Below are 53990 nucleotides of genomic sequence, written 5' to 3' on the forward strand. Positions count from 1 at the left end.
CTGTCGGGCTTGGTCGGATGGCGATCGGGGTCGTGGTGTCGGGTTCGGTCGATTGGCGGTGCGGGTCGCGCCGTTGGGGTGGTCAGCTGGCGATGCGGGTTGTGCTTGCTCGTTCGTGGAATGTTCGGCGGTAGGTGGTGGGGGAGACCCCGACGATTCGGGCGAAGTGTGTTCGTAGGCTGGCCGGTCCGCCGAATCCGCAGCTGTCGGCGATCCATCCGATCGGCCGGTCGCTGGTCTCCAGGAACTGCTGGGCCCGGCGTACCCGCTGCTGCAGCAGCCAGCGCAGCGGCGACATCCCGAGCGCTTCGGCGAATCGGCGTTCGACGGTGCGCACGCTGACATTGGCCTGGGCGGCCAGGTCGGCGATGGAGAGCGGCAGATGCAGTTGCTCGGTGGCCCAGTCCAGCAGGGCGGCCAGCCAGTCGTCGCGGACCACCGGCGAGGCGGGACGGTGGTACTGGGCCTGCCCGCCGTCCCGGTGCGGCGGGGTGACCAGGCGGCGGGCCAGTTCGGCGGCCACCGCGGCACCATGGTCGACCCGTACGACGTGCAGGCAGGCGTCGATCCCGGCCACCGTTCCCGCGGAGGTGATCACGTTGGCGTCCTCCACGTAAAGCACGGACGGGTCGACCCGGACGGCAGGGTAGCGGCGGCTCAGCTCCTCCGCGTGCAGCCAGTGGGTGGTGGCCCGGCGACCGTCGAGCACCCCGGCGGCGGCCAGGACGAAGGCGCCGGAACAGATGGACAGGATCCGGATCCCGCGCCGGTACGCCTCCCGGACGACGTCCACCAACTCGGCCGGTGGGTCGTCGTGCACATTCGTACAGGCCGGGATGACGAGGGTGTCCGTCGAGTCCAGATCCCACCCACCGCTCACCGGGGCGAGGGTGAATCCCGGGCTCAGCTGCACCGGCGCGTCACCGACCGGGACCGCCGAGAACTGGTACCACGGATCGGCCAGGTGCGGCCGGTCGACGCCGAAGACCTGACACGGGACGGCTGCTTCGAAGATCGGCATGTCGTCGGTGACGGCCATGACGACGCGATGGGCGCGCATGTCGCGAATCTAGCGCACGTTGACGTACGCGACGGTGGCTCTCGGCGGCACCGTTCAGCAAGATCGGAGGGAGCCTGAACAGCTGAAGGAGACCTGATGACGGAGATCGACGGCCGGCCCGGTCGCGGGAGCGCGAAGCCGGTGGTGGCGGTGTTCGGCGCCTACGGGCACACCGCCCGGTTCGTGACGGCGGAGCTGCTGGAGCGCGGTTGGACGCCGGTGCTGTCCGGGCGGGACGCGGTGAAGCTGGAGGCGGCGGCCGCCGCCCACCCCGGCGTGGAGTGGCGGATCGCCTCGGTCGACGACCCGGCCTCGCTCGACCGCGCGATCGCCGGCACGGCAGCGGTGATCAACTGTGCCGGGCCGTTCGGCGACACCGCGCCGCCGCTGATCGAGGCCGCGTTGCGCGCCGGGATCCACTACCTGGACGTCACCGGCGAGACCCTGGTCGCGATGAACACTTTCGACACCTACCGGGATGACCCGCGGGTGAAGGAGGCGGGCATCGTGGTGGCGCCGGTGATGGCGTTCTACGGTGCGCTGGGCGACCTGCTCGCGACCGTCGCGATGGGTGACTGGCCGGCGGCCGATGACATCTCGATCGCGGTGGCCCTGGACAGCTGGCACCCGACCCGGGGCACCGTGCTGGCCGGGCAGCGCCGGGCCGGGCGGCGGGTGGTCTTCTCGGACCACCACCTGCGGGTCGTCGCGGGCGACGAGCCGCCGCCGAAGGGGACGTGGACGTTCGCCGAACCGTTCGGGACCCAGGACGTCGTGGGGCAGTTCTCCAACGCCGACGTGGTCACCGTCTCCCGTCACCTGGACACCCCGCGGATCGACGCCTTCCTGAACGTCGCCCCGCTGAAGGACCTCGGCGACCCGGAGACCAAGGGACCGCAGGCGGCCGACGCCGATGGGCGATCGGCTCAGGTCTTCCTGGTCGAGGTCGTCGTCCGGCGGGGGGACGAGCGGCGGCGGGTGGCGGCGCGCGGCCGTGACATCTACGCCATCACCGCGCCGATCGTGGTGGAGGCCACCGAGCGGATCCTGACCGGCCGCGGCCGGTCCACCGGGGTCGTCACCGCGGGGGAGCTCTTCGACGCCGAGGACTTCCTGCGGTCCCTCCCGCTGGACGAACTGTCACTGGATGAACTGCCGCTGGGCGATGGGTGAAAACGGCCGCGAGTAGGGGGATCCGGCTTCGGGGTCGGGCCGCTCGCGGTGATGAGCGGGGGATTCGGCTTCGGGGTCGGGCCGGTCATGGTGATGAGCGGGGGGATCCGGGGTCGTGTGTCGGCTTCGACGCCGGGCCGCTCACGGTCGTGAGCGGGAGGTCCAGGCCGGACGTCCGAGCCCGCTCATCTCCCGCCGGTTCGGCGCCGTACGGGAGGCGGGTCTCATCGCGATCCTCTGCGACGACGTGATCATTTAACACCGACGGCACACGGACCTGTCGCCCCCTGTTCAGCCCAAACGTCCAGCCATGCGGCGGCTCAGTACAGCCAGCGGTGGGAGCGGACCACGGCAGCCGCGTCGCGGTCGGCCGCCCAGGCGGCGTCGGAGACGCGTACCGCCCGGAAGGCGTCGGCCAGCTCCTCGCCCAGCGCGGAACGGATGCGCTCGTTGGTCAGCAGCGCGCCGAGCTGCTCCTCGACGGTGGTGGGCAGCCGGCGGATGCCGCGTTCGGCCCGCCGCCCGTCGGTCCAGGTGCCGGGGTCCTCCTGCACCGGGTCGGGGGGCGTGAGGCCGTCCTCGATGCCGGCGAGGCCCGCGGCGATCACGGTGGCGAGCGCGAGGTAGGGGTTGGCCGAGGCGTCCGACGGCTTGAGCTCGACGTTGGCGTGCGCGGCGCCGAGCAGGGGAGTGGCCGGTACGAGCCGCAGCGCCGCCTCCCGGTTCTCCACGCCCCAGAACGTGTACGCGCCGGACCAGTAACCGGGCCGCAGCCGTTGCAGCGAGGACAGGCTGGGCGCGGTGACGGCCACGATGGCGGGCAGGTCGCGGAGCAGGCCGGCCAGGTAGGCGCCGCCCTCGGCGGTCATGCCCGCGGGCCCGTTGCCGCCGGACAGCAGGTTCGTCCCGGCGCGGTACAGCGAGGTGTGCAGATGCCAGCCGTTGCCCACCTGCCCGAGGGTGACCAACGGGGCGAAGCTCGCCCGCAGGCCGTGCGCGCGGGCGGCCGCGTGAACGGTCTGCCGGGCCAGCAGTTGCCGGTCGGCGGCGGTGACCGGGTCGGCGGGGGCGATGTTGAACTCGAACTGCCCCGGGCCGTACTCGCCGTGGAGCTGGCCGACGGGCACGCCGTTGCGGTCGAGGTCGCGCAGCAGTTGCTCGGCGAAGGCGTCGACGGCCAGCATCTTGGCCGGCCCGTAGGAAGGCCCCTCGTAGATGGGGCGTACGTCGTCGCCGTCGCCCCCGTCCGCCTGGCTGAGGTGGAACTCCATCTCGTAGCCGGCCAGGAAGTCCAGCCCGAGAGCCGCGGCCCGGGCGACTTGGCGCTCCAGCACGCCGCGCTGGTCGTACGGCCACGCCGAACCATCCGCCGCGACCTGCCGGCCCGGCACCCACGCGAACCCGGGCTGACCGGCGAGCCGGACCAGCCGGTCGGCGACCGGCATCAGCCGGATGTCGCCCGAGGGAGTGCCCAGCGGGGGATGCCCGAAGGTGATGCCGTCGTGGGAGTCGAACACCGCGAACAGCGGCGTGACACCCACTCCCCGCTCGACCGCCGCGCCGAACTGACCGACGGGCACCGTGCGCGACCGGGGGATCCCGTTGTTGTCGGCCCAGACGATCGTGACTCCGACGACACCCGCCTCGGCCAGATCGAGGTCGTCCGCGCTCGCTCGCGACGTGCCGGCGGCTATCTGGTCGAGCATCGACATCCCCTTACGATCGGCCCATAACGTCCGCGGTCGGCCACCTTGCCATGCGACCGCCGGACGTGCCCCGATTCGGGGCATAATGCCTGGTCACAGCGCCGAACGCCGCGCCGTTCGATGCGCCGGTCACTATATAGACCGCGGGCCCGCATCCGACGGCGCCACGCCCAAGGCGAGGCCGTCGTACGCCGGCTGCGCGGCCGCTCTCTTGCGCATTCGCCTGATCGGCGGCTGCGGTGGCTGAAGGCGACGACTCGCCGAGGCGTTGACACGGGGGCCGCCTCGCGCGATGCCGCGTCGGTGGTGACGGTGAGTGTGGTGTGTGTCGGTGGTGATAATGAGCACCGATGCGGGGTCATCGGTCAAGGCCGGCCCTCACCCCAGGGTGCGGACGAGGTGCTCGGCGAGCGCGACGACCGGCAGGTTCGTGGTGGCCCGCGGGATGACCGGCATGATCGAGGCGTCGACGACCCACAGGTTGTCGCTGCCGTGCACCCGCCCGGTGCCGTCCACGACGGCGCCCTCCGCCGGATCGGCGCCGATCGCGCAGGTGCCCACCGGGTGCCAGTAATGGGCGGCGGAAGCGCGCAGTGAAGCCTCGCCGGCTCGCGGGTCCGCGCTGAACTCGTCCAGCGGCGCCCCGAGCAGGGGCGCCAGCGCCGAGGAGGCGGCCATGCTCCGGCACAGCTCGATGCCGTCGCGCAGCACCGCCAGGTCGTCGCCGTCCGCCAGGTAGGCGTGCTCGATGACGGGCCTGGCGCCGGGGTCGGGGGAGGAGAGCCGGAAGGTGCCCCGGGAGCGCGGGGTGAGGCAGGCGGCGGGGAGCACGCAGGCCCAGCCGTCGGTGGTGCGGGTGGTCCACGGGAGGAGGTGCAGGTCGTACGGGGCATGGCCGCCGGTCGAGCGGGCCTTGCCGATGACCTGCTCGTCCGGCACCGGCCGCAGCCGCTCGTACGCGGTGAGCCGGCGCGCCAGCTCGTCGCTCGCCGCGAAGCGCAGCTCCAGGGTCGGGTGGTCGTGCAGGTTGCGACCGACGCCGGGGAGATCGAGGCACGGTCGCACGCCGAGGGCGCGCAGCTCGCCGGCCGGGCCGACCCCGCTGCGCAGCAGCACCTCGGGGCTGCCGTAGGCGCCGCCGCAGAGCACGAATCTGTCGGCCTCGACGACCAGCCGCTCCCGTCCCCGCAGGACATGGGCGCGAAGGACGGCCGAGCCGCGGAACTCCAGCCGGTCGACCGGCGCCCGGTCGACGATGCGCAGGCGGCCGTCGCCCCGAACCGGGTCGAGATACGCGAAGCCGCTGTTCCAGCGCACGCCGCCGGGGTTGTTCACGGGTGAGGGCCCGCAGCCGGCACCGCCGGAGAGGTCGTCCAGATCGTCCGTACGCGGGATCCCACAGTCGACCATGGCGTCCATCGCCGCGGCCTGGAAGGGGGTGAGCTCCTCATCCGTGTAGTGCCTGACGCGCAGCTTGGCCGCGCCTTCCTTCAGCAGACCGGTGAGCGATGCGTCGGTCCAGGAGAGGCCCCACGAGCGGTAGTCGGAAGCATGGCCCACAGTCTGGGAGCAGCCGTTGTGGGAAGAACAGCCGCCGATGACCCGCGCCCGCTCGAAGGCCAGCTCCCGGGTGGAAACAGCACCGGGGCCGCGGTATCCCCAGTCGTGCGTGTCCGGCAGCGTCGAGCTGTCGAGAAGCTCGTGAGGCCACCGTCCCGAGCCAAAGGAGCCGTAGTCGGGTCCGGCCTCGACGACCACTACGGACAGGGACGTGTTCTCGAGCAGGCGCCCGGCGACGACCGCGCCGGCCGTGCCGCCGCCGAGTACCGCGACGTCCGCTCGCACCCGCGGGTCTGAGTCGTTTACCATGGACAAAGTTTAATCGATCGAACGATAAAAAAACTAGAGAGGCAGGTACGGAGCATGGCGATCTCGGCGGCGCGGTCCAGCTCTGTCACGGCGTCTCCCCTCCCGAATATGATCGAACGATCGCTCAAAAAACACGCGATGTCAAGACCCGGACCCGCGCCGGACTCAGTCGCCGGAGGGCTCCTCGCGCGGCTCGATGGCCAGCTCGACCCGCTCCAGCAGCAGGTCCGGGTCAGGCATGGCGAGGTCCTGGACCTGGAGGAGGCGCCCCTCGCGTTGCGCGCCCATCAGCGACAGCGCCATGTCGGCGAACCGCTCGCACAGCTGCGGGATACCGAGCTCGCCGTCCGGCCGGTACCAGTGCGCGATCCCGGTGGCCATCTGCAGCAGCGCCAGGCGCGCGACGCTGCCGCGGTCCTGGAAGACGCCGTCGCGCACGCCGGCCCGCAACGTGTCGGCCCACACCGCCTCGTAGGCGTCCCGCAGCCGCAGGATGTCCTCGCGGGCCTCGCCTGTCAGCGCCTGGAACTCGTGGTCGGCGACCTTGGCGGCGCGCGGGTTGCGCGCGTGGAAGGCGACGTGCACGGCCATCAGCGCCGCCAGACGCTCGGCAGGGTCGTCGATGTCGCGCAGCGTCTCCTCGCTGCCGGAGACCAGCACGTCCATGACGCGGCGGGTGACCGCCTCCAGCATCTCGTCCTTGGAGGAGGCGTAGTAGTACATCCCGGAGACCGCGACTCCCGCGGTCTCGGCGATGTCGCGGATGCCCGTGCCGTGGAACCCCCGCTCGGAGAAGAGCCAGCAGGCGGCGCGGAGCAGCTGGAACTCCGTGCGCACCGAGCGCGCGCGCCGGGAGGACTTCGCCTTCATCCGGCCACCGCTGCTCCGCTGGCCTCCGGGCTGGTTGGTGGTCGCCATGATCCTGAACTATTCCATAGCCAGGGCGGTCGCCGGGTTCGTCACCGTCAGCGCCGTGATCTCCGCCTCGGTCAGACCCATGCGGCGCATCAGCGGGATGGCGTTCTCCAGGATGTGCGTGTAGCCGGGGCCGCCGTAGCGGCGCAGGTAGACCTTCTGGCAGATGTCCTGGGCGATCAGCAGCCGGTCTCCGAAGCCCGCCTCGATCAGCATCTGGAGCCACTCGACGCGCGTGCGGTCGTTGGGCCGGCGGGCCTCGGGGTTGAAGGCGTAGTAGCTGGACTCCTGCCCGAACAGGTCCAGCTCCAGGTAGCAACCCGTACGGGCGAGCTCCAGCAGGTCCTCGGACCGCCACAGGGTGCGGTCGAGATGGGACATGATCACCCGAGCGGGGTCGCCGCCCGCGTCCAGGACCGTGCGCACGGCTTCGAGAGGCGCCTGCGGGTGGCGGCCGGGGTGGATCTGCAGGGGCGCGCCCGTGACCTGCTGTGCGCGACAGGCGGCGCGCAGCACTTTCTCCTCGACGGGATGCACGGGCCAGCTCAGACCGATCTCGCCGATGAGCCCCGCGCGCACGCCGGTGTCGCCGACGCCGTCCCGCACGTCCGCGACGATCTCCTCATGGACGGCTTCGAGTGGCGCTTCGGCGAGCCCGGCCGGATGGTAGTCGCGGCAGTAGTAGCCGCTGCCCATCACGATGTGGACCCCGCTGCCGCGCGAGACGCGGGCGAGCCCGAGCGGGTCCCGGCCCAGCCCGACCGGCGTGGAGTCCACCACGGCGCCCCCGCCGGCCGCGCGGTAGAGGGCCAACTCCTCGGTGGCGTCCTGCTCGGACAGCAGTCGCAGGTTGTCGATGTTCAGGACCGCGCGCTTGATCCAGTCGTGGTTGTCGAGGCGAACGGGCTCGGCGACGCGGGCGCGGACCGACGCGGGGAACTCCTGCCGGATGGACGACGCCGGCGACCCGTCGCCCGCCACCGGCTCCAGGCCCCAGGGCCGCACGATGGCCGACATGTCGGACAGCACGTGCTCGTGCGGCTGCGTGTGGCCGAGTTCGGACGGTTCGACGTCTCCGAGGACGGTACGCACGCGGCGACCCGGAAGTGTTGTCACGAAGTTATTCTATCGATCGTTTGGACAAAGAACGATGGCCTTTGTGAGGCGATGCGCCGAATGCCCTGACGGTGGCGGTGTGCTCTGGCAGCATGGCGGCGTGCATGTCGGCCATCCCGTGATTCGCGCGCTGCGCGCCGCGGTGTTCACGGCCGTTTGCGTGCTGGCCTCCGCCGCCCTGCACGTGCTGGTGGGCGGAGGCGGGATGCGGCCGGGCGGGCTCGCGGCGGCGATGGCGGCGATCTGGGCCGGCGCCTACCTGCTGGCCGGTCGCCGGCGGGAATGGCCGGAGCTGCTGGCCCTGTGCGCGGTGTCCCAGTACGGCCTGCACCAGCTCTTCTCCGGCTCCTCCCCGGTGAGCCCCGTCTTCTCCTCCGGCCACGAGCACGGCCCCGGTCTCGCCATGCCGATGATCCACCTGGCCGCGGCGATGTGCTCGAGCTGGTGGCTGGCTCGCGGCGAGCTGGCCCTGGTGATGCTGCTGCATCTGAACGCCGTGTGCGTGGCAGGCGTGCGTACCCTGCTCGCGGCCGTGATCACCGTCCTGGCGCCCCTCGCGATCATCGGGCGTCCCCCTTCCGCGCCGGTACGGCGGGAGCCGGCCCCTCGCGTTTCCGCCCTGCTGGCCGTCGTCGTGCCCCGTCGCGGGCCGCCTGCCTTCCCGGCGGCCCGCGGCTGACCCGCGGGTCCCCGAACGCCTGATCCGGCGCCTCCCCGACAGGCGCCATGACCTTCTCCGGCATGCCGCCGGGGCCCCATGACTTCGGAGTTCCCCATGACCTTTCTTCGGCGTGCCCTCGTTCCGGCCGTCGGCGCCGTACTCGTGCTGCTCCTGACCTCGCCCGCCGCCCTGGCCCACGACCGTCTCAAGGCCAGCAACCCGGCCGACCGCGCCAAGCTGAAGAGCCTGGAGACGATCGAGCTGGAGTTCACCTCGCACATGCAGCTGCCCACCATCGTGCTCGACGGCCCCGGCGGCAAGCCGGTCCCGCTCGACAAGCCACGCGTTCAGGGCAACAAGGTCTTCGCCCGGCCCACCGGCACGTTGCAGGAAGGTCGCTACCGGATCGCCTGGCGTGTGGTCTCCTCCGACGGCCACCCGATCCAAGGGGAACTCGCCTTCGCCATCACCGCCCCGGACCCCTCGCCCGGCCCTTCGGAGGAGACGTCCACTCCGGCGAGCTCTCCCGAGCCGCAACCCGCCTCCGCGCAGCCGCCCTCCTCGTCGCCGGTGGCAGCCACCCGGGCCGACCGCACGTCGGGGCTGCCGGGATGGTTGTGGGCGGCGCTGGCGGTGGTCCTCGCGGGTGGCGCGGCCGTCGTCCTCGCCGCGCGCCGCAAGCCCCGCCCCGGCCGCGGCTGATCGCCGGGGATCGCCGTGGATCGGTGTGCCGTCACCGTTGGCGGCACGCTGATCCGTCGGCGATGATGATCGCTGAAGGAGGTACCTTGCGCCATGACATGACCCGGGCTGGCGGGGATCTCGCCGGCGAAAGAGACTTCCGGCGCCTGTGGGCGGGCACGACCGTGAGCCAGCTGGGCTCGGGGGTGAGCATGGTCGCCCTGCCCGTGGTCGCCATCACCGTGCTGGACGCCTCGGCTTTCCAGGTCGCCTTGTTGTCGGTGATTCAGGCGGTCACAATTGTCGTCGTCGCATTTCCCGCGGGGCGGTATATCGAATTCCGGGCCAAACGCCCGGTCATGATCTGGTCAGATATCGCCAAATGTATTTTGCTGTTCAGCATTCCGATCGCGGCGTTCTCCGGGCTGCTGACATTCGCTCACCTCTGTGTCGCCGCGCTGGGCAACGCCGCCGGCCAGATCGCCTCGTCCGGGGCGGCGCAGGCGCATCTGAAGGCTCTCGTCCCCGCCGAGCGGCTCATGAGCGCCAACAGCCGCCTGGAGTCGACCCGCTGGTTGAGCGTGCTGGTCGGCCCGTCCCTGGCCGGTCCGCTCATCGGCGTCCTGTCGGCGGTCGGCGCGCTGATCGTCGACGCCGTGTCGTTCGTCGTGAGCGCCTGGTCGATCCGGTCGCTGCGCACGCCCGAGCCGCCCCCGCCCGCGCCCGAGCCGAGCCCCTCCCGGCGGGCGGAGCTGTTCGCCGGGTGGGGCTTCGTGCGCGGGCATCCGGTGCTGCGGCGGATGTTCGCGAGCTGGCTCGTCTTCGCCGGCGCGAGTGCGATGGCGACGCCGCTGAGCTCGCTGTTCTACCTGCGCGACCTGGGCTTCACCCCCTGGCAGTACGGCCTGCTCATGGGGCTCCCTTCGCTCGGCGGCTTCCTCGGCGCGCGGCTCACGCCGAGGCTGAGCAGGAGGTTCGGCATGGTCCGCGGCCTGTGGTGGGTGAGCCTCTGGCGCGGCCCCTGGTACGCGCTCATCCCGCTGGCCTCACCCGGCACCGCGGGCCTGCTCCTTTGCGGGTCCGGCTTCGCGGGCGTGCTGTTCTTCTCCGGCCTGGCGAACTCCACCATGACCACCTACCGCCAGCTTGGCACCCCGGACCACCTGCTGGCCAGGGTGTCGACGCTCTGGATCTTCGCCACGAACGTCACCCAGCCGCTCTTCATCGCCTTCGGCGGCCTGGTCGCGAGCACGCTCGGCACGCGGACGGGCCTGTTCCTGGTCGCGGCCTTCATGTGCGTGTCGGGCCTGTTCCTGCCCCGGCGCTCGGAGGATCACGTCTGAGACCCCAGCCGGGCGCGCAGCCCGAGCAGGACGTCGACCACCAGGAACGCGGCCAGCGAGATGCCCATCAGCGGCAGGAAGACCCCTACGGCCACGGCCAGCAGAGCGAGCGGCGCCAGCAGGGCCCAGGACACGTTCCGCCAGCCACCCCGGGGGTACGGCTTGCCGAAGCCGCGGGTGGGCCGGCGGCGCCACCACATGCGGTAGCCGAGCACGATCAGCGCGATCAGGCCGACGGCCAGGAGCGCCAGAAGGATCTGGTTGGCCAGGCCGAACAGCAGCCCCATGTGCCCGTCGATGCCCCACCGGGCGAGCTTGGCGGCCAGCGAGTAGTCGGCGAAGCGCAGCTCGGCGCTCACCTGGCCGGAGGTGGCGTCGACGGCGACCTGGTCCAGGCGGGTGGGCGCGGTCTTGTCGATCTCCTTCACCAGGTAGGGCGCGCCGGCCTTGGCGGGCCAGGTGATCTCCAGCGGGCCGGACAGTCCCTTGGCGGCGGCCGCCTGGGCGACGCGGTCCACACCGACGTCGGCCCCACCGGCGTGGTGTCCGGCGGTCGCGGTGTGCGCGGCGTGGTCGCCGCCCGAGCCGCCCGAGACGTCGATCGACGGGGTCGTCCAGTCGAGTGTCGCGCGCAGCTCGTCGACGTTGGCTCCGGCGTACTTGGACCAGGTCAGGCCGGTGGCGGACAGGAACAGCAGGCCGAGCACCGCCCACAGGCCGATCGAGCCGTGCCAGGACAGCGTGCGGCGGGGCCCGCTCGCGGCGCGGTCGGGGACGAGCAGGTGGCGCCGGTTGCGGCGGCGCCGGGCGACCCAGAGGACCAGGCCGCCGAGCGCGACCACCCACAGCCAGCTGGCGGCCAGCTCGCTGTAGATCCGTCCGGGTTCGCCCAGGTGGAGCTGGCGGTGGAGGGTGGAGATCCAGGCGCGTACGGGCAAAGCTCCGGAGCTGCCGTAGCTTTCCAGCGTGCCGCGCACCTGGCCCGTGGAGGGGTCGACGAAGACCGCCAGCTGGGTGCTCTCGGCCAGGCCCGGCTGGTTGATCAGCACGCGGGTGGTCTGGCCCGGCTCGGCGCCGGGCCGTACCGCGGTGACGGTGCCCTGGGGGTGGGCCGCGCGGGCCGCCGCGACCTGCGCGCTGAGGGGCAGGCTGGTCCGGCCGGCGGGCGCGGTGAGCTCGTGCTGGTAGACGACCTGCTCGATCTGGTACGAGGCGGCGTACATCAGGCCGGTGCACGCGGCGACGAGCAGGAAGGGGGTGATGAGGACGCCCGCGTAGAAGTGCAGCCGCAGCACCAGCGGGCGCAGCGCGGCCCAGGCGGTTCGCTCACGGGACGGCGGGGGGACGTGATCGACGGTATTGCCGACGTCGGCGGTCGAGGTCATCAGGCGTTCTCCACTCACAGCGCACACGGATGCGCGCGCTCTCGACAAGGATTCGAGGTCCGCCGCGCCGTTCACCGGGCGTGGCGGGACACGGGCCGGTGGCCCGGAAAGGATCAGATGAGGGAGAGGCGCGCCGGCGGGCCCCGCCGGAAGTTCGCCGCCGCGAACAGGCGCTGGAGGAAGGCGTCGTGGTCGTCCCACGCCGCGGGCCGGACACCGTACGGGCTCGGCTCGACCAGCCCGCCCGTCAGGACCGAAAGGACGCTCCACCAGCGGCCGACGGACGCGACGGCGAGATGGAGCAGCGCGGCCAGCGCGCACTCGCCCCGCGCCAGCCACCAGGCCGAGATGACCGCCGTCATGGCGTGCACCAGGAACATGCCCACGCCCGTGGCGTGCTCATGAGGCGGCGGCACGTCGGCGGCGCCCGCGCCGAACAGCAGATGCATGCCGTACTGGGCGGCGAAGCAGGCCGCGAGCAGCACCTCCATGCCGCGCTGGCGGCCGGCGAGCAGGAACGCGCCCGTCCAGGTCAGTGCGAGCGCGCCGAGCAACGTGCCCGCGCGCACCGGATCGCCGCCGGCCAGTCCGTGCAGGGCAGCCGAAACCAGCACGCAGACCGCCGCGAACACCGCGGCGCGTATTGCGCGCAAGAAGGGCCGGCCGACATGCACCCGGTCATAGTGCCATGTGATCGAGAATTCGTATATACGGAATTTGGATCTTAAAAAACATTGCCTGTCGCTTGAACCCAGCCTCAGGAACCTGCGTATCCCACCTAAAGGCGAGCCGTGAGCGCGCCTGGTGGTATTACGGGAAAGGTTCGCGCCAATGACCCTGTCCGTCGCGGTTAAGGGAATGAGCTGTGGCTGCAGTGCCTCGACGATCCGGGCACAGGTCCTGCCACTGCGGGGCGTCGAGCGGGTGGAGGTGGACGTGCTGGGGGGCCGCGTCACCGTGAGCGGAGGCCCGCTGCTCGAGGAGTCGCAGGTGCGCGCGGCGATCGTCGAGGCGGGATACAGGGTGGCCTCCTGATCGTCCGTGGCGAGAGGCGCCTGAACTGAGGACGGCGGCACCGGTGTGCGAAGATCTGTCCGCGATGGGTCCGTTGTCGGTGGTGCGGTGGGTGCGCGCGGCGAGCTTCGCCGCCACGTGCGCCGCCCTGGCCATGCTCGGGCACCTGGCGGGCGGGGGCTACTTCGACGCGGTGTCGACACTGGGCGGCTTTCTGCTCCTGCTGCCGGTCGCGCTGGCCCTGACCGGACGTGAGCGCAGCCTGGGCGCCATCCTGCCCGCGACTGCTCTGTCGCAGGTCGTCCTGCACGTCCTGCTGAGTCAGGGCGCCGCCCACCACGCGATGGCCTCCCTCGGGGCCGTCCCGGGCGAGGCGCAACTCCATCATGGAGGCTCCCCGAGCTTCGGGATGCTGGTCATGCACGCGCTGGGCGTGCTGCTGACCTCCGCCTGGTTGCGGTGGGTCGAGTCGGGCCTGTGCGCCCTGGTCCGGCAGGTGGCCGGACGGGTGCTGCGCCCGCTGCTGGTCCTGGTCTTCACGGTGGCCGGGTGCACGGCCACCGGTCCGAGGTCGATCGCGTACGCGGGTGAGGACGAAACCCCGCCTATTCGCGCCTTCCTCCGACATGCCCTCGTGGGGCGGGCACCTCCTGGAGCGCACGCAGGGACCGCCTGATCCGGCGTCGGCCGTCAGCGCCGATTCCCGGGGCCGTTTCCCCATGCCTTTTTCCCGAATAAGCCTGACACCGGGCGTGCCGTAGCGCCGCCCGGGCGCCGCGCGTTGCCGCGATGCGCCGGTCACCGTCGTGACCCGCGCCGGTCTCGCGTGCCTCCAGACTCGACCTCGAAGAGAGCAACATCGATGAATCCCTGTCATGTGCGCCGCCCGCTGGCCGCCGCGCTCTGCGCGCTGATGGCCCTGACCGGTTGCGGTGACCCCGGCGGCTCCGTGAGCGGATCCGCCGCCGTCCCCACCTCGTCCGGTTACCCCCTGGCCTTCGACAACTGCGGCATGAAAGTCACCTTCCAGCGTCCGCCGCAGCGCGTGCTGATCCTCAACGGCACCAGCGTGGCCGAGGTGGAGAGCTTCATCATGCTCGGCCTGGACAAGAGCGTCCTGGCCAACGCCCAGAGCTACGGCGTCTCCGACGACCCCGCGATGATCGGCAGGATCAAGGCGCTGCCGACCGGCGGGCTGACGATGAACAAGAACTTCGACGTCCCCGCCGAGCAGGTGCTCAAGCTCAAGCCCGACCTGGTGGTGTCCACCTGGTCCGGCGGGTTCGACGCCAAGAACGGCTTCGCCACCCGCGAGCAGCTCGCCGCCGCCGGGATCACCTCGCTGGTCAACCCGGTCAACTGCGCGATGGGCAAGCCCGCGGCCACGGAGGAGGAGAAGCGCGCCTACCGCAACCAGTCGATCAACTCCTCGCTGGAGTTCATCGCGCTGCTCGGGCGCGTCTTCGACGTCCAGGACCGCGCCGCCGACCTGATCGGCAAGCTGCGCGCCCGCGTCGAGGCCGTACGGGCGCGGGTCGCGGGCCGGCCCGCCAAGAAGGTCCTCATCGCCTATCCCGGCATGGCCATGATGAACGCCAACGGGCTGCCCGCCGTGATGACCGGCGGCATCTACGACGACGTGATCAAGGCGGCCGGCGGCGTCAACGCCTTCGCCGGGCAGAGCTCGGACACCACCCGCACCCTCAACACCGAGCAGCTCGCCACCGCCCAGGTGGACGTGCTCGTGGTCGGGCAGTTCACGCCGGACGAGCAGCCCGAGGCGGAGGCGGCCAAGCTGTTCGCCGCCTACCCGCACTGGGCCGCGTCGAAGTCCAGGACGTACGCGGTGGTCTCCGACGGGGTGTATCTCGGCCCGCTCAACGCCGTGGCCGTGGAGAAGCTCTCCAAGGTGGTCCACCCCGGTGACTGACATCCTCACACCCGCACCGGCGACCAGGGCCGCGCCGTCGCGGCGCCCGCACCTCGTCTCCGGGCCCGCCACCGGGCTGCTGCTGGCCGCGCTGGTCGTCGCGCTGGTCGCGGCCCTGGTGGCAGGGATCTCCGTCGGCTCGGTCAACCTTCCGCTCGGCCAGGTCTGGGGTGTGGTCTGGGCCCACCTGACCGGGCGCGGCGCGCAGGCGGATCCGCTGCTCAGCCAGGTCGTCTGGGATCTGCGCACCCCTCGGGCGCTGCTGGCCGCGCTCGCCGGGGCCGGCCTGTCGGTGGCCGGGGTCGCGCTGCAGTCCCTCGTACGCAACCCGCTCGCCGACCCGTACGTGCTGGGCGTGTCCTCGGCCGCCTCGCTCGGGGCCGTGCTGGTCCCCGCGCTGGGCAGCGCCGCCCTCGCCGGGACGCTGGGCGTCACCGGGGCCGCCTTCGCCGCCGCCCTGCTGTCGGCGCTGCTGGTGTACGTGCTGGCGCAGCGCGCGGGCCGGCTGCTGGACTCCTGGCTGGTGCTGACCGGCGTCGCCGTCGGCTACCTGTGCGCGGCGGCCACCACGTTCGTGCAGCTCCAGCTCAACCCGACCGAGCTGCAGGGCATGATGTTCTGGCTGATGGGCAGCGTCGCCGGCGCGTCCTGGGCCGACCTGGGCGTGCCCGCCCTGATCGTCGTCTGCTGCCTGGCCTGGCTGTCCCTGCAGGCCCGCGCGCTGAACGCGCTGCTGGCCGGGGAGGAGGCCGCCATCGCCGTCGGCGTGCCGGTGGCGGTGCTGCGGATCGGGCTGCTCGTGGCCGGATCGCTGCTGACCGCCACCGTGGTCAGCGTGGTCGGCGGCATCGGCTTCATCGGGCTGATGATCCCGCACATGGCCAGGTTCGTCGTCGGGGCCGACCACCGCCGGGTGCTGCCCGTGTCGTTGCTGGCCGGGGCGCTGTTCCTGGTGCTGGTGGACCTGGCGGCCCGGATCGCCGACCGGCCCAACGAGCTGCCGGTGGGCATCTTCACCACCGGGCTCGGCGTTCCGTTCTTCCTGTGGCTGCTGCGCCGCCGATCAAGTGGAGGCACCGATGCGGCTTGACCTGGCCGGAGTCAGCGCCCGGATCGACGCCCGCCCAATCGTCGAGGACGTGAGTCTGACCGCCGGGCCGGGGGAGCTCGTCGCGCTCATCGGACCGAACGGCAGCGGCAAGTCCACCCTGCTGCGGACCGTCTACCGGTCGCTGCGCCCGTCCGGCGGCGTGGTCCGGCTCGACGGCCAGGACCTGTGGGGGATGCGGCCCCGCCAGGCCGCCCGGCACCGCGCCGTGCTGCCCCAGCACAGCCAGGTCGCCGACGGGCTGTCCGCCGCCGACGTCGTCGCCACCGGCCGACACAGCCACCAGCGGCTGCTCGACCGGGAGAACGCCGCCGACCGCGCGGCGGTCGCCACCGCGCTGGAACGGGTCGGCATGGCCTGGGCGGCCGACCGGCTGATGCCGACGCTGTCGGGCGGGGAGCGGCAACGCGTGCTGCTCGCCCGAGCGCTGGCCCAGCAGGCGCCGCTGCTGGTGCTCGACGAACCCACCAACCATCTGGACGTCGGCTCCCAGCTCCTGCTGCTGGACCTGATCCGCTCCCTCGGCCTGACCCTGCTGGCCGCCCTGCACGACCTCGACCAGGCCGCCGCCTACGCCGACCAGGTCGTCGTCCTGCGCGACGGTCGGGTCGCCGGGCACGGCCCGCCTCTGGAGGTGCTGACGCCGGCGTTCATCGAGGAGGTCTTCGGCGTACGCGCGCACATCAGCCCGCACCCGATAACCGGCCGCCCGCACATCGCCGTGGCCTCACCCGCACCGTGAAAGTGCGCCGGCCGGTCCAGGGGCCGGCCGGCGCCCAGGTCAGTGGCCCGCGTGCTGCTGAGGCTTGGCGGCGACCCACTCCCTGGCCGCCTCGGCGCGATCGCGCAGTGCGGCGAGGAGTTCGGCCAGGTTCTCGTGGTCCATGTACGACGTCTTGCCGATGTCGTCGATGTGAGTGGTCACCTGGCCGGACAGGCCGGTCACCGCGCTGAGTGATGCGATGATTTCGCGGGTCTCCGCAGCGTTCAGATCGCACATGGCCTCACCGTACGCATCGCGTGGCCGGTCGCACATAGGCGAGCGGGCGAGGATTCCCGAGCCGGCAGGCAAGGAAGAGGCTCTTTCCCACGCGATGCTTTATCGATAAAGTAGCCGCCGCCGCTTACCGAGAAAAGGTGCTAACCATGAGTGACGCTGTCGTGTCCGCCGTGCTCAATGTCGACGTCAAGGGCCCCGTGATCAGCAGACATGTGTACGGCCACTTCGCCGAACACCTGGGCCGGTGCATCTACGGCGGTTTCTACGTGGGCGAGGACAGTGACATCCCGAACGCCGGCGGGATCCGGCTGGACGTCGTCGAAGCGCTGCGCGCCTTGAACATCCCCAACCTGCGCTGGCCCGGCGGCTGCTTCGCCGACGAGTACCACTGGATGGACGGCATCGGCCCGAAGGACCAGCGTCCGGCGATGGTGAACACCCACTGGGGCAACGTCGAGGAGAACAACCACTTCGGCACCCACGAGTTCATGGCCCTGTGCGAGTTGCTCGGCGCCGAGCCGTACATCAGCGGCAACGTCGGCTCGGGCACGGTGAAGGAGATGAGCGACTGGGTCGAGTACCTCACCCGGGACGGCGACTCCCCGATGGTCCGCCTGCGCAAGGCCAACGGGCGTGAGGAGCCGTGGCGGGTGCGCTTCTGGGGGCTGGGCAACGAGGCGTGGGGGTGCGGCGGGCACATGACCGCCGAGCAGTACGCCGCCGAGGCGCGCCGGTACGGCACCTACTGCCGCAACCACGGCGACAACCGGCTGTACCGCATCGCCGCCGGCGCCAACAGCGACGACTACGCCTGGACCGAGACGCTCATGAAGCAGCTGGGCGACCTGGGCTGTGCCTACCGGCCCCAGCCGTTCTACCAGGCGCTGTCGCTGCACTACTACACGATCCCGGGCACCTGGCAGGACAAGGGCGCCGCCACGGTGTTCGACACCGACGAGTACTACCGGACCCTGGTCAAGGCCGCCCACACCGACGAGCTCCTCACCGGCCACTCCAACGTCATGGACTGCTACGACCCGGGCCGTCAGGTGGGCCTGGTGCTGGACGAGTGGGGCACGTGGTGGAACGTCGAGCCGGGCACCAACCCCGGCTTCCTCTACCAGCAGAACACGCTGCGCGACGCGCTGGTCGCGAGCCTGCACTTCGACATCTTCCACCGCCACGCCGACCGGCTGGTGATGGCCAACATCGCCCAGACGGTGAACGTGCTCCAGGCGATGATCCTGACCGATCCCGACACCGGGGCGCTCGTGCTCACCCCGACGTACCACGTGTTCGAGATGAACAAGGGGCACCAGGACGCCACGTCACTGCGGGTCGATCTCCTCTCGGACGTGCCCACCCGCGAGGTGGGGCCGGACACGCTGGCGACCGTCTCGCTGTCGGCCAGCCGCAAGGACGACAAGGTGCTCATCTCGCTGTCCAACCTGGACACGGCCGACGCTGCCGACGTCGAGCTGGACCTGCGCGGGGGTGATGTCGGCGGGGTCGTCTCGCGGATCCTCACCGCCGGGGCGCCGCAGACCCACAACACGCCCGACGCGCCCGCCGCCGTCGCCCCGCGCTCCCACGAGCAGGTCACGGTCACCGGTACGCGCGTGCGGGTGCACCTGCCCGCCCACTCCTTCGTCACCGTGCAGGTCGACGTCGCATAACCGGCACCCTTGCGGGGCGCAGTAGGCTCGGGGCAGCGGCGGCCACAGTCGGAAGCGGCCGGATCGGATCCGGCCGAAGGGGCAGGACCTGAGGAGCGGCATGGTCACCATGGGCGACGTCGCCAAGCTGTCCGGGGTGTCGAAGATGACGGTCTCCAACGTCATCAACGACCGCGCCGGGGTCAGCAACGAGGTCCGCCGCCGCGTGCTCGAAGCGATCCGCGAGTCGGGCTACCGCGTCAACGTCTCCGCCCGGACCCTCAGGTCCGGGCGGACCGGCGTCATCGGGCTGGCCGTTCCCGAGATCGACCGGCCCTACTTCGGCCAGCTCGCCGCCCACGTGATCGACGAGGCGCGGGGACGCGGTTTCCACGTCGCGATCGAGCAGACCGGCGCGGCCGCGGCCGGGGAGATCGACGCGATCTCCCATTCGTCCACCCTGCAGTTCGACGGGTTGATCCTCAGCGCGGTCGGGATCGACCCCCAGGACTCGCGGCTGACCGGCGGCGACTATCCGATCGTGATGCTCGGCGAGCAGGACTTCGCCGCGCGGCTCGACCACGTCGCCATGCCCAACGAGGAAGGCGCCAAAGCGGCGACCACGCATCTGGTCGACCGCGGCTGCCGCCGGATCGCGATGGTCACCGGCAGGTCCCTCGAAGGCGTGAACGTGGTGACGCGCCGCTACCGGGGCTACCTCGCCGGGCTCGCCGAACGGGGGCTCGACCCCGATCCGGCGCTGCGGTTCGCCGTCAGCGGGATGACGCTGGAAGGGGGCCGCGAGGCGGCCCACCGGCTCGTCGACTCAGGTCTCGAGGTCGACGGCGTGGTCGCGGTGAGCGACACCGTCGCCCAGGGGGTCTTCCGGGGCCTCGCCGACCGCGGCGTCCGGGTGCCCGACGACATCCGCCTCGTCGGGTACGACGACATCCCGGAAGCCGCGTACATGGTGCCCTCGCTGTCCACCGTGGCCCCCGACCACCGGTGGATGGCCGCGAAGGCGGTCGAGCTGGTGACCGCCCGCATCCAGGACCCGTCACGCCCGGCCGGCGAGCACACCGCGCCCTTCGAACTGGTGGTCCGCGAGTCCACCCGCTGACGACCCCGGGCGGGGGTCAGGTCCTCGGGTCCGGGCCGGTGAGCACGTCGAAGGCGTGGAGGCGGTGGGCGGCGAAGAGCGTCAGGGCGCGCCCGGTGTCACGGGCGCGCAGGGCGGCGGCCAGCTCCCGGTGCTCCTCGGGGATGTGCGCCAGGTAGTCCGCGGAGCGGACGCCGATCCGCGTCAGCAGGAACAGGTGGACCTGCGAGCGGATGGCCTGCCACGCCTCCTCCAGGCGCCGGTGCCGGGCCGCGGCGTAGACGGCGTCGTGGAAGGCGATGTCGCAGCGCACCATCTCGTGCTCGTCCTCGACGCGCCTCATGCGCTCGGCCGCCTGCTCGACGGCCGCGAGGTCGTCGTCCGAGGCATGGGCGGCCACCTGCCGGACCGCGAGCTGTTCCAGGGCGGCGCGCAGGCTGTCGAGCTCGGTGACGTCCGCCGGGGAGAGCGTGGTGACGGTGGCGCCGCGGTGCCATGCGCTGCGGACCAGGCCCTCGCGTTCCAGCCGGAGTAATGCCTCGCGTACGGGGCCGCGGCTGACATCGAGCGCGCCGGACAGCTCCACCTCCCGCAGCTGCGCTCCGGGGGCGTAGGTCCCGGCGAAGATGGCCTCCCGGATGCGGTCCGCGACCTCGTCGGCCAGCCCCCGGCGGCGGGCCGGCGCCACCCTGCCCTGTTCACTCATGGCTCCAGCCTCTCACGGGCGCCCCTACCGCGAGCGTTTGTCGTGATGTTAACATTCGGACATTCTAGGCAGAAGGGAAGTCCCCATGACCTCGATCCCCCGGTTCCACCTGGCCATGCCCGTCGACGACCTGGCCGTCGCGCGCCGCTTCTACGGCGAGGTGCTGGGCCTCGAACAGGGCCGCAGCGCCGACACCTGGGTGGACTGGAGCCTGCACGGCCACCAGTTCGTGACGCACCTGGCGCCGGCCCGCGCGCAGCGGATCCACAATCCGGTCGACGGCCATGACGTCCCGGTGCCGCACTTCGGCCTGATCCTGACGATCCCCGAGTTCCACCGGCTCGCCGACCGGCTGCGCGCGGCGGACGTCGAGTTCGTCATCGAGCCTTATGTGCGTTTCGAGGGGCAGGCGGGGGAGCAGTGGACGATGTTCCTGCTCGACCCCGCGGGGAACGCGCTGGAGTTCAAGGCGTTCGCCGACGACTCCCAGGTCTTCGCCGTCTGATTCGGCCCGCCACCGCCGCCGCCCGCCGGTTGACCTCAATTCCGGTTGAGGTTGCACGCTATGGGGGTCATGTCGGAAAGAGGGCAGGAGTGAGCGGCGATGCGGGTGGTTCGGGTGACCGGGTTCGGCGGGCCTGAGGTGCTGGTGCCCGGGGAGGCGCCGGATCCGGTGGCCGGGCCGGGGCAGGTCGTGGTCGAGGTGGCGGTCGCGGGCGTGACGTTCGTCGAGACGCAGATCCGGCGCGGCACCGACCAGTGGCATGCCCGGCCGGAGTTGCCGTACGTGCCGGGCGGGCTGGTGGCCGGCCGGGTGAGCTCGGCCGGAGAAGGGGTGGATCCGGCGTGGGCGGGCCGGCGGGTCATCGCCGGGACGGGGGAGACCGGCGGTTTCGCCGAGCGGGCCGTGGCCGTGGCCGAGGACCTGTTCCCGGTGCCGGACGGGCTGGAGTTGCCGGAGGCCGTCGCCCTGCACAGCGACGGCAGCACCGCGCAGGGACTGATCGAGGGCGCCAAGGTCCGTCCCGGCGAGTGGGTGCTGGTCGAGGCGGCGGCCGGCGGCGTCGGCAGCCTGCTGGTGCAGCTGGCCCGTACGGCGGGCGCACGCGTCGTCGGGGCCGCCCGCGGATCGCGGAAGCTCGACCTGATCCGGGAGCTGGGCGCCGAAGCCGCGGTCGACTACTCCGAACCGGGCTGGACCGGGCGGGTGCTGGAGGCGACCGGCGGGGCCGGGCCGGATGTGGTCTTCGACGGCGTCGGCGGGGAGATCGGGCGGGCCGCGTTCGAGGTGACGGCCCGTGGCGGCCGGTTCTCGGTGCACGGCGCCTCCAGCGGCGAGGTCACCGTCGTCGATCCCGCGCGACGCGAGGACGTGGATGTGATCGGCATTGAGCAGCTCTTCGACTTCGGCCCGAACGTGGTGCGGTGGGCGGAGCAGATGATGGCGCAGGCGGCCGCGGGGCTCGTCCGGCCGGTCATCGGGCAGACCTTCCCCCTGGAGCGCGCCGCCGACGCGCACGCCGCGATCGAACACCGCACCGCGCTGGGGAAGACCCTGCTGCTGATCTGACGGCGCCGGCTACAGGCGGCCACCAGCCGTGCGGCGGCCTCAGGCGCGAGAGCCGCGGAGGTGGGCGATGCCCATGTCCAGGGCGGCCTCCAGGTGCGTGACCTCGCCGGTGGACATCTGGATCAGGACGCCGCCCTGGATGCCGGCGAGCAGGGCGGCCGCCGCGTGGTCGGGGTCCAGGCCCGGGTCGATCTCGCCGGCGTCCTGCATGTGCCGCACGCCGGTGGCGATCTCGGCCTGCCAGCGGCGCATGAGCTCGATGACCACGGCCTGGGCGGCGGGCGTGCGGTTGCCCAGCTGCGAGGTGACCGAGTTGAGCGGGCACCGGCGGCCCTGGCTGCGGTAGTGGTCGACGACCGTGTCACGCCACCGCTGCCAGGCGGTCCACGAGGTCAGCTCGCCGAGCGCCGGCTGCTGGTTCTCCAGCACGCGGCCGGCCTCGAGGCGGGCCACCGCCAGCAGCAGCTCCTCCCGCCCGCCGGGGAAGTAGTGGAAGAGCTGGCTCTTGCTCGTGGCGGTCGCGGCCAGCACGTCGTCCAGGGTCGTGGCGGCCACGCCGAACTCGCGGATGTGCGCGGCGGCGCCCTCGAGGATGCGCTGCCGCGTCGCGGCCCCCTTGCGGGTGAGCATAGGCATGGAGACCTCCCAGATTGGACTTGCTGGTCCATTTTAGCCTCGGCATCCTGGACCGCGAATCCGCACTTTCGCAAGGGAGAATCACCATGTCCGCACGTCTGCAGGGCCGCACGGCCCTGGTCACGGGCTCGACCGACGGCATCGGCACGGCCATCGCCCGCGCGCTGGCCGCCGAGGGCGCCCACGTCATCGTCAGCGGCCGGGACACGGCCAAGGGTGAGAAGGTCGTCGCGTCCATCGCCGAGGAGGGCGGGCGGGCCTCGTTCGTCCGCGCCGACCTCGCCGGAGGGCTGCCTGCCGTCCGAGAGCTCGCCGACGCCGCGCACCGGCTGGCCGGCGGCCCGCTGGACATCCTGGTCAACAACGCGGCGCTGCTGATCAACCCCGCCCCCACGGCCGAGGTGGCGGAGGAGCTCATCGACCAGGCCCTGGCCGTGAACGTCAAGGCCGCCTTCCTCCTCACCGGACTGATCGCCCCCGCCATGGCGGCCCGCGGCAGCGGTGCGATCATCAACCTCGGGTCCATCTCCGGGCTGTTCGGCACGAGCGGCTCCGCCCTCTACAGCACCACGAAGGCCGCCGTCCACTCGCTGACCAAGTCCTGGGCGGACGAGTACGGCCCCTCCGGCGTGCGGGTCAACACCGTCGCGCCGGGCCCGACGTTCACCGAGAAGATCGCCGCGCTGGCGGAGTACCTGGCGCCGATGATCGCCGCCATCCCCTCGCGCAGGCCCAGCACCCCGGAGGAGGTGGCCAAGGCGGTGGTCTTCCTGGCCGGTGACGACGCCGCCAACATCCACGGCGCCACCCTCTCGGTGGACGGCGGGCGAGCCGCGGTCTGAGGCGGCCGGTCGCGTACGGCGGTCAGCGCGGGACGTCCCCGGTGGGCGCGAAGGTCTGCCGGTAGTGTTCGGCCGCCTGGGCCATGTCGGCGCTGATGAGCTCGAAGAACCGGCTGGCGGTCGCGAGCCGGACGCCCGCCGGGGTGTCGGCGCCGAGGATGTCGACACCCTCCCGGACCGTCTCGGTCCACAACATCATCGACCGGGTGCCCATCTGCCACGCCCGGTACCAGACCTCGGCGTCGATGATGTAGCGCTCGCGCCGGTTGTCCCGCTCGCGCCTGACGAGCCCCACCTGTTCGAGCCAGCCGACGCCTTTGGAGATCGACGCGGGGCTGACCCGCAGCCGCTCGGTCAGCTCGGTGACGGTCAGGTTGCCGGTGTCGCTGGTGAACAGGCAGGCCATCACCCTGGCCGCCATCGTCGGCACACCCCCGAACGTCGTCGTGAGCCGCTCCTCGAACTCCCGCACCGCCTGGGGGTCGCGCCTGCCCGCGTCCCCCGCGGCCGTGCTCGCCGGCGCGGCCGGCCGGCGGCGGGCGCGCCATCCGGTCGCCTGCTGCGCCCGGCCCGCGTGGTAGCCGTGCGGGCCGCCGTTGCGCGCGATCTCGCGGCCGATGGTCGACCTCGGCCGCCCCAGGCGACGGGCGATCTCCGCGTAGGTGAGCCCTTCCGCCAGCCCTTCCGAGATCTTGCGGCGGTCGTCGTACGTCAGGTGGCCTCCCGGCATGCGCCCTCCCGGCACGTCATCGTCAGGCGCAAGTATCGCCCCCGGTGGACCTGATTGCGACACCGCATCGGGGATTGTTGCATTTGCCGACACTGTCGTTGCGCCAGTTAATCCGCTCTGACCTGGGATAACGGCGTTCGTAACTTGCCGAATCCGCGAACGCATTCGTAGCGTTTCTCCATGCGTGAACGATCGCCGTTCACGCGGAGGGAAACCGACATGACCCAGCCACATCCCGCGCTGCCGACCGAGCGCCCCTTGGATCCTCCTCCGGGGCTCGCGCGGCTCCGCGAGGAGGGCCCGCTGAGCTACCCGGACGGACATGTGGGATGGGTGGTGACCGGCCACGCTCTCGCCCGGCTCGTGCTCGCCGACCCCCGGTTCAGCGGGCGCATCGTCCCGCCGGAGGACCTGGCGATGCGCACCGACATGAGCGTTCACGGCGTCCACCGGCTCCCGGTCGCCTGGGACGCCTGAACGACATCACCCTCGAATCTCAAGGAGACCCCTGGCATGGTTGCCAAAGTATGCCTCGTGACCGGTGCCTCGTCCGGCATCGGCCACGCCACCGCGCTCGAGCTCCTGCACGGCGGCCACTTCGTGTACGGCGCGGCGCGGCGGGTGGGCAGGATGGCGGCGCTGCGCGACGCGGGCGGTCGCCCGCTGCCGGTGGACGTGACCAAGGAGGAAGACCTCAAGCGCGCCGTCGACACCGTTCTGGACGAACACGGACGGATCGACGTCCTGGTCAACAACGCGGGAGCCGTCGTCCACGGCGCCGTCGAGGACACGCCGCTGGCGATGGCGCGAGACCTGTTCGAGGTCAACGTGTTCGCCGCGGCCCGGCTGGCCCAGCTCGTCCTGCCGCCGATGCGGCAGCAGGGCTCGGGCACGATCGTCAACGTCTCCTCGATCGGCGGCGAGCTCGCCTTCCCGCTCGGCGCCTGGTACTACTCCTCCAAGCACGCCCTGGAAGCCTTCTCTGACTCGCTGCGCATGGAGACCGCGCAGTTCGGCGTCCACGTCGTCGTCATCCAGCCCGGCATCATCAAGACCGACTTCGAGGCCGGGACCGCCCGGCAACTGCGGGAGATCTCCGGGAACGGGCCCTACCGGCAGATGGCCGAGGCCATGGCCGGCGCCGCCGAGACGCCGGCGGGCCACCAGAGCGACCAGGCCACCGACCCCGCCGTCGTCGGGGCGACGATCCGGGAGGCCGTCGAGTCGGACCGGCCGGAGACCCGCTACGTCGTGGGCTGGCAGGCCGAAGCCCTCCTCCAGCTCAACAGGTCCCTGCCGGACCGCGAATTCGACGCGCGCATCACCGGCTCCCTCAGATAACTCCGGCTCCACGAGAACCGCAATTCGGAGAAACCCATGACCCCTGCCATCGCCGTTTCCGGGCTCGTCAAGGCTTACGGGCCCGCGCGCGCCCTCGACGGGCTCGACCTCACCGTGAACCCCGGAGAGGTGCACGGCTATCTCGGCCCGAACGGAGCCGGCAAGAGCACCACCATCCGCATCCTGCTGGGCCTGATCCGGGCCACCTCCGGCAGTGCCAGGCTGCTGGGCGGCGACCCCTGGGCCGACGCCGTCGCGCTGCACCGGCGGCTGGCGTACGTGCCGGGCGACGTCGAGCTGTGGCCCAACCTCACCGGAGGCGAGGCCATCGACGTGCTCGGCCGGCTGCGCGGCGGCCTGGACGACCGGCGCAAGAACGAGCTGATCGAGCGGTTCGAGCTCGACCCGAAGAAGAAGGCGCGGACCTACTCCAAGGGCAACCGCCAGAAGGTCGCCCTCGTCGCCGCCCTCTCCGCGGACGTGGACCTGCTGATCCTCGACGAGCCGACGAGCGGGCTGGACCCGCTGATGGAGGCGGTGTTCCAGCAGGTCGTCGCCGAGGCCAAGGCCGCCGGCCGGACCATCCTGCTGTCCAGCCACATCCTCGCCCAGGTCGAGTCCCTCGCCGACCGGGTCACCATCATCCGGGACGGAAAGGTCGTGGAGTCGGGGACGCTGGCGCAGCTGCGGCACCTGACCCGGACCACGGTCGTGGCCGAGACCGCCACCCCGGTGACCGGCCTCGACCGGCTGCCCGGCGTGCACGACGCGAAGACCGAGGGCGGGAGCGTGCGGTTCGGCGTGGACGCCGAGCACCTCGACTCCGCCATCCGGCACCTCACCACGTTCGGCATCGACGCGCTGGTCAGCCACCCGCCGACGCTCGAGGAGCTCATGCTCCGGCACTACGCGCACAAGGAGGCGGCATGACCACGACGGTCACGGGGACGCGCGGCCGTACCGGATCGAGAGTGGGGAGCAGCCACCTGACCGGCACCGGCGCGATGGTACGGCTGGCGCTGCGCCGCGACCGGATCAAGCTCACCCTCTGGCTGGTCGCGATCACGGCGCTCGTCCCGCGCTTCTACTACGCGGCCGTCAACGCGGTCGTCCCGACGCCCGAGGCCCTGGCCTCGGCCTCGCAGATGATCCGCGTCTCCTTCATGAGGGTGCTCGGCGGGCCGCTGTTCGGCGAGGTCAGCACGCAGAGCTACTTCCTGGCCGCCTACTGGGTCGAGTTCCTGCTGGCCGCCGCGATCATGAACATGATGCTCATGACCCGGCACACCCGGGCCGAGGAGCAGACGGGCCGGGCCGAGCTCATCCGGGCGGCCGTCGTGGGCCGGCACGCCCAGCTGACCGCGGCGCTGATCGTCGCCGTGATCAGCAACGCCGCGCTCGCGGCCCTCACCACCGCCGCGACGGTCAGCATCGGGTTCCCCGCCGGCAGCGCGCTGCTGTTCGGCGCCTCCCTCGCCGCGACCGGGCTGCTGTTCGCCGGGGTCACCGCGGTCACCGCCCAGGTCACCGAGCACCCCCGGGGCGCGAACGGGCTCGCGGGCCTCGTGCTCTTCACGGCGTGGCTGCTGCGCGGCGCGGGGGCGCTGCAGAGCGAGGAGGGCGGCCCGCTGTTCTGGCTGTCGCCGATCGGCTGGTCGCAGCAGAGCCGGGTGCTGGGCGACGAGCGCTGGTGGCCGCTCGGACTCTCGGTCGTTCTCGCCGGGCTGCTGGTGGCGGGCGCCTTCGCGCTGGCGAGCCGCAGGGATCTCGGCGCCTCCTTGGTGGCCCCGCGTCCCGGCCGGGCGTCGGCGCCCTCCTGGCTGCGCTCGCCGTTCACGCTCGCGCTGCGGCTCCAGCAGGCGGCCGTCCTCGCGTGGGGAGCCGCATTCCTCGCGGTCGGCCTCGTCCTGGGCGCCATGACCGGGGGCATGGCCGAAACCGACCTCCCCATCTTCTCCGGCGCGGACTTCGGGCGGGCCTGGATCAGCCTCATGGTGTTCACCGGGTCCCTCTACACCGGCGTCTTCGCGGTCCTGTCGGTCATCCGGCTGCGGGCGGAGGAGGTGCGCGGCCGGATCGCTCCCGTGCTGGCCGGGCCGACCGGCAGATCGACGTGGTACTGGTCGTCCCTGCTGGTCACCGCGCTCGCCGTGGTCGTCCTGCCGGTGGTGTACGGCGCCGCGCTCGGCGTAGGGGCCGCCCTGTCGACCGGCGAGCCCGGCCTCGTGGGAGAGGTCACCTGGGCGAGCCTGATCCGCGCCCCCGAGGTGCTGGTGCTGCTCGCCGTCCCGGCGGCGCTGCTCGGGATCGCCCCGCGGGCCGTGAACGCGGCCTGGGCGGTGCTCGTCTACAGCGGGTTCATGCAGGTACTGGGGTCCTACATGAACCTGCCGGGGTGGCTGGTGAACACGTCGGTGCTGTCCCACCTGCCCTGGCACCCGCTGGGGTCCTTCGCCCCGGTGGCCACGGTCGTGCTGACCGTGCTCGCCGCGGCGCTGGCGACCCTCGGCCTGTACGGGCTGCGCCGCCGCGACCTCGCCGCGGGCTGACGGGGGACGCGCTTGATCACGTCGAGGTCGTGCTCGATCACCACGACGGTGTTGCCGGAGTCGACGAGCCGGTGGAGCACGGCCAGCAGCTTGCGGACGTCGTCGGCGTGCAGCCCGGTGGTCGGCTCGTCGAGCACGTACAGGGTGCGGCCCCGGGAGCGGCGCTGCAGCTCGGCGGCGAGCTTGACGCGCTGGGCCGCGCCGCCGGACAGCGTGGTGGCGGGCTGCCCCAGCTTGACGTAGCCGAGCCCGACGTCGGCCAGGACCCGCAGGTGCCGCGTGATGATCGCGTGCTCGGCGAAGAAGGCCGCGGCCCCGGTGATGTCGCGGTGCCGGCCGGGCACTCTGTGCGCACGGTGCACGCGCCTGGCCAGGGCGGCGCGCTGGCGGGCGCCCTTGACGACGAGACGGTCTCTCACAGGCTCGAACCTAGTGCGCACGCCGCCGCGTCGTTATCGCATCGTTACCTGATTTCGCAGGATGATCTTTCCGACGGTACGGCGGGCGGCCAGGTCCGCCAGTGCCTGACCGGCCCGCGCGAGCTCGTACCCGCCGCCCGTCAGCGGGCGCGGGCCTTGCGGCGAAGCCCTGCCGCAGGCGCGGCCGCTGTGTAAGTCTGTAAGCATGACCGAGCCCCCCATCGTCATCGAGCACCGCGAGCACGTGTGGTACCTGCTCGTCCAGGCCTCGCAGCTCGAGCACATGATCATGTGCCAGTACCTCTTCGCCGAGTTCAGCCTCAAGACCGATGGGCTCACCGGCGAGCAGCAGGCCGCGGTCGATCGCTGGCGCCAGGAGCTCCACGGCATCGCCGTACAGGAGATGCTCCATCTCGCCCTGGTGGCCAACCTCATGTCGTCCATCGGCGCCGCGCCCACCTTCGGCAGGCCGAACTTCCCGCAGTCCTGCGGCGCGTTCCCGCCCTCGATCCAGATGCGGCTGCTGCCCTTCGGCGAGGCCGCCCTGGCCCACTTCCTCTACCTCGAACGGCCCGAGGGCATGGAGCGGCGCGACGCCGCCGAGTTCATCTCCTGCGATCCGCCGCCCGAGCCCATCGCGTCCGGCGAGATCTTCCCCCGCGCGCAGGAGTTCGCCACGGTCGGCCATCTCTACCGCGGCATCAAGGACGGCCTGACCACGCTGGTCGCCAAGTACGGCGAGGAGCAGGTGTTCTGCGGTTCGCCCCGGGCCCAGGCCACCCCGGAGCTGTTCCGCTGGCCCGAGATGGTGGCGGTGACCGACCTCGCGTCGGCGTGCGCCGCCATCGAGGAGATCATCGAGCAGGGCGAGGGAGCGCAGGGCGCCTGGCAGGACGCCCATTACGGCCGCTTCCTGAAGATCTGGGAGGAGTACCACGCGCTGCGCGCCGCCGACCCGGCCTTCGAACCCGCCCACCCCGCGCTCGGCGCCTTCACCCGCCAGCCCTTCGACGTGCGGGAGCCGCAGCCGCTCATCGGCGACCCGAGGACCCTGGCGCTGGCCGAGCTGTGCAACCTCGCCTACGAGGCGATCCTGTGGCTGCTCACCCGCTACTTCACGCACACCGACGAGAGCGAGGAAGAGCTCGAGGTCCTGATCGGCGCGGCGATCACGACGATGGCCGCCGTGCTGCGGCCGCTCGGCACCGAGCTGAGCCGGCGGCCCGCCGGCCCCGCCCATCCGGGACGCACGGCCGGGGCGGCCTTCGAGATGTACTACCTGATGGACAACGTGGTCCCCTGGCGCGAGGCCGCCTGGACGGTGCTGATCGAACGGCTGCGCCAGATCGCCGAGCGCTGCGCGTCCCACGCCGCCACGGACCCGGTGATCGCGGCGGCTTCGGAGCAGGTCACGGCGGTGGCCGACTCGCTCGACGCCGTCCGGGCCAAGGCGGCCTCCGGCATCACGACCCCCGGCGGGCCCGCGTGACCCGCAGCGCGCAGGCCGCCCCGACCACGAGGAGGGCGGCGACGGCGGCGACGACCCGCAGGAGACCTTCGGCGGAGGAGGGGGCCGCGAAGTAGACGGTGCCGAGTCCGGCGACGGCCGTCACCCCGGTCAGCGTCGGGCCGGTGGAGTTGAGCGCCGAGATCGCCGAGGAGAGCCGCGGCTCCACCAGGTACGTGATCCGCGCGATCAGCGGGCTGTAGCCGGCGGCGTGCCCGGCCCCCGCGAGCAGCAGCAGCGGTACGGTGCCGTACGGATGCCACTGGTCGCGATGGAGGAGCACCAGCAGGCCGGCCCCGGCCGCGAACGCGATCGGCCCGGCCACCGGCAGCGCGTTCCGCAGCCACCGGGGATAGCGGTTCCAGGTCAGGCTGAGCGCGCCGAAGCCGACGGCGTACGGGACGAACGCGAGCCCCGCCTGGAGCGGGGAGAAGCGCAGCGTGGACTGCAGATGCAGGGTCAGGGTCAGCAGGAAGACGGTGTAGCAGCCCATGACGATCCAGCAGGCCACCAGCCCCGGCTTCACCCCGCGCGGCCGCAGCGCCGCCAGGTCCAGCAGCGGGTGCCGCGCCCGGGTCTCGTAGCGGACGAAGGCCACCAGCAGGGCGGCTCCGCAGGCGAGCGAGACCCATGCCCAGGCGGGCCAGCCCTGGTCCCGGCCGAAGATGAGCGGCATCGTGAACGCGGCCATGGCGACGGTCAGGAGAGCGGTTCCGGCCGGGTCGAGGCGTACCCGCTCGTCCGGGCCGGAGCTCAGCAGGACGCGCGGTCCGACCGCCAGCAGCACCGCGCCGATCGGGACGTTGATCAGGTACACCGGGCGCCAGGAGAGGCCGAACAGGTCGGCGCCCGCGACCAGCCCGCCGATCACCTGCCCCAGCGCGACTCCCAGAGCGAGCACCAGGCTGTAGAGGCCGATCGCCCGGCGGCGGGCCGGCCCGTCCCAGTGCCGCTGGATGAGCGAGAAGACCTGCGGCATCAGCAGCGCCGCCCCCGCGGCCTGGGCGACGCGGGTCACCACCAGCAGGGGCGCGTTCGGGGCCAGCCCGCACAGCAGCGACGCCACCGTGAACCAGCCCAGCCCGACGAGGAACGCGCGCCGGTGCCCGACGATGTCGCCGATCCGCGCGCAGGTGACCAGGAGCACGCCGGTGGTCAGCAGGTAGCCCGACACGACCAGCTGGATCGCGGTGCTGCCGGCGTGCAGTCCGTCACGGATGGTCTGCGCCGCCACCGACACGATCGATCCGTCCATGGACGCCATGGCCTGGCCGGCGAGCAGCACGGCCAGCATCGGGCCACGGCGGGCGACGGTCACGGCGGGAGGAACGAGGGCGGTCATGCGGCCGAGTATCGGCCGCGCGCGTCCGGGCGGTCTTGAAGATATTTGCGCGCCGGACGCGGTCCGATCAGTCGCGAACCTCCGGGATCCAGACGCGCATGGCCGACGGGCCGCGGCGGGCCCACGAGCGGTAGGGGATCAGGGGCACGGTGCGGTCCTCGCCGGACCGGTGGTGCCGGGCGGTGACCACGACGGATCCGTGCTCCGCGGCGACGGTGTCCGGCAGCAGCGTCGCGTCCTCCAGCGCCCACGACGGCGGCAGGTCGATCGACTCCATGGCGAGCACCTCCGGCCCGCGCCGGACGGCCACGCAGCCGCGGATCGCGTCGACGCGGTGGTCCGGGCGGACGACCCGGGGCCGCAGGTCGAGGGTCAGCTCCAGCCGGTCGCCCGGCTGCCAGGTCCTGGTCAGCGTCATGCCGGCGGGCTCGGCGGGTGCGCCGTTGAGGCTGAGGCGGGTGTCCTGGGACCACTCCGGGTCGCGCAGGGTGATCGACGCCGGCCGGGCCGGCGCCCGCCGTACGGTGATCGTCACCACGCCGCCGTGCGGGTAGTCCGTCGTGACGTCCAGCTCGAACGGCTCGCCGGCCACGACGGCGTCGAGGGTGGACGAGGCGTACTGGTGGATCTGGATGCCGTCGGACGTGGTCGTGGCGAGATAGCCGCCCAGGCTCGCGAGGGTGCGGGCGAGGTTGGGCGGGCAGCAGGAGACCTCGTACCAGGCCTGGCGCAGGCCGGCCCCGCCGCGGATGCACACGCCGTCGTCGTTGAGCGGGACGTCGCCGCTCGGGTGGCGCTGGTGCAGGGTGTTGGCGTAGAAGAACGAGCGGCCGTCCTCGCCGAGCGAGGTCGCGACGATGTTGTAGAGGGTGCGCTCGATCAGGTCGGCGTGGCGCGGGTCGCCGGTGGCCAGCAGCAGCCGCCAGCTGAACATGATCGACGCGACGCCCGCGCAGGTCTCGCAGTACGAGCGGTCCGGCGGCAGCACGTGGTCCTCGCCGAAGGCCTCGTCCATGTGGTGCGAGCCCATCCCGCCGGTGATGTACGTCCTGCGCGCGACGGTGTTGTCCCACTGGGTCCTCAGCGCGTCCAGCAGCTCCCGGTCGCCGGTCTCCACCGCGACGTCGACCGCCCCGGCGGCCAGGTAGAGCGCGCGTACGGCGTGCCCGCGCAGCACGTCGGCCTTGCGGACGGGGAGGTCGTCCTGCGCGAAGGCCCGCCCGAACTCGATCAGCGGCAACGTGCCCGTGCCACGCCGCTCGACGAACAGCGCCGCCTGGTCGAGGTAGCGACGCTCCCCGGTGGTGCGGAACAGTTCCACGAGCGCGACCTCGATCCCGGCGTGCCCGCACACCCGGTTCAGCCCGCCCGGCCCGAACATGACGCACACGTGGTCGGCGAGCCGGACCGCCACGTCGAGCAGCGACCTGGTGCCGTACGCCCGGTGGTGCGCGACCGCCGCCTGGATCAGGTGGCCGGAGCAGTACAGCTCGTGCCCCCAGGTGAAGTCGCTGTAGCGGGGAGCCTGCCACGGGCGGCCGAAGAGCGTGTGCAGGTAGCCGTCGGGCTCCTGCGCCGCGGCGATCCGCCGGATCAGGTCGTCGGCGATCGTGTCGAGCGCGCTCGGACCCGAGTACGCGTGCTCCCAGGAGATCGCCTCGATGATCTTGTAGATCTCCGAGTCGGCGAACTCGCGGCCCCGGTGCTCGTACCGGGCGCCGCTCGCGGCCCGGTCGAAGTTGGCCACCCAGCCGAGGCGCTCCATCCACTCGACCGCGTGCGGGATGACCGCCGAGCGGCTCACGCTCTGGAGCCGTCCCCAGAATCCCTCCGCCGGCCGGGCCCGGTCGAGGGGCATTGGCTGGAGCAGGGCGTGCGAGGGCTGGACGGGTGGCGCTGACATGGCACTCCAGGCTGGTTCTTCAGAGGTGGGGGCGGGCGGAGGACTCGCGGACGACGAGCGCGGGCCTGACGACGAGATCGGGTGGCTGTGACTGCCCGTCGCGCAGGTGCAGCAGCTGCCGGAACGCCAGCCAGCCCAGGCGCTGGAAGTCCTGCTCCACCGTGGTCAGGGCGGGGGAGAGGAACCGGCTGAAGGGCTGGTCGTCGAACCCCGCCACCGACTTGCCGCCGGGGAGCGCCACGCCGGCGTCGCGGAAGGCGCGCAGCACGGCGGCGGCGACGACGTCGGTCGCGCAGAAGACGGCGGTGACGTCGTCGCGGTGCGCCAGCTCCAGCCCGAGCTCGTATCCGCTGCGCGGGTCGAAGGTGGCCGCCCAGGTCGGCGGCGGCTCGATCCCGCGGGCCTCCAGGGCCGCGCGCCAGCCCGCCGTACGGCCGGACGGCCGGCCGAACGGCGGCTCGGTGACGTGGTGCACCGTGTCATGTCCCAGGTCGAGCAGGTGCTCGGTGACCAGGCGCCCGCCGGAGTGCTCGTCCATCACCGCGTACGGCACGTGCCCCGGGCGGCCGTCGAACCCGGTGACGCCGATCATCGGCACCGAGCTCGGCATCCGGCCGATGACCCGCTCGCCCTGGGCGTCGAAGTCGATCACGATGACGCCCGCGATCTCCTGGCTGAGCGCGCGCCGGATCGACCCCTCCATGTCGCCGTCCCCAGGCCCGATCATCGGGTCGATCACGCAGACGGTGACCGCGTAGTCGTTGTCCCGCGCCGCCCGCTCGATGCCGGCCAGCACCTCCGCGTACCCGTAGCGGTTGAGGTGCGACGCCATGACGGCGATCATCGACCGCGACCCCGAGATCAGCGTCCTGGCCACGCCCTTGGGGCGGTAGTCCAGCTCCTTGACGGCCCGCATGACGCGTGCCACGGTCTCCGGCCGCACCCCGGAGGAGCCGTTGAGCACCCGCGACACGGTCGGGACGGAGACCTCCGCCAGCCGCGCGACATCCGCGATCCTCGCTCCTCGTGACATGTCGCAAATATATACATGAGTAATGAAAAAATCATCATAGAGCCGGGACAGGGCCGACCGATTGGCCCGGCACCAGCGTGCAGGGGATGAGGATGTTCGGAGGGGCGTCCGGCACCCCTTCGAGCTGGTCGATGAGCGCGTTCACGCCGAGGCGGCCCAGCTCGGTGGCCGGCGCCGTCATGACGGTCAGGGACGGCTCGATCATCTCGCCGAGCTCGGCGGTGGTGGCCGCGGAGATGATCGACAGGTCGTCCGGCACGCTGCGGCCGAGCGCCCGCGTCTCCTTGACCAGCCCCGCCGAGGCGCCCTCGTTCACCACGACGACGCCCGTCACCTCCGGGAAGTCCTCGCTGAGCCGGCGCGCCGCCTTCCGCCCTCCGGCCGACGTGCCCTCCACGGTGATGACGGTGGGCGGCTCGCCGGCGGCCGCCATCGCGTCGAGGTACGCGGACTTCACCCGCATGATCCAGCCGGGCTCGTTCCCGGTCGAAGCTCTCATCCGCAGGGTGACGAGCGCGATGCGCCGGTGGCCGAAGGAACGGAGATGCCCGACGGCCTGGTCGATCGTGGTGGTGAAGTCCATGTCGACGAACGGCAGGTCTTCGTCCTCGGTCCGGCCGATCAGCGCGAAGGGCAGCCCGGACGCGATCAGCCGGTCCACGCGGGGGTCGCGGAGCTGGACCTCCATGAGCAGCGCGCCGTCCACGAGGCCGCCGGCGAGCAGGTGGGACATCTGCTCGTCGTCGTTCACGGGCCACAGCACGAGGTCGTAGCCGCGCTCGCGGGCGCCGTGGGCGGCGCTCATGAGGAACTGGTTGGCCGTGGCGATCGGCCGCGCTTCGAGGTAGGGGTGCAGCAGCGCGAGGATGCGCGTGCGCGAGCTGGCCAGCGCGCGGGCCACGACGTTACGCCGGTAGCCGAGCTCCCGGATGGCCGCCTCGATGCGGGCCCGGGTCTCCGGAGCGACCCGCTTGGTGCCGTTGATGACGAAGGAGACCGTGGCGATGGAGACGCTGGCTCGCTCGGCGACATCGCGCATCGTGACCATGGACTGTCCCGCCTCCCACCTTGTGAGGACGCGCGAGCAACTCTATCGCGGCGTCGTCGGTAAATCGCTTAACTAGTTATTGACATCACAGTGCGATGAGCGCAACATACTTCACAAGCAAGCGCGGTTAAGCGCTTTACCGACAGATGTCCATGTTTCGGGAGCGATGCCTCACGCATCCCCGGCTCTCTCCGTGACTCCATCCGCCAGTGGCCTGCAAGAACCACCCCCCTATGCCGCCAAGGAGTAGCTCACATGAAGACAGCGCGAAAGTGCCCAGGAAAGGCGCCCAAAGTAGCTGTCGCGGCAGCGGCCCTCGTCCCTCTCTCCCTGACCGCCTGCGGCGGGTCGGCCTCCTCCGGCACCGGATCGCTGACCGTCCAGGACTACTACGAACCCTCGCACGACGCGATCTACAAAGCCTGCGCGAAGAGCGTCGGCGTCGAGATCAAGATCAACCACATCCCGGGCGCCGGGCTGATCTCCAAAGTGCTCCAGCAGAGCTCCTCGCGCACCCTTCCCGACGTGCTGATGCTCGACAATCCCGACGTGCAGCAGATCGCCGCCTCCGGCGCGCTCTCCCCGCTGACCGACTACGGGCTGAACGGCGACGGCATGGTGGACGCCGTGGTGAAGGCGGGCACGTACGAGGGCAAGCTGTACGGGCTCGCGCCGGCCGTGAACACCCTCAGCATCTTCTACAACAAGGACCTGTTCGCCGCCGCCGGCATCACGGCGCCGCCCAAGACCTGGGACGAACTGCGCGCGGCCGCGAAGAAGCTGACCCAGCAGGGCCGCTACGGCTTCGCCATGAGCAACATCAACACCTACGAGGGCTCGTGGCAGTTCCTGCCGTTCATGTGGGGCAACGGCGGCTCCGAGCAGAACATCGCCACCCCCGAGACCGCGCAGGCGCTGCAGTTCCTCCTCGACCTGCAGAACGACGGGTCGATCTCCAAGAGCTCCATCAACTGGGGCCAGGGCGACGTGGTCAACCAGTTCGTCGCCGGCAAGGCCGCGATGGTGGTCAACGGCCCGTGGGTGATCCCGCAGCTGGAGAAGGAGAAGAACCTGAAGTGGGCGGTGTTCACGATCCCCACGCGGCTCGCGTCGCAGACCACGGTCGCGCCGCTCGGCGGTGAGGCCTACGCGGTGCCGCGGACCGGTGACAAGGCCAAGATGGGCAAGGCCGGGGAGTTCGTGAAGTGCCTCATCTCGCCGGACAAGCAGCTCGAGTCGGCGAAGATCGAGCAGACCATTCCGTCGACGCTGAGCGTCGCCGCGGAGTTCGGCAAGACCAGCGAGGTGATCGCGCCGTTCGTCACGGCGGTGAAGACCGCACGCGCGCGCACCGCGATTCTCGGCCCGGACTGGCCGAAGGCGGCGACGAAGATCTACACCGCCGTGCAGGCCGCCCTGACGGGCAAGGCCGCTCCCGCGGAAGCGCTGCAGCAGGCGCAGAACCAGCAGTAGGGGTGGCTCGTGAGCTCGGCCGACCTTCGTCTCGCCGCAACCGGAGAGCCCCTCGAAAGGGATCGCCGGAGAACGGCCCGCCTGATGCGGCACGGCGCGCAGTGGCTTTTCTCGCTGCCGGCCGTCGTCTTCGTGGCGGTGTTCTTCGGGTATCCCATCGTGCAGAACATCGTCATGAGTTTCCAGGAGTACACGACCTCGACCTTCTACACGGGAGAGGCGCCATGGGTCGGCCTGGCCAACTATGCGAAGTCCCTGTCGAGCGGCCTTTTCACGACCACCCTGGTGAACACGGCCCTGTTCACGGTCGGGTCGATCTCCTTCCAATTCGCGATCGGGCTCGCCCTGGCGCTGTTCTTCAAACGCAATTTCCCGCTGAGCGGTTTCCTGCGCTCGTTGTTGCTGCTTCCGTGGCTGCTGCCGCTGATCGCCTCCAGCGCGGTCTGGAAATGGATCCTCGACCAGGAGAGCGGGGCTCTGAACCAGTTTCTCGGCCTGTTCGGCGTCGATCCGATCCCCTGGCTGGTCAGCCCGGGCCTCGCGCTCGTCGGCGTCATCGGCGTGAACATCTGGCTCGGGATCCCGTTCAACGTCGCGATCCTCTACAGCGGCCTGCAGGGAGTCCCCCGGGAGCTCTACGAGGCGGGCTCGCTGGACGGCGCAGTCGGGTGGAAGGCGTTCCGGCACATCACCTGGCCGAGCATCCGTCCGGTGGTCAGCGTCGTCCTCGTGCTCGGCGTCGTCTACACGCTCAAGGTCGTCGACATCATCCTCGGCCTGACCGGCGGCGGCCCGGCCAACTCCACCCAGACGCTGGCCACGAACGCCTACAACAAGTCCTTCGTCGAGTTCGACTTCGGACAGGGCGCCGCGCTCAGCAACATCCTCATCGTGGTGTCGCTCGTCTTCGCCATGGTCTACCTCTACCTCTCACGCCGGGAGCCCGACGAGTGAACACCTCATCGACCGCGCGCCGGCTGCCCATGACCGTGCTGGGCATCGTCTTCCTGGCAGTGATGATCTTCCCGGTCTACTGGATGGTCAACAGCAGCCTCCAGGCCAGCTCCGGGGCCGCGACCACGGACTTCTTCCCGATCCACCTGACGTTCTCCGGCTATGCGACGGCGATCTCCGAGCAGGGCCCGAACTTCGTCACGAGCCTGACCATCGCCCTCGGGGCGGTGGTGCTGACGCTGCTCGTCGCCACCCCCGCCGCCTACGGCCTGTCCCGCTTCCGGAGCCGCGGCGCCAACGCGTTCGTGCTGGTGCTGCTGGTCACGCAGATGATCCCCGCCATGGTCATCGCGAACGCGCTCTATCCCCTGTTCAACTCGCTCAACCTGCTCAACAACGTGTTCGGCCTGATCCTCGCCAACACCGCCGGCGACATCCCGTTCGCGGTGCTGCTCATCCGCGCGTTCATGGGGTCCATCCCCAGGGCGCTCGTGGAGGCGGCGCTGGTGGACGGCGCGGGCAACTTCCGGGCGTTCGTCTCGATCGTCGTGCCGATCAGCAAGAACGCGATCGTGACCGCCGCGCTCTTCACCTTCCTCAGGGCGTGGAGCGACTTCCTGTTCGCGCTCACCCTGACCAGCACCCCCGAAGTCCGGCCCATCACGCTCGGCATCTACGACTACATCAACGCCAACAGCGAGGACTGGTCGGCCGTCATGGCCACCTCGGTGCTCGCCTCCATCCCGGCGGGCCTGCTGCTGATCTTCGCCCAGCGCTACATCGCGTCCGGCGCCATCAACGGCGCGATCAAATGAGAAAGGAACCTGTGTGAAGACCCACGTCACCGTATGGGGCGAGAACCGCCACGAGCAGCGCGAACCCCGGGTCGCCGAGATCTACCCGGACGGCATGCACAACGCCATCCGCCGGGGGATCGAGGGCTGGCTGGGTGACAGCGCGACCGTCGCCACGGCCACGCTGGACGACCCCGAGCACGGCCTGACCGAGGAGGTGCTCGCGAACACCGACGTGCTCATCTGGTGGGGTCACGCCGCCCACGCGGAGGTGGCCGACGAGGTGGTGGAGCGGGTGCACCGGCACGTCCTGTCGGGCATGGGGCTGGTGGTGCTGCACTCCGGCCACTGGTCGAAGATCTTCACCAAGCTCATGGGCACCACGTGCACGCTGCGCTGGCGCAGCGAGAACGACCGCGAGCTGGTCTGGACGGTGAACCCGGCCCACCCCATCGCCCGCGGCATCCCGCACCCCATCGAGATCCCCGCCCAGGAGATGTACGGCGAGCAGTTCGACATCCCCACGCCCGACGAGCTGATCTTCATCAGCTCCTTCAGCGGCGGCGAGGTCTTCCGCAGCGGCTGCACCTTCCGGCGCGGCAACGGCAAGATCTTCTACTTCAGCCCCGGCGACCAGGACTACCCCGTCTACCACCACCCGGACGTGCTGCACGTCATCGCCAACGGCGCCGAGTGGGCGGCCGGCGACCGGTCGCGGCGCGAGCTGCCGATCCTGCTCCGCTACGAGACGGGCGACTTCTTCAACGGGCACGGCTACCGCGGCGCCCTGCACAACAAGGAGCACTCCGAGTGAACCGTTCGGGCGCGCGCCCGCTCCGTATCGTGCAGGTCGGGGCGGGCGCGATGGGCGTCGCCTGGCTGCGGATCCTGGCGGAGTCCGGCGACGTCGAGCTGGTCGGGGTGGCCGACCTCGACACGGACCGGGCGGCGCAGGCCGTACGGGCCGTCGGCGTGGACGCCGAGGTCGGCGCCTCGCTCAGCGAGCTCCTCGCGACCGGGCCGGATGCGGTCGTGAACGTCACGATCCCGGTGGCCCACACCGCGGTGAACGTCGAGGCGCTGTTCGCCGGGCTGCCGGTGCTGTGCGAGAAGCCGGCCGCGCCGACCCTCGCCGAGGCGCTCGTCCAGGCCGCCGCCGCCGAGGCGACCGGGCGGCTGCTGATGATCAGCCAGTCGCGCCGGTACTTCGCCGCCCTTGAGGCGTACCGGAGCCGGATCGCCGAGCTCGGCCCGATCGGGCTGCTCACCACCGGGTTCTTCCGCGCCCCGCGCTTCGGCGGCTTTCGCGACGAGATGGAGCAGCCGCTGCTGGTCGACATGGCCATCCACGCCTTCGACGCCGCCCGCCACCTGCTCGGCGCGGAGCCGGTCTCGGTCGGCTGCGAGAGCTGGAACCCGCCCTGGAGCTGGTACCGGGGCGACGCGGCGGCGACGGCGACCTTCCTGTTCGAGGAGGGCACCCGCTACGTGTTCACCGGCAGCTGGTGCGCGGAGGGGGCGGAGACGTCCTGGAACGGGGAGTGGCTGGCCAGCGGCGCCCAGGGCACCGCCACCTGGGACGGTGAGGACCGCGTCACGTCCAGCGCCGGCGGCGCCGTGGACGTGCCGCGGGGTGACCGGGAGCAGATCGCCGGGGCGCTCGCGGAGTTCGTGGCGGCGCTGCGCGCGGGGGTGGAGCCGCCGGGGGCGATCGCGGGCAACGTCCGCAGCCTCGCGATGGTCGAGGCGGCGGTCCGCTCCGCGGAGACGGGTGAGCGCGTCGAGATCGACGCGCTGCTGGACCGCGCCTACCACGACGCGCTCTCGCACCCCGTACGCGAGGAGATCCGTACGCGGCTCGAGTCCTGGGGAACGGCGACGGCGGCGCTGCCGAGACAGCGGGCCGTCACGAGCTGACGCCGACGAGCTCCTCCAGCGCGGCGGCAGCGGCGGCGAGGCCCGCGCGGATCGTCTCCGCGCGCGGCATCAGGTCGGGCTGCCGGCCGAGGAGCGCGACGGAGGCGCGGATCCGGCCGCCGCCGTCGCGGACGGGGGCGGCGTACTCGGTGACGCCGTGCTCGAACTCGCCGTGGGCGGCGACCATGCCGTCCGGCCGGTCGCGGTCGTTGGCCGCGACCAGCTCCTCGGCGGAGTGGGCGGCCTTCGGGCCGCCCACCCCGATCAGCCCGGGCAGGCCACTGCTCCGGCGTCGACTCCGCGTGGCGTCCTCGCGGCGTTCGAGCAGGCCCCGGTGTCACAGCTCCTGGGTGATCCGGGAGGCCTTGCTGGGGTCGATGCCGACCTCGTGGGCGAGCCGGGCGACGTTGAACCCCGCCCGGCCGCAGGTCTCCCGCTCCAGGACCGCGTTGACGATCCGCAGGGCCGTGCGCAGCGAGGAGGCCTGAGGCGGGTTCGCTGTCACATCCGCACTACAGCGAGATGATCGCGACCGGAAGCACCGCTCTCAGCCGGTCGGGCACAGGGCGAAGACGCGGGCCGGGAAGCCGGATCCGCCCTGGGGCTTGGGCCAGGTCGCCACGATCAGCGCGCCCGTCTCGGGCACCTGGTCGAGGTTGGCCATCAGCTCGATCTGCCACCGGTCCCGCGCCAGGACGTACAGCTCCAGGCTGAAGTCGCCGTTGGACGTGGCCGACCCGGGATCGGTGTCGGTCTGCTCATGGCCGATCGCGGTGACGCCGGCCTGCTCGAACAGGTAGCGCAGCACGTCGGCCGACCAGCCAGGGGTGTGGCTGACCCCCGCAGCGTCCTTGTTGGCCATCGCGTCCCGGTCCGGCCAGCGCCGGCCCCAACCGGTCCGCAGCGCCACGAACGCCCCGGCGGGGATCCGCCCGTTGCGCCGCTCCCATGCCGTGACGTCCTCCATCGTCGGGGTGGCGTCCGGATCGGCCGCCACGCGCTGGGTGATGTCGAGCACCACCAGCGGCAGGATCATCTCCTCCACCGGGATCTCGTCGACGGTCCGCGCGCCGGCCACGAAGTGCACGGGCGGGTCCACGTGCGTGCCCCACTGCCCGACGAGCGTGTACAGGTGGACGTTGAAGCCGTCCCCGCGATCCATGTCGAAGACCTTCTCGCGCCGCTCGTCCGGGAACGCGGCGAAGTGCGGCTGCCCCGGGCGGAAGGCGTGGGTGAGGTCCACGCAGGTCGTCTTAGCGGTGAGCTCGCGGTAGGCCGACCACAGAGGGGGTTCCATGAGCTTGGTTCTCCTTCGTCTGGACAAGGGCGGGACGCCTACGGCGTCCGTGGCGCAGGTGGTAATACAAGTAGCAGATCGCCACGAACGGGACGCCGAAGTACAAGGCGGCGACCTGGGCCGGGTCCAGGGCCACGCCGACCAGGGAGACCGCGCACAACCCGAACGCCAGGACCGGCACGACGGGGTAGAAGGGCGTGCGGTAGGCCAGGGTCCGCACATCTCCGCCGGCCCTGAGGAACACGCGCCGGTGGAAGAACTGCGAGGCCGCGATGGACATCCACACCCCGACCACGGCGAAGCCGGCGATCGACACCAGCGCCAGGTAGACGGTCTGGGCCGCGATCACCCTGGTGAGCAGGGAGGCGATGCCGCCCAGCATGCTGACCGCGAGCGCGACCATGGGGATCCCGCGCTTGTTCAGGCGGCTCGTGCGCCGTACGGCCCGCGCGTCGTGCAGCCCCCTCCGGCTGGACGGGGTCGTGCGGCGCGTACAGTCCTGCGGGTGGAGGTGCGGTGATGCCGGAATGGCTGGAGGCTGGGCTGTGGGGGTCGGTGGCCGGCGGGGCCCTGGTCGTGGGAGCCGCGGTCGCCTGGTCGGTGAAGGTCCCGGCGCGCTGGATCGCCATGATCATGGCCTTCGGGGCCGGTGTGCTGATCTCGGCGCTGTCGTTCGAGCTGATGGACGAGGCCGAGCGCGCCGGCGGGCTCTTACCGGCCGCCGCCGGCTTCCTCGCCGGAGCCTGCGCCTACGTGGCGGCCAACGCGCTGCTGGCCCGGTACGGCGCGCGGCACCGCAAGCGTTCGGGCGATCAGCAGCCGAGCGAGGCCGACGTCCAGGGGAGCGGCGCGGCGATCGCCATCGGCGCGCTGCTCGACGGTGTCCCCGAGTCCGTGGTGCTCGGCCTGTCCCTGGTGGGCGGGGGGAAGATCGGGCTCGCGGTGCTCGCCGCGGTGTTCATCTCGAACGTCCCAGAAGGGCTCTCCAGCGCCGCCGGGATGAAGCGCGCGGGCCGCGGCCCCGGCTACGTGTTCGGCATCTGGGGTGGGATCGCGCTGGCCAGCGGCCTGGCGGCGCTGCTCGGCAACCTGACCATGCAGTCTGCCTCGCCCGCGTTCACCGCGGTGATCATGGGGGTGGCGGCGGGCGCGATCCTCGCCATGGTGGCCGACACGATGATCCCCGAAGCCTTCGAGCGCGCGCACACCCTCACGGGGCTCATCACCACGATCGGATTCCTGGCGGCCTTCGCCATCGAGCGCCTGGCCGAGTGAGCCCTCACCGGCTGAGCCACCGCCGGGAGACGCGGATCCGCAGCCGGCCGTAGGGGAGCGTCCCGGTGACCAGGACGTGCGGAGCGCCGGGACGCGGACGGCCCGGCGCCTCGCAGGTCACGCGGCCCCAGTCGGTGCGCACCCCGTCGGTGTTCGCGGTCGCGCCGCGCGGCAGGACGATCGTGGCGGATCCGTAGTCGAGCCGGAGGCCGATCTCGATCTCGGCATGCGCGATGACGGCCCGGGACAGATCCAGCCGTACCTGGCCGTACTCGGACTCGATCCGCAACCGGCGCGGGACCTGCCAGTCGCCCGCCCGCCTGATGCGGCCGCCGGTGGAGCTCAGCTCCACCGTCTCGTCCGGGAGCTCCGGCAGGTCGGCGGTGACCGCCTCCAGGTCGCCGTGGGAGGCGGCGGTGAGCGCCCGTTCGAGCCGCTCCTCCATCTCGGCGGAGCCGAGCCGGCCGTCGGCGAAGGCCTGCTGAAGTCGTTGGACGACCATGTCGCGGTCGCCGTCGGAGACTCGCGTCCGGAGTTCCATGGTTGCCTTCCTGTTCGGTCGTGGCGGCTCGCCGGTCAGAGGTCGAGGTCCTCGACGACGGGGCGTTCGGCGATCCCGGCGATCCGGTCGTAGAACTCGGCGGGGATCCTGCCGCGCAGCTCCTCGATCGTGCCGACGACCTCCACGACGGCATCGCCTGGCACGAAGCCCCAGCTCGTCTCGCCCAGGCCGAGGTAGCCGAGCCAGTCGTCGGACTCCGAGCCGCTCACCCAGCCGGGCGAGCGATCGACGTGCAGGACGAACGTGCCCTTGCCCGAGCGGTACACCCGGAACGTCTCCACCCGCCCGCTGCGGCCGGTGCGGCCCCACTCGCCGAGCAGCACCCCGGAGAAGCGCCGCTCGTCCCCGGCGACCTGGATGACGATCTCGTCGTATCCCTGCCGGCGGCCCTCCTCCGCCTCGACGTAGCGCCGCAGCGCCTCGCTGATCGCCGCCGCCGGCGTGCCGCCCGCCAGGCCCTGCGCCCGCTCCAGCAGCGGAAGGTCCTCGTCCGGGATCTCGATCGTCGTGCCGCGCACCATGGCCGCCCTCCTCGTGTATACGTATAAGCCTACGTATAAGAGAGGGCGATGGCAACAGGGTCAGAACAGGCCCGGCTGCTCGCTCGGCCGGTGCGGCGGCCGTTTGGGCGCGAGGCCGCCGATGGCGTCGAGGTCGTACAGGGACCGCCAGCGCGTGCGGCCCCCCTCGGCCAGCAGGCGCCGCAGCAGCCGCGCCGTCACCTCGGCGTCCGGCAGGGCCCGGTGGCGACCGGCCGGGCGGGGGATGCCCAGGTGCGCGAGCAGGGTGTCCAGGCTGTGGGAGGGCAGCCGCGGATACAGGTGGCGGGCCAGCCGTACGGTGTCGAGCAGCGGGACGGCGGCCAGCCGCGGGCACCACGACCGCAGCCCGGCGATCAGGGCCGCCTCGGTCGCGGCGTGATGGGCGACGAGCCGGTACGGCGGCGCCGTCAGGCGGTCGTCGAGAGCGGCCATGACCTGCTCGGCCGGTGGGGCGGTGGCGAGCATGGCCTCGGTGATGCCGGTCTGCCGCACGTCCCACGGGGTGACGGCCACGCCCGCCGGCGGGGCCATCAGCGACTCGAACCGCCACACCTCGGCCAGGTCGCCGCCGCTCGCCTTGACGGCGCACACCCCCACCTCGACCGGCACCAGGGGACGCCCCTGCGGCGTCAGCCCTTCGAAGTCGATGACGACCAGAGTGTGGCGGGTGAAAACGGCGTCGTCGTACAAGGCGATCCGTGCTGCGGGCGCGTCCACGCGGTGACGGTACCCCGTCGCCCGTCCGCACACCCGCGATGTGGAAGGTCGACTACCGCGCCTAGGAGGTCGCGCCGGCGCGAGTGACGAGGGTGACGAAGGTGAGGCGGGCCGAGCCCACCCGGCCGGTGACCTCCCAGCAGCCTTCGACGGGGAAGTACACGCCCGTGGCCTGGAAACCCGTGGCGCCGTAGCCGTCGGGCACGTCGCTGCGCAGCGGCGCGGCCGGTCCGTCCAGCCGCCGCCCGCTGATCGCCAGCTTGCCCGCAACCCCCCGCCACCAGCCGTACTTCATGGAGATCGAGCCGTCCGGCCGGACGAAATCGGCGCCGGCCTCGATGACGCCGTCCGGCTCCAGCCCGCCCACCCACAGGCTCCCGGCGCCGTGGGAGCTCTCCCTGCCGAAGAACGGCCCGGGCGTGCCGTTCGAGGAGGTCGGGGCGGGGCTGGGCAGCGTCACCGGGCAGTCGCCGGGGCCCGCTCCGGAGGAGCAGGCCGGGCAGGACAGGACGGCGGCGAGGGTGAGGACGACCGGCAATCTCATGCCCGGCATACACCGGAAAAGGGCCGGACGGTTCCCGGGCCGCGGGCTCAGAAGGTGAGGAGGGAATGGCAGTGGTGGGCCACGAACGAGGCGAAGCCGGGCACCAGCGCCACCGCCGCCGGCCCGCTCAGCAGCAGGGCCACGCTCGCCACCCCGGCCAGGCGCTCCACGCGCCTGAGCGGGGAGGCGGGGTTGAGCATGCGGCGTACGCGCAGGAGCGCGGTGTCGCCGCCGGCGCCGAGCGCGAACGCGGGTGCCCGCCCGGTGGCCAGGCCGACGAGCGCGGCGGCGATCTGCACCCGGGGATGGCGCCGCGCCGCGACATCGTCCGCCAGCAGCTCGATCAGCCGGACGATCTCCGCCTCGGCCGCCCCGAACACGGGCACCTTCGGAAACGCCCTGGCCAGAGTGTGCGCCGCGGCGAGCGCCAGGTGATGCCTGCCGCGCAGGTGGGCGCGCTCGTGCGCCAGGACGGCGGCGACCTGCTCGGGGGTGAGGCTGCGCAGGGCCCCGGTGGTGATGACGGTCTGGGCGCGCCTGCCGGGCAGGCAGTAGGCCAGCCGCTCGTCGTGGTCGAGCACGATCGCGTCGAGGTCGCGGTCGCGCCGGCCGAGCAGGCCGAGCATGGCCGCGTGCGCACGTCGTTCCATGCTCGTCCTGACCAGGACGGCCGCGCCGCACGAGAGCAGCCGCGCCAGCACCGCGCCCGCGGCCAGGAGCGCGCCGGCGCCGGCCACGGTCAGGCCGTCGCCGTCCGACAACATCGCCGCGCAGATCTCGAACAGCCCGGCCAGCCCGTGCCCCACGACGTCGGCGGGCACGGCGAAGGCGAACGCGGCCAGGACGGCGGAGGCGACCACGGACGCGCCGGCCGCCTGCCACATCGCGATCGCCAGCCGGGGCGCCCGGTCGGCCCAGCGCGCGGTCCGCATCAGCCGCGGCAGCCAGATCGCGGCGACCACCGTGTAGAGCGCCAGGACGGCGGCTGCGATCACGCCTGCCCGCCCTTGGGCGGGAACACCTGCAGGGCCGCCTCCAGGGCGGTCGCCTCCTCGGGGGTGAGCCGTTCGAGGAAGTGCACCAGCGTGGCGGCCTGGTTGCCGCTGCCGGCCAGCGCGGCCCGCATCAGGTCGGCCGTGTAGGCCTCCTTGGAGGCGACCGGCTCGTAGATGTAGGCGCGGCGGACGGGCTCGCGCTTGAGCAGGCCCTTGGTGTGCAGCTTGTCCATCACGGTCATGACCGTCGTGTAGGCGATGGTGCGCTCCTGCCGCAGTTCTTCCAGCACGTCCCGGACGGAGGCAGGCTGCCGCCGGGCCCACATCCGCTCCATGATGGTGGATTCGAGCTCTCCTAGGCCGCGCGTCATGACGCGAATGCTATCCGCGGTCGTAGTTCCGGAACAGCGCTCATACGGAGGAGGGGTATAGTCGGCCCAGTAAGCCGTACATGAATGTACGAGTTAGAGGGGTTTTCGGATGCCATCCATACAGCTGCTGTTGTCGGTGAACGGCCGCCGGCACGAGCTGGAGCTCGACACCCGCGTCAGCCTGCTCGACTGTCTGCGCGAACACCTCGCCCTGACCGGGACGAAGAAGGGATGCGACCAGGGCGCCTGCGGCGCCTGCACGGTGCTGGTGGACGGCGAGCGGGTCAACTCCTGCCTCGTGCTCGCCGCCCAGTGCCAGGACGCGGAGATCACGACCATCGAAGGGCTCGGCGAGCCGGGACGAGCGCTGCGGGAGGCGTTCGTACGTCACGACGGCCTGCAGTGCGGCTACTGCACGCCGGGGCAGATCTGCTCGGCGGTGGCCATGCTCGCCGAGCATGACGCGGGGGTGCCGAGCGCCGTCGGGGCGGCGAGCCTGACGGACGCCGAGATCAGGGAGCGGCTGGCCGGGAACCTGTGCCGGTGCGGCGCGTACAACGGGATCCTCGCGGCCGTGAGAGAGGTCGCCCGATGAACCCGTTCTCCTACGTCACCGCCACCGACCCGGCCGCGGCCCGCGCCCTCGCCGCCGAGGGGGCGACATACCTGGCGGGCGGCACCAACCTCGTCGACCTGATGCGCGAGGGCATCGAGACGCCGGAACGGCTGGTGGACATCGGCCGGCTGCCGCTGGCCGGGATCGAGGACCTGCCCGGCGGCGGGCTGCGGATCGGCGCCCTGGCCCGCAACACGCGCGTGGCCGCCGACCACCGGGTCCGCGACCGCTACCCGCTGCTGTCCCAGGCCATCGTGAACGGCGCCTCGCCCCAGCTGCGCAACCGGGCGACGGTGGGCGGCAACCTCCTGCAGCGGACCCGCTGCGGCTACTTCTACGACCGCCACTCGGCCTGCGGCAAGCGCGAGCCGGGCGCCGGCTGCGACGCCCTCGACGGGTTCAACCGCATGCACGCCGTCCTCGGCGCGGGGGAGAGCTGCATCGCCGTGCACCCGTCGGACATGTGCGTGGCCCTGGCCGCCCTCGACGCCGTGGTCAACATCGCCGGCCGCGACCCCGTGCCGCTGGTGGACTTCCACCACCTCCCCGGGGACACCCCGCACGTGGAGACGGTGCTCCGGCCGGGCGAGCTGGTCACGTCGATCGACCTGCCACCCGTCCCTCCCGGCCACTCGGTCTACCTGAAGGTCCGCGATCGGGCCAGTTACGCCTTCGCGCTGGTGAGCGTGGCCGTGTTCACCCACCTGGAGGACGGGCGGGCGAGCCGGGTGCGCATCGCGCTGGGCGGGGTCGCGCCCAAGCCGTGGCGCGCGTACGAGGCCGAACGGCTCCTCACCGGCACCTCGCTCGACGATCACCTCATCGACCAGGCCGCCGAGCGGGCCCTGGCGGACGCGCGGCCGCGCGAGCATAACGCGTTCAAGCCCGAGCTGGCCAGGCGGCTGATCCGCCGAGCCCTGAAGGGAGCCCACTCATGACCCTCGCATCGCGCGGCTTCACCCTCGCCGGCAAGGTGATGGCCGGACTGGCCAGGCTCCTCCCGGACGGCAGGCCCGACCCCCTGGCCCACCAGCGCGCCGAACTGGGCCGCCCCGCCGACCGGCTGGACGGCCCCGCCAAGGCCGCGGGCGCCGTCCGCTACACGGCCGAGCACCGGCTCCCCGGCCTCGTCCACGCGGTGGTGGTGGGCAGCACCGTCGCCAGGGGCCGCGTCACCGCCATCCACGTGCCTCCAGCGCCCGGCGTGCTGCTCGTGATGACCCACCACAACGCGCCCGCGATGAAGCGCACCGCCGCCTACGCCACCCTCCGCGGCCCGCTGGGCGCCGCCGCGATGAGCCTGCCCGTGCTCAACACCGACGAGATCTTCTGGTACGGCCAGCCCATCGCGGTGGTCGTCGCCGAGTCTCCGGAGCAGGCCAGGTACGCGGCCTCCTTGATCCACGCCGACTACCAGCGGTGGCCCGCCGCCCTGTCGATGGCCGGGCAGCGGCCCTTCACGCCCGCGCACGCCGTACTGGAAGAGCCGGTGACCAGGATCGGCGACCCCCGCACCGCCCCGGCGGCGGTCACCGTCGAGGCCGAGTACGCCACGCCGCTCGAATACCACAACGCGATGGAGCCGCACGCCACCGTGGCCCACTGGGAGGGTGACCGGCTCACCGTCCACGACACCTCGCAATACCCCTACGGGGTCAAGGAGATGCTGGCCAGGAAGTTCTCGCTGGCCGAGGAGAACGTCCGCGTGCTCGCGCCGTTCATCGGCGGCGGCTTCGGCGGCAAGGCCGTCGCCTGGCCGCACGTCTGGCTCGCCGTGGCCGCCGCCAGGCTCTCCGGCCGGCCGGTCAAGCTCGTCCTGTCGCGCGCCGACCTGTTCGCCATGACCGGCGGCCGGGCCCCGACCCGCAGCCGCGTCTCGCTCGGCGCCGACGCCTCCGGGCGGCTCACCGCGCTGGAGCACCACGCCGTGTCGTCGTGCAGCGCCGACGAGTTCGCCGAGGCCGCGGTCATCGCCTCCCGGCATCTGTACGCCTGCCCCAACCTGCACAGCGCCCAGCAGGTGGTACGCCTGGATCGCATCCAGAACGCCTTCTTCCGCGGCCCCGGCGTCGCGCCGGGCTCCTTCGCCCTGGAGTCGGCCATGGACGAACTGGCCTGGCGGCTCGGCCTGGACCCGCTCGAACTGCGCCTGCGCAACGAGCCGGACCGCGACCCGGCCGCGGGCAACCGGTTCACCAGCCGCCACCTGCGCGAGGCGTACCTGCTCGGCGCGGACGCGTTCGGCTGGTCCCGGCGTCCGCCCGTGCCCCGTGCGACCCGCGACGGCCGCTGGCTCATCGGGTACGGCATGGCCGCCGCGATCAATCCCGACGCCGTGCTCATCGCCGGGGTCAGGCTCCGCCTGTCCGCCGACGGCACGGTCACCGTCCGCAGCAGCACCAACGAACTGGGCGCCGGCACCTCGACCGCGCAGAGCCAGGCCACCGCCGACCGGCTCGGCCTGCCCCTCGACCGGGTCCGCTTCGAACAGGGCGACTCCGACGTGGCCAGGACCCGCATCCCCGGCGCCTCGGCCGCCACCACGACGCTCGCCTCGGCCATCTGGTCGGCCCGCGACAACCTCGTCCGCGAGCTGCTGAAACTGGCGCGCGGCACCGGTTCGCCGCTGGCCGGACTGTCGCCCGGCGAGGCGGAGACCCGCGACGGCGGCCTGTTCGGTCCCCGGGGTGGAGAGACCTATGAGCGCATCCTGGCCAGGGCCGGGGTGGACGGGGTGGAGGTGGAGGGCAGGTCGGCGCTGCCGTACCAGACGATCAAGCGCGGCACCTACTCCTACGGCGCGCACTTCTGCGAGGTGCGGGTGGACGAGGACACCGGCGAGACGCGCGTCACGCGCTGGGCCGGGGCGTTCGACGGCGGCCGGATCGTCAACCCCAAGCAGGCCGCCGGCCAGATGCGCGGCGGGATCATCATGGGCATCGGCATGGCGCTGACCGAGGAGGCGCTGCTCGACGAGCGCACGGGCCTGATCGTCAACCACAGCCTGGCCGACTATCACGTGCCCACGCACGCCGACGTGCCCGACATCGACATCCGCTTCGTCGACCGGCCGGACCCGCAGACCCCGCTGGGCGCCAAGGGCATCGGCGAGCTCGGCATCGTGGGCGTGGCGGCCGCCGTCGCCAACGCCGTCCACCACGCGACCGGCAAACGCGTCCGATCCCTGCCCATCACCCCGGACAAGCTCATGTTTTGAATACGGTAGGGGGGTATGGTACGTTCGAGGAGTCGGAAGGGGGAGACATGGTCGGATACAGCGGCAGCAAGCAGGACCAGCTGCGGCGGCTGCGCCGGATCGAGGGTCAGGTGCGGGGGTTGCAGCGGATGGTCGAGGACGACAAGTACTGCATCGACGTGCTGACGCAGGTGTCGGCGGCCACCAGTGCTCTGCAGTCGGTCGCGATCTCCCTGCTGGAGGATCATCTGGCGCACTGTGTCGCCGAGGCCGCCGCCCAGGGCGGGCCGGAGGCTCAGGCGAAGGTCAAAGAGGCTTCCGACGCCATCGCGCGGCTCGTTCGTTCCTGACGGACATCACTGGAGAGGGTTGATCGATATGGCTACCGCTACCTACACCGTCACGGGCATGACCTGCGGGCACTGCGTGAGTTCGGTGAAGGAGGAGGTCGGTGAGGTGTCCGGGGTCACTTCGGTGGAGGTTGACCTGGCGAGCGGACTGCTGACCGTGGAGAGCGACAGCCCCGTGGAGGCGGCGGACATCGTGGCCGCGGTCGAGGAAGCGGGCTACGAGGTGGCGAGCCGGTCATGAACGCGGCGCCCAGGCTGGGTGCGCTCGACCCCGCCGAAGCCCCGGAGAAGTCCCGGGAGTTGCTGAACGACATCATCGGCCGCACAGGCTCGGCCGGTGAGATGATCTCCACCATGGCGCACTCGCCGGCGATGCTCCAGGGCTACCTTGACCTGTCGCGGGCCATGAAGCGCAGCAAGCTGCCCCGCGCCCTCAGCGAGAAGATCTCGCTCGCCCTGCAGGAGTGGATCGGCTGCGGGCTCTGCCTCGACGCGCACGCGGCGGGCGCCCGGGCGGCGGGGCTGAGCGAGACGGACATCGCCCTCGCCCGCCAGGGCACCTCCACCGACGCCCGGGAGGCGGCGCTCATCGCGGTGGCCACCCGCGTGCTGGCCGAGCCGTCGTCGCTGACGGACGAGGACGTGGCCGAGCTGAGGGCTCATGGCTGGAGCGAGCGGATCATCGCGGAGATCCCCGGCCTGGTCGCCCTCAACCTGCTCACCGGCTCCTTCAACCTGCTGGCCGGCCTGAAGCCGGCCGAGAAGGCTACGTGAGCGGGCAGAAGCGGGTCTCGAAGAGCGTGGCGAACGTCGTCAAGAAGTCGTTCCAGTCGCCGTTCAGGTTGGCGACCAGCGTGTGGGTGCCCTCGCGGTCGCCCATCGCGTACGTCACCGAGCCCTGGATGAAGCCGCCCCCGCCCCAGAGCGTGACCCCGCACGGGAGCTTCTGGGAGTAGACGCCGAGGCCGTACCTGGTGTTCGGGACCCAGTCCGCGCCCTCCGTCGAGACGGTGGTGAACATCTCCTTCTGCTGCGCGGGCGCGAGCAGGCGGCCGCGCAGCAGGGCCCGCAGGAACCGGTGCAGGTCGGAGGTGGTCGAGACCATCCCGCCGGCGGCCCCGGCCCAGCTCAGGTCCGCGTGGGTCACGTCGTGGACCTCCGTGGGCCGGCCGGCCTCGTCGAACTTCGAGTAGTGGCGGGCGTGCGGGTCGCGGATCGTGTTGTCGGCGCCGGGCAGGTACGTGCCCGTCAGGTGCAGCGGGCGGGCGATGCGGCGGTCGATCTCGTCGGCGATGGTCGAACCCGTCGCCCGCTCGACGATCAGCCCCGCGAGGTTGTAGTTGACCTTGGAGTAGATGAAGCGCTTGCCGGGCTCCTCGGGGCGCGGGGTCTCCTGGCCGGGGACGGCGTCGGGGAGCCCGCTGGTGTGGTTGAGCAACTGCCTGATCCTGATCTTGGTGCCGTCCCCGCCGAGGTGTTCCTCCACCACGCCGGGCAGCCATTTCGCCACTGTGTCGTCCAGGCTCAGCTTGCCGTCGGCCGCCACCTGCAGGACCACCGTGCCCACGAACGCCTTGGTGAAGCTGCCGATGCGGAAGTGCTCGCCCGGCCGGCGGTGGCGTCCGGTCTCCAGGTCGGCCACCCCCGCCGTCCCGAACCACGGTGCCGCGTCGCCGTCCCTGAGCTCGGCGACGATGCCGGGGCCGCCGCCGTCGGCCACGGCCCGGTCGAGCGCGCGCTGGAGCTTGGCGTGGCCCCGGTCGGCCGCGGCGGCGGGGATCGTCATCGTGGTGGCCGTCGCGGTCAGAGCGGCGACGAGCAGGCCGGTACGGAGCATGGACATGGAGCCTCCATGGAGGTCGGAAAGGGCGTGGTCATCCACCGGGCAGAGGCGCCGGCGGCGACAAGCAACGCTAGTTGACTAATCCGGCCTTAGTCAACATGAGTTGCTTGAAAGCCCTCTCCGATCCCCGGGCTCACGAAGGGCCGCTGACGTAGCGGAGGGTCAGCTCGTCGAGGTTGAGCCAGTTCGCGCTGCCCTTGGACGCGTTGAAGATGACGGAGACGGTGTTGGCCCCCTCCTGGAGCGCGACGTTCGGCACGGTCACCGTGTTCCACGTGCTCCACGAGCCCGTGGAGGGGAAGCGGAGGGCGTCCACGGCTCCGGCGCCGTTGACGAAGACGTGGCGGACGGCGTCGCCCGCGGCGGCCGCGTAGCGGAAGGTGAGCTCGTACGTGCCGGCCCGGCTGACGTCGGGCCGCAGGTCCACCCACTGGCCGTCGGCGTTCCAGCCGGCCACGTAACCGGTGCCGGTGAAGCCCGGGTTGGTGGACTCGGTGCCGACCCCGTGCAGGGTGCCCGACTCGGCCTGGAGCTGGGCGGAGACGTCGAGGCGGTCGAGGTTGAGGTAGTTGCCCGAACCCAGCTCGACCCGGATGGCGTTGTGACCCCGGGCCAGCGTGACGCCGTTGAGCACGGCGGTGTTCCAGGTGCCCCAGCCGCCGGTGGACGGGAACGACTGGTCGGACTGGGCGCCGTTGACGATGATCCGGCGGGAGGCGTCCCCGGCGCCGGCGGCGTACCGGAAGCGCAGCTCGTGCGCCCCGGCGGACGGCACGTTGACGTGGAAGGTCAGGGTCTGGCCGGAGGCGTTCCAGCCGGCGAGGTAGCCCCGGCCGCTGAAGCCGGGCTGGGTGCTCTCCGCGCCGATGCCCGACGACAGCGCGTTCTCGGCCTCGTACCGGCCGTTCTCCGGCTGGAGCCCGGTGTTGCCGTCGTGCTGGACGAGCTGCAGCGCGCTGACGGCGGCGGCCGCGGTGAGGCTCTGGAGGTACGTGGCGGGGGCGGGCGCGGACCAGTCGGGGCCGGCGAGGCCGTCGCCGGTGCGGCGGTGGCGCCAGGCCTGGGTGGCGTTGCGCTGGAGGAAGGGCAGGTACTGGGTCTGGCCGTGCTCGGTGACGAGGGTGTTGAGCGAGCGGAACAGCAGCGATTTGAAGCCCCCGGCGTCGTCGGAGCCCTCGTGCATCATGGTGCCGCCGTTGGTGA

General features: G+C 71.9%; 57 protein-coding genes and 2 pseudogenes (1 of these 59 only partly in view). 31 read left to right on the plus strand and 28 right to left on the minus strand.

What is annotated here, in order from left to right:
* Nucleotides 1–82: 82 nt before the first annotated feature.
* The gene (locus AB0J87_RS12500) at nt 83–1060 is read right to left on the minus strand and encodes a helix-turn-helix domain-containing protein (protein WP_363964686.1); all 978 of its coding nucleotides are present in this window, start codon (nt 1058–1060) and stop codon (nt 83–85) included.
* 96 nt (nt 1061–1156) lie between these two features.
* On the opposite strand from AB0J87_RS12500, the gene AB0J87_RS12505 reads away from it, so the two are divergent.
* On the plus strand, nt 1157–2233 hold the full coding sequence (locus AB0J87_RS12505; RefSeq protein ID WP_363964688.1) for a saccharopine dehydrogenase NADP-binding domain-containing protein: 1077 nt from the start codon (nt 1157–1159) through the stop codon (nt 2231–2233).
* 320 nt (nt 2234–2553) lie between these two features.
* Here the strand turns inward: AB0J87_RS12505 and AB0J87_RS12510 are convergent, their stop codons facing one another.
* The 4 genes from AB0J87_RS12510 to AB0J87_RS12525 all read right to left on the minus strand — a co-directional run bounded on the left by AB0J87_RS12510 (nt 2554) and on the right by AB0J87_RS12525 (nt 7839).
* Nucleotides 2554–3939 carry a glutamine synthetase family protein gene (locus AB0J87_RS12510; protein WP_363964689.1) on the minus strand — a complete coding sequence of 462 codons (1386 nt, stop codon included), beginning with the start codon at nt 3937–3939 and terminating at the stop codon, nt 2554–2556.
* A gap of 378 nt (nt 3940–4317) precedes the next feature.
* Nucleotides 4318–5808: a GMC oxidoreductase gene (locus tag AB0J87_RS12515; protein ID WP_363964691.1), complete on the minus strand. Its 1491-nt coding sequence runs from the start codon at nt 5806–5808 to the stop codon at nt 4318–4320.
* 165 nt (nt 5809–5973) lie between these two features.
* Nucleotides 5974–6726 (minus strand): TetR/AcrR family transcriptional regulator, encoded by a 753-nt coding sequence (locus AB0J87_RS12520; protein WP_363964693.1) that lies wholly within the window; start codon nt 6724–6726, stop codon nt 5974–5976.
* 9 nt (nt 6727–6735) lie between these two features.
* On the minus strand, nt 6736–7839 hold the full coding sequence (locus AB0J87_RS12525) for a phosphotriesterase-related protein (RefSeq protein WP_363964695.1): 1104 nt from the start codon (nt 7837–7839) through the stop codon (nt 6736–6738).
* 79 nt (nt 7840–7918) lie between these two features.
* Here AB0J87_RS12525 and AB0J87_RS12530 point away from each other — a divergent pair, with 79 nt between their 5' ends.
* The 3 genes from AB0J87_RS12530 to AB0J87_RS12540 all read left to right on the plus strand — a co-directional run bounded on the left by AB0J87_RS12530 (nt 7919) and on the right by AB0J87_RS12540 (nt 10524).
* Entirely contained in the window at nt 7919–8518 is a 600-nt protein-coding gene (locus AB0J87_RS12530) for a hypothetical protein (RefSeq protein ID WP_363964697.1), read from the plus strand.
* Between the two features lie 96 nt (nt 8519–8614).
* Nucleotides 8615–9202 (plus strand): copper resistance protein CopC, encoded by a 588-nt coding sequence (locus AB0J87_RS12535; protein ID WP_363964699.1) that lies wholly within the window; start codon nt 8615–8617, stop codon nt 9200–9202.
* Between the two features lie 86 nt (nt 9203–9288).
* A complete protein-coding gene (locus AB0J87_RS12540) occupies nt 9289–10524 on the plus strand; it encodes an MFS transporter (RefSeq protein WP_363964701.1) in 1236 nt (411 codons plus the stop codon).
* Here AB0J87_RS12540 and AB0J87_RS12545 read toward each other — a convergent pair.
* A complete protein-coding gene (locus AB0J87_RS12545) occupies nt 10515–11909 on the minus strand; it encodes a PepSY-associated TM helix domain-containing protein (protein WP_363964703.1) in 1395 nt (464 codons plus the stop codon). The two genes, AB0J87_RS12540 and AB0J87_RS12545, sit on opposite strands and share 10 nt — an antisense overlap.
* Before the next feature lie 113 nt (nt 11910–12022).
* The gene (locus AB0J87_RS12550; RefSeq protein ID WP_363964705.1) at nt 12023–12562 is read right to left on the minus strand and encodes a hypothetical protein; all 540 of its coding nucleotides are present in this window, start codon (nt 12560–12562) and stop codon (nt 12023–12025) included.
* 178 nt (nt 12563–12740) lie between these two features.
* On the opposite strand from AB0J87_RS12550, the gene AB0J87_RS12555 reads away from it, so the two are divergent.
* The 5 genes from AB0J87_RS12555 to AB0J87_RS12575 all read left to right on the plus strand — a co-directional run bounded on the left by AB0J87_RS12555 (nt 12741) and on the right by AB0J87_RS12575 (nt 16703).
* Nucleotides 12741–12944, plus strand: a complete 204-nt coding sequence (locus AB0J87_RS12555) for a heavy metal-associated domain-containing protein (RefSeq protein ID WP_350735069.1) — start codon at nt 12741–12743, stop codon at nt 12942–12944.
* Nucleotides 12945–13008: 64 nt separating this feature from the next.
* Entirely contained in the window at nt 13009–13599 is a 591-nt protein-coding gene (locus tag AB0J87_RS12560) for a hypothetical protein (protein WP_363964707.1), read from the plus strand.
* A 186-nt stretch (nt 13600–13785) separates the two neighbouring features.
* Nucleotides 13786–14853: an ABC transporter substrate-binding protein gene (locus AB0J87_RS12565; protein ID WP_363964709.1), complete on the plus strand. Its 1068-nt coding sequence runs from the start codon at nt 13786–13788 to the stop codon at nt 14851–14853.
* A complete protein-coding gene (locus AB0J87_RS12570) occupies nt 14846–15943 on the plus strand; it encodes an iron ABC transporter permease (RefSeq protein ID WP_363964711.1) in 1098 nt (365 codons plus the stop codon). Before AB0J87_RS12565 ends, AB0J87_RS12570 begins: the two co-directional genes overlap by 8 nt.
* Nucleotides 15933–16703 (plus strand): ABC transporter ATP-binding protein, encoded by a 771-nt coding sequence (locus AB0J87_RS12575; protein WP_363964712.1) that lies wholly within the window; start codon nt 15933–15935, stop codon nt 16701–16703. The genes AB0J87_RS12570 and AB0J87_RS12575 overlap by 11 nt, the downstream gene beginning before the upstream one ends.
* 39 nt (nt 16704–16742) lie before the next feature.
* On the opposite strand, the gene AB0J87_RS12580 is transcribed toward AB0J87_RS12575, so the two are convergent.
* Nucleotides 16743–16961 (minus strand): hypothetical protein, encoded by a 219-nt coding sequence (locus tag AB0J87_RS12580; protein ID WP_363964714.1) that lies wholly within the window; start codon nt 16959–16961, stop codon nt 16743–16745.
* Between the two features lie 146 nt (nt 16962–17107).
* Here AB0J87_RS12580 and AB0J87_RS12585 point away from each other — a divergent pair, with 146 nt between their 5' ends.
* Together AB0J87_RS12585 and AB0J87_RS12590 are read left to right on the plus strand one after the other, a co-directional pair.
* Nucleotides 17108–18637, plus strand: a complete 1530-nt coding sequence (locus AB0J87_RS12585; RefSeq protein WP_363964715.1) for an alpha-L-arabinofuranosidase C-terminal domain-containing protein — start codon at nt 17108–17110, stop codon at nt 18635–18637.
* 100 nt (nt 18638–18737) lie between these two features.
* The gene (locus tag AB0J87_RS12590; RefSeq protein ID WP_363964717.1) at nt 18738–19736 is read left to right on the plus strand and encodes a LacI family DNA-binding transcriptional regulator; all 999 of its coding nucleotides are present in this window, start codon (nt 18738–18740) and stop codon (nt 19734–19736) included.
* 16 nt (nt 19737–19752) lie between these two features.
* Here AB0J87_RS12590 and AB0J87_RS12595 read toward each other — a convergent pair whose 3' ends face one another.
* On the minus strand, nt 19753–20421 hold the full coding sequence (locus AB0J87_RS12595) for a GntR family transcriptional regulator (protein ID WP_363964719.1): 669 nt from the start codon (nt 20419–20421) through the stop codon (nt 19753–19755).
* A gap of 85 nt (nt 20422–20506) precedes the next feature.
* Here AB0J87_RS12595 and AB0J87_RS12600 point away from each other — a divergent pair, with 85 nt between their 5' ends.
* Both AB0J87_RS12600 and AB0J87_RS12605 read left to right on the plus strand, forming a co-directional pair.
* Entirely contained in the window at nt 20507–20926 is a 420-nt protein-coding gene (locus tag AB0J87_RS12600; protein ID WP_350735087.1) for a VOC family protein, read from the plus strand.
* Between the two features lie 99 nt (nt 20927–21025).
* A complete protein-coding gene (locus AB0J87_RS12605; protein ID WP_363964722.1) occupies nt 21026–21991 on the plus strand; it encodes a zinc-binding dehydrogenase in 966 nt (321 codons plus the stop codon).
* Nucleotides 21992–22030: 39 nt separating this feature from the next.
* Here AB0J87_RS12605 and AB0J87_RS12610 read toward each other — a convergent pair whose 3' ends face one another.
* Complete coding sequence (locus AB0J87_RS12610; protein ID WP_363964724.1) at nt 22031–22627, minus strand: TetR/AcrR family transcriptional regulator; 597 nt, start codon at nt 22625–22627, stop codon at nt 22031–22033.
* Between the two features lie 86 nt (nt 22628–22713).
* On the opposite strand from AB0J87_RS12610, the gene AB0J87_RS12615 reads away from it, so the two are divergent.
* On the plus strand, nt 22714–23469 hold the full coding sequence (locus AB0J87_RS12615; RefSeq protein ID WP_363964726.1) for a glucose 1-dehydrogenase: 756 nt from the start codon (nt 22714–22716) through the stop codon (nt 23467–23469).
* A gap of 22 nt (nt 23470–23491) precedes the next feature.
* On the opposite strand, the gene AB0J87_RS12620 is transcribed toward AB0J87_RS12615, so the two are convergent.
* On the minus strand, nt 23492–24199 hold the full coding sequence (locus AB0J87_RS12620) for a helix-turn-helix domain-containing protein (protein ID WP_363964728.1): 708 nt from the start codon (nt 24197–24199) through the stop codon (nt 23492–23494).
* Between the two features lie 219 nt (nt 24200–24418).
* Between AB0J87_RS12620 and AB0J87_RS12625 the strand changes: the two are divergent.
* The 4 genes and pseudogenes from AB0J87_RS12625 to AB0J87_RS12640 all read left to right on the plus strand — a co-directional run.
* Nucleotides 24419–24592, plus strand: a pseudogene (locus AB0J87_RS12625) (cytochrome P450); the annotation flags it as partial.
* Between the two features lie 120 nt (nt 24593–24712).
* Entirely contained in the window at nt 24713–25540 is an 828-nt protein-coding gene (locus AB0J87_RS12630; RefSeq protein WP_363964730.1) for an oxidoreductase, read from the plus strand.
* Nucleotides 25541–25576: 36 nt separating this feature from the next.
* A complete protein-coding gene (locus AB0J87_RS12635) occupies nt 25577–26470 on the plus strand; it encodes an ABC transporter ATP-binding protein (protein WP_363964732.1) in 894 nt (297 codons plus the stop codon).
* Complete coding sequence (locus AB0J87_RS12640; RefSeq protein WP_363964734.1) at nt 26467–28089, plus strand: hypothetical protein; 1623 nt, start codon at nt 26467–26469, stop codon at nt 28087–28089. Before AB0J87_RS12635 ends, AB0J87_RS12640 begins: the two co-directional genes overlap by 4 nt.
* A gap of 11 nt (nt 28090–28100) precedes the next feature.
* Here AB0J87_RS12640 and AB0J87_RS12645 read toward each other — a convergent pair.
* Nucleotides 28101–28367, minus strand: a pseudogene (locus AB0J87_RS12645) (hypothetical protein); the annotation flags it as partial.
* 346 nt (nt 28368–28713) lie between these two features.
* Here AB0J87_RS12645 and AB0J87_RS12650 point away from each other — a divergent pair.
* Nucleotides 28714–29997, plus strand: coding sequence for a ferritin-like protein (locus AB0J87_RS12650; RefSeq protein WP_363964736.1), 1284 nt, complete (start codon nt 28714–28716; stop codon nt 29995–29997).
* Here the strand turns inward: AB0J87_RS12650 and AB0J87_RS12655 are convergent.
* The 4 genes from AB0J87_RS12655 to AB0J87_RS12670 form a co-directional block, all read right to left on the minus strand.
* Nucleotides 29972–31357, minus strand: a complete 1386-nt coding sequence (locus AB0J87_RS12655) for an MFS transporter (protein ID WP_363964738.1) — start codon at nt 31355–31357, stop codon at nt 29972–29974. The genes AB0J87_RS12650 and AB0J87_RS12655 overlap by 26 nt on opposite strands.
* A gap of 67 nt (nt 31358–31424) precedes the next feature.
* Nucleotides 31425–33260, minus strand: a complete 1836-nt coding sequence (locus AB0J87_RS12660; protein WP_363964740.1) for a beta-L-arabinofuranosidase domain-containing protein — start codon at nt 33258–33260, stop codon at nt 31425–31427.
* Between the two features lie 19 nt (nt 33261–33279).
* Nucleotides 33280–34293, minus strand: coding sequence for a LacI family DNA-binding transcriptional regulator (locus tag AB0J87_RS12665; RefSeq protein WP_363964741.1), 1014 nt, complete (start codon nt 34291–34293; stop codon nt 33280–33282).
* A gap of 34 nt (nt 34294–34327) precedes the next feature.
* Nucleotides 34328–35341 carry a LacI family DNA-binding transcriptional regulator gene (locus tag AB0J87_RS12670; RefSeq protein ID WP_363964743.1) on the minus strand — a complete coding sequence of 338 codons (1014 nt, stop codon included), beginning with the start codon at nt 35339–35341 and terminating at the stop codon, nt 34328–34330.
* Nucleotides 35342–35596: 255 nt separating this feature from the next.
* On the opposite strand from AB0J87_RS12670, the gene AB0J87_RS12675 reads away from it, so the two are divergent.
* The 5 genes from AB0J87_RS12675 to AB0J87_RS12695 all read left to right on the plus strand — a co-directional run bounded on the left by AB0J87_RS12675 (nt 35597) and on the right by AB0J87_RS12695 (nt 40479).
* A complete protein-coding gene (locus AB0J87_RS12675; RefSeq protein WP_363964745.1) occupies nt 35597–36814 on the plus strand; it encodes a sugar ABC transporter substrate-binding protein in 1218 nt (405 codons plus the stop codon).
* Nucleotides 36815–36898: 84 nt separating this feature from the next.
* Nucleotides 36899–37768, plus strand: coding sequence for a sugar ABC transporter permease (locus tag AB0J87_RS12680; protein ID WP_363964747.1), 870 nt, complete (start codon nt 36899–36901; stop codon nt 37766–37768).
* Nucleotides 37765–38583, plus strand: coding sequence for a carbohydrate ABC transporter permease (locus AB0J87_RS12685; RefSeq protein WP_363964749.1), 819 nt, complete (start codon nt 37765–37767; stop codon nt 38581–38583). Before AB0J87_RS12680 ends, AB0J87_RS12685 begins: the two co-directional genes overlap by 4 nt.
* 13 nt (nt 38584–38596) lie before the next feature.
* The gene (locus AB0J87_RS12690) at nt 38597–39376 is read left to right on the plus strand and encodes a ThuA domain-containing protein (RefSeq protein WP_363964751.1); all 780 of its coding nucleotides are present in this window, start codon (nt 38597–38599) and stop codon (nt 39374–39376) included.
* Nucleotides 39373–40479: a Gfo/Idh/MocA family oxidoreductase gene (locus AB0J87_RS12695; RefSeq protein ID WP_363964753.1), complete on the plus strand. Its 1107-nt coding sequence runs from the start codon at nt 39373–39375 to the stop codon at nt 40477–40479. The genes AB0J87_RS12690 and AB0J87_RS12695 overlap by 4 nt, the downstream gene beginning before the upstream one ends.
* Here the strand turns inward: AB0J87_RS12695 and AB0J87_RS12700 are convergent.
* The 4 genes from AB0J87_RS12700 to AB0J87_RS12715 form a co-directional block, all read right to left on the minus strand.
* Nucleotides 40469–40738: a hypothetical protein gene (locus AB0J87_RS12700; RefSeq protein ID WP_363964755.1), complete on the minus strand. Its 270-nt coding sequence runs from the start codon at nt 40736–40738 to the stop codon at nt 40469–40471. The genes AB0J87_RS12695 and AB0J87_RS12700 overlap by 11 nt on opposite strands.
* A 78-nt stretch (nt 40739–40816) precedes the next feature.
* Nucleotides 40817–40984 carry a hypothetical protein gene (locus tag AB0J87_RS12705; protein ID WP_363964757.1) on the minus strand — a complete coding sequence of 56 codons (168 nt, stop codon included), beginning with the start codon at nt 40982–40984 and terminating at the stop codon, nt 40817–40819.
* A gap of 42 nt (nt 40985–41026) precedes the next feature.
* Nucleotides 41027–41776 carry a cyclase family protein gene (locus AB0J87_RS12710; RefSeq protein WP_363964759.1) on the minus strand — a complete coding sequence of 250 codons (750 nt, stop codon included), beginning with the start codon at nt 41774–41776 and terminating at the stop codon, nt 41027–41029.
* Nucleotides 41733–42305: a hypothetical protein gene (locus tag AB0J87_RS12715; RefSeq protein ID WP_363965062.1), complete on the minus strand. Its 573-nt coding sequence runs from the start codon at nt 42303–42305 to the stop codon at nt 41733–41735. The genes AB0J87_RS12710 and AB0J87_RS12715 overlap by 44 nt, the downstream gene beginning before the upstream one ends.
* On the opposite strand from AB0J87_RS12715, the gene AB0J87_RS12720 reads away from it, so the two are divergent.
* Nucleotides 42296–43051 carry a ZIP family zinc transporter gene (locus AB0J87_RS12720; protein ID WP_363964761.1) on the plus strand — a complete coding sequence of 252 codons (756 nt, stop codon included), beginning with the start codon at nt 42296–42298 and terminating at the stop codon, nt 43049–43051. The two genes, AB0J87_RS12715 and AB0J87_RS12720, sit on opposite strands and share 10 nt — an antisense overlap.
* A gap of 4 nt (nt 43052–43055) precedes the next feature.
* Here the strand turns inward: AB0J87_RS12720 and AB0J87_RS12725 are convergent, their stop codons facing one another.
* From AB0J87_RS12725 to AB0J87_RS12750, 6 genes are all read right to left on the minus strand, one after another.
* Nucleotides 43056–43592, minus strand: coding sequence for a DUF1707 domain-containing protein (locus AB0J87_RS12725; protein WP_363964763.1), 537 nt, complete (start codon nt 43590–43592; stop codon nt 43056–43058).
* A 35-nt stretch (nt 43593–43627) separates the two neighbouring features.
* Nucleotides 43628–44134 carry an EXLDI protein gene (locus tag AB0J87_RS12730; RefSeq protein WP_363964765.1) on the minus strand — a complete coding sequence of 169 codons (507 nt, stop codon included), beginning with the start codon at nt 44132–44134 and terminating at the stop codon, nt 43628–43630.
* A gap of 60 nt (nt 44135–44194) precedes the next feature.
* Nucleotides 44195–44872, minus strand: coding sequence for a 3'-5' exonuclease (locus AB0J87_RS12735; RefSeq protein ID WP_363964767.1), 678 nt, complete (start codon nt 44870–44872; stop codon nt 44195–44197).
* A gap of 61 nt (nt 44873–44933) precedes the next feature.
* Nucleotides 44934–45416 (minus strand): hypothetical protein, encoded by a 483-nt coding sequence (locus AB0J87_RS12740; RefSeq protein WP_363964769.1) that lies wholly within the window; start codon nt 45414–45416, stop codon nt 44934–44936.
* Between the two features lie 47 nt (nt 45417–45463).
* Nucleotides 45464–46411: a M56 family metallopeptidase gene (locus AB0J87_RS12745; protein WP_355195306.1), complete on the minus strand. Its 948-nt coding sequence runs from the start codon at nt 46409–46411 to the stop codon at nt 45464–45466.
* On the minus strand, nt 46408–46782 hold the full coding sequence (locus AB0J87_RS12750) for a BlaI/MecI/CopY family transcriptional regulator (RefSeq protein ID WP_350735128.1): 375 nt from the start codon (nt 46780–46782) through the stop codon (nt 46408–46410). The genes AB0J87_RS12745 and AB0J87_RS12750 overlap by 4 nt, the downstream gene beginning before the upstream one ends.
* Nucleotides 46783–46891: 109 nt before the next feature.
* Between AB0J87_RS12750 and AB0J87_RS12755 the strand changes: the two genes are divergently transcribed.
* The 6 genes from AB0J87_RS12755 to AB0J87_RS12780 are packed head-to-tail and all read left to right on the plus strand — an operon-like array spanning nt 46892 to nt 51718.
* Nucleotides 46892–47377: a 2Fe-2S iron-sulfur cluster-binding protein gene (locus AB0J87_RS12755; RefSeq protein WP_363964771.1), complete on the plus strand. Its 486-nt coding sequence runs from the start codon at nt 46892–46894 to the stop codon at nt 47375–47377.
* Nucleotides 47374–48336, plus strand: coding sequence for a xanthine dehydrogenase family protein subunit M (locus AB0J87_RS12760; RefSeq protein ID WP_363964773.1), 963 nt, complete (start codon nt 47374–47376; stop codon nt 48334–48336). The genes AB0J87_RS12755 and AB0J87_RS12760 overlap by 4 nt, the downstream gene beginning before the upstream one ends.
* Nucleotides 48333–50615, plus strand: coding sequence for a xanthine dehydrogenase family protein molybdopterin-binding subunit (locus AB0J87_RS12765; protein WP_363964775.1), 2283 nt, complete (start codon nt 48333–48335; stop codon nt 50613–50615). The genes AB0J87_RS12760 and AB0J87_RS12765 overlap by 4 nt, the downstream gene beginning before the upstream one ends.
* 47 nt (nt 50616–50662) lie before the next feature.
* Entirely contained in the window at nt 50663–50944 is a 282-nt protein-coding gene (locus tag AB0J87_RS12770; RefSeq protein ID WP_355195314.1) for a metal-sensitive transcriptional regulator, read from the plus strand.
* Nucleotides 50945–50972: 28 nt separating this feature from the next.
* Nucleotides 50973–51185, plus strand: a complete 213-nt coding sequence (locus AB0J87_RS12775) for a copper ion binding protein (protein ID WP_355195316.1) — start codon at nt 50973–50975, stop codon at nt 51183–51185.
* Complete coding sequence (locus AB0J87_RS12780) at nt 51182–51718, plus strand: carboxymuconolactone decarboxylase family protein (protein ID WP_355195318.1); 537 nt, start codon at nt 51182–51184, stop codon at nt 51716–51718. The genes AB0J87_RS12775 and AB0J87_RS12780 overlap by 4 nt, the downstream gene beginning before the upstream one ends.
* Here the strand turns inward: AB0J87_RS12780 and AB0J87_RS12785 are convergent.
* Nucleotides 51711–52787 (minus strand): serine hydrolase domain-containing protein, encoded by a 1077-nt coding sequence (locus AB0J87_RS12785; protein ID WP_363964776.1) that lies wholly within the window; start codon nt 52785–52787, stop codon nt 51711–51713. The genes AB0J87_RS12780 and AB0J87_RS12785 overlap by 8 nt on opposite strands.
* Nucleotides 52788–52920: 133 nt before the next feature.
* A protein-coding gene (locus AB0J87_RS12790; protein WP_363964778.1) for a glycoside hydrolase family 76 protein crosses the window boundary here: on the minus strand, nt 52921–53990 show its 3' portion. The gene runs 814 nt beyond the window's last position; only the last 1070 of its 1884 coding nucleotides appear in the window; its start codon lies beyond the right edge, outside the window; the stop codon is at nt 52921–52923.

It is taken from the genome of Nonomuraea sp. NPDC049625, assembly GCF_040675285.1.
GTDB lineage: Bacteria > Actinomycetota > Actinomycetes > Streptosporangiales > Streptosporangiaceae > Nonomuraea > Nonomuraea angiospora_A.

Bases quoted from the DNA above. Each gene is read 5' to 3' on its own strand.
- AB0J87_RS12560 (WP_363964707.1), top strand. From the start codon at position 13,009: ATGGGTCCGTTGTCGGTGGTGCGGTGGGTGCGCGCGGCGAGCTTCGCC.
- AB0J87_RS12750 (WP_350735128.1), bottom strand. From the start codon at position 46,782: ATGACGCGCGGCCTAGGAGAGCTCGAATCCACCATCATGGAGCGGATG.
- AB0J87_RS12760 (WP_363964773.1), top strand. From the start codon at position 47,374: ATGAACCCGTTCTCCTACGTCACCGCCACCGACCCGGCCGCGGCCCGC.
- AB0J87_RS12670 (WP_363964743.1), bottom strand. From the start codon at position 35,341: ATGGTCACGATGCGCGATGTCGCCGAGCGAGCCAGCGTCTCCATCGCC.
- AB0J87_RS12680 (WP_363964747.1), top strand. From the start codon at position 36,899: ATGCGGCACGGCGCGCAGTGGCTTTTCTCGCTGCCGGCCGTCGTCTTC.
- AB0J87_RS12500 (WP_363964686.1), bottom strand. From the start codon at position 1,060: ATGCGCGCCCATCGCGTCGTCATGGCCGTCACCGACGACATGCCGATC.
- AB0J87_RS12590 (WP_363964717.1), top strand. From the start codon at position 18,738: ATGGTCACCATGGGCGACGTCGCCAAGCTGTCCGGGGTGTCGAAGATG.
- AB0J87_RS12580 (WP_363964714.1), bottom strand. From the start codon at position 16,961: ATGTGCGATCTGAACGCTGCGGAGACCCGCGAAATCATCGCATCACTC.
- AB0J87_RS12660 (WP_363964740.1), bottom strand. From the start codon at position 33,260: ATGTCAGCGCCACCCGTCCAGCCCTCGCACGCCCTGCTCCAGCCAATG.
- AB0J87_RS12510 (WP_363964689.1), bottom strand. From the start codon at position 3,939: ATGCTCGACCAGATAGCCGCCGGCACGTCGCGAGCGAGCGCGGACGAC.
- AB0J87_RS12650 (WP_363964736.1), top strand. From the start codon at position 28,714: ATGACCGAGCCCCCCATCGTCATCGAGCACCGCGAGCACGTGTGGTAC.
- AB0J87_RS12770 (WP_355195314.1), top strand. From the start codon at position 50,663: ATGGTCGGATACAGCGGCAGCAAGCAGGACCAGCTGCGGCGGCTGCGC.
- AB0J87_RS12785 (WP_363964776.1), bottom strand. From the start codon at position 52,787: ATGTCCATGCTCCGTACCGGCCTGCTCGTCGCCGCTCTGACCGCGACG.
- AB0J87_RS12730 (WP_363964765.1), bottom strand. From the start codon at position 44,134: ATGGTGCGCGGCACGACGATCGAGATCCCGGACGAGGACCTTCCGCTG.
- AB0J87_RS12595 (WP_363964719.1), bottom strand. From the start codon at position 20,421: ATGAGTGAACAGGGCAGGGTGGCGCCGGCCCGCCGCCGGGGGCTGGCC.
- AB0J87_RS12575 (WP_363964712.1), top strand. From the start codon at position 15,933: ATGCGGCTTGACCTGGCCGGAGTCAGCGCCCGGATCGACGCCCGCCCA.
- AB0J87_RS12610 (WP_363964724.1), bottom strand. From the start codon at position 22,627: ATGCCTATGCTCACCCGCAAGGGGGCCGCGACGCGGCAGCGCATCCTC.
- AB0J87_RS12635 (WP_363964732.1), top strand. From the start codon at position 25,577: ATGACCCCTGCCATCGCCGTTTCCGGGCTCGTCAAGGCTTACGGGCCC.
- AB0J87_RS12640 (WP_363964734.1), top strand. From the start codon at position 26,467: ATGACCACGACGGTCACGGGGACGCGCGGCCGTACCGGATCGAGAGTG.
- AB0J87_RS12710 (WP_363964759.1), bottom strand. From the start codon at position 41,776: ATGGAACCCCCTCTGTGGTCGGCCTACCGCGAGCTCACCGCTAAGACG.
- AB0J87_RS12665 (WP_363964741.1), bottom strand. From the start codon at position 34,293: ATGTCACGAGGAGCGAGGATCGCGGATGTCGCGCGGCTGGCGGAGGTC.
- AB0J87_RS12535 (WP_363964699.1), top strand. From the start codon at position 8,615: ATGACCTTTCTTCGGCGTGCCCTCGTTCCGGCCGTCGGCGCCGTACTC.
- AB0J87_RS12615 (WP_363964726.1), top strand. From the start codon at position 22,714: ATGTCCGCACGTCTGCAGGGCCGCACGGCCCTGGTCACGGGCTCGACC.
- AB0J87_RS12775 (WP_355195316.1), top strand. From the start codon at position 50,973: ATGGCTACCGCTACCTACACCGTCACGGGCATGACCTGCGGGCACTGC.
- AB0J87_RS12505 (WP_363964688.1), top strand. From the start codon at position 1,157: ATGACGGAGATCGACGGCCGGCCCGGTCGCGGGAGCGCGAAGCCGGTG.
- AB0J87_RS12630 (WP_363964730.1), top strand. From the start codon at position 24,713: ATGGTTGCCAAAGTATGCCTCGTGACCGGTGCCTCGTCCGGCATCGGC.
- AB0J87_RS12605 (WP_363964722.1), top strand. From the start codon at position 21,026: ATGCGGGTGGTTCGGGTGACCGGGTTCGGCGGGCCTGAGGTGCTGGTG.
- AB0J87_RS12600 (WP_350735087.1), top strand. From the start codon at position 20,507: ATGACCTCGATCCCCCGGTTCCACCTGGCCATGCCCGTCGACGACCTG.
- AB0J87_RS12545 (WP_363964703.1), bottom strand. From the start codon at position 11,909: ATGACCTCGACCGCCGACGTCGGCAATACCGTCGATCACGTCCCCCCG.
- AB0J87_RS12780 (WP_355195318.1), top strand. From the start codon at position 51,182: ATGAACGCGGCGCCCAGGCTGGGTGCGCTCGACCCCGCCGAAGCCCCG.
- AB0J87_RS12675 (WP_363964745.1), top strand. From the start codon at position 35,597: ATGAAGACAGCGCGAAAGTGCCCAGGAAAGGCGCCCAAAGTAGCTGTC.
- AB0J87_RS12515 (WP_363964691.1), bottom strand. From the start codon at position 5,808: ATGGTAAACGACTCAGACCCGCGGGTGCGAGCGGACGTCGCGGTACTC.
- AB0J87_RS12565 (WP_363964709.1), top strand. From the start codon at position 13,786: ATGAATCCCTGTCATGTGCGCCGCCCGCTGGCCGCCGCGCTCTGCGCG.
- AB0J87_RS12655 (WP_363964738.1), bottom strand. From the start codon at position 31,357: ATGACCGCCCTCGTTCCTCCCGCCGTGACCGTCGCCCGCCGTGGCCCG.
- AB0J87_RS12585 (WP_363964715.1), top strand. From the start codon at position 17,108: ATGAGTGACGCTGTCGTGTCCGCCGTGCTCAATGTCGACGTCAAGGGC.
- AB0J87_RS12765 (WP_363964775.1), top strand. From the start codon at position 48,333: ATGACCCTCGCATCGCGCGGCTTCACCCTCGCCGGCAAGGTGATGGCC.
- AB0J87_RS12720 (WP_363964761.1), top strand. From the start codon at position 42,296: ATGCCGGAATGGCTGGAGGCTGGGCTGTGGGGGTCGGTGGCCGGCGGG.
- AB0J87_RS12620 (WP_363964728.1), bottom strand. From the start codon at position 24,199: ATGCCGGGAGGCCACCTGACGTACGACGACCGCCGCAAGATCTCGGAA.
- AB0J87_RS12520 (WP_363964693.1), bottom strand. From the start codon at position 6,726: ATGGCGACCACCAACCAGCCCGGAGGCCAGCGGAGCAGCGGTGGCCGG.
- AB0J87_RS12555 (WP_350735069.1), top strand. From the start codon at position 12,741: ATGACCCTGTCCGTCGCGGTTAAGGGAATGAGCTGTGGCTGCAGTGCC.
- AB0J87_RS12740 (WP_363964769.1), bottom strand. From the start codon at position 45,416: ATGAGATTGCCGGTCGTCCTCACCCTCGCCGCCGTCCTGTCCTGCCCG.
- AB0J87_RS12755 (WP_363964771.1), top strand. From the start codon at position 46,892: ATGCCATCCATACAGCTGCTGTTGTCGGTGAACGGCCGCCGGCACGAG.
- AB0J87_RS12725 (WP_363964763.1), bottom strand. From the start codon at position 43,592: ATGGAACTCCGGACGCGAGTCTCCGACGGCGACCGCGACATGGTCGTC.